The sequence below is a fragment of the Acinetobacter sp. YH16051 genome, assembly GCF_013417135.1.
Taxonomy (GTDB): Bacteria; Pseudomonadota; Gammaproteobacteria; order Pseudomonadales; family Moraxellaceae; genus Acinetobacter; species Acinetobacter towneri.
Window position 1 is genome coordinate 115344 of sequence record NZ_VPEN01000004.1, and the last position, 57671, is coordinate 173014.

49 protein-coding genes and 1 tRNA gene (2 of these 50 cut by a window edge) are annotated in these 57671 nt (G+C 40.2%); 19 read left to right on the forward strand and 31 right to left on the reverse strand.

The features are described 5' to 3' along the window. Positions 1-878: the 3' portion of a Y-family DNA polymerase gene (locus FTV41_RS05215; RefSeq protein WP_179996236.1), read on the forward strand. It extends 421 nt beyond the left edge of the window; only the last 878 of its 1299 coding nucleotides appear in the window; its start codon lies off the left edge, out of view; its stop codon occupies positions 876-878. 40 nt (positions 879-918) lie between these two features. Here FTV41_RS05215 and FTV41_RS05220 read toward each other — a convergent pair whose 3' ends face one another. The 7 genes from FTV41_RS05220 to FTV41_RS05250 form a co-directional block, all read right to left on the reverse strand. Continuing rightward, entirely contained in the window at positions 919-1149 is a 231-nt protein-coding gene (locus FTV41_RS05220; RefSeq protein ID WP_004972090.1) for an AlpA family transcriptional regulator, read from the reverse strand. Between the two features lie 94 nt (positions 1150-1243). After that, positions 1244-2140 carry a hydrolase or metal-binding protein gene (locus FTV41_RS05225; protein WP_179996237.1) on the reverse strand — a complete coding sequence of 299 codons (897 nt, stop codon included), beginning with the start codon at positions 2138-2140 and terminating at the stop codon, positions 1244-1246. 249 nt (positions 2141-2389) lie between these two features. Further along, complete coding sequence (locus FTV41_RS05230) at positions 2390-3484, reverse strand: YqaJ viral recombinase family protein (protein WP_179996238.1); 1095 nt, start codon at positions 3482-3484, stop codon at positions 2390-2392. A gap of 148 nt (positions 3485-3632) precedes the next feature. Next, entirely contained in the window at positions 3633-4670 is a 1038-nt protein-coding gene (locus FTV41_RS05235) for a DUF932 domain-containing protein (protein WP_179996239.1), read from the reverse strand. A 275-nt stretch (positions 4671-4945) separates the two neighbouring features. Then, positions 4946-5902: an inovirus-type Gp2 protein gene (locus FTV41_RS05240; protein WP_179996240.1), complete on the reverse strand. Its 957-nt coding sequence runs from the start codon at positions 5900-5902 to the stop codon at positions 4946-4948. Between the two features lie 336 nt (positions 5903-6238). Beyond that, the gene (locus FTV41_RS05245; protein ID WP_179996241.1) at positions 6239-8728 is read right to left on the reverse strand and encodes a hypothetical protein; all 2490 of its coding nucleotides are present in this window, start codon (positions 8726-8728) and stop codon (positions 6239-6241) included. Between the two features lie 292 nt (positions 8729-9020). Beyond that, complete coding sequence (locus tag FTV41_RS05250; RefSeq protein WP_179996242.1) at positions 9021-10373, reverse strand: site-specific integrase; 1353 nt, start codon at positions 10371-10373, stop codon at positions 9021-9023. Positions 10374-10598: 225 nt separating this feature from the next. On the opposite strand from FTV41_RS05250, the gene mutS reads away from it, so the two are divergent. The 4 genes from mutS (at position 10599) to FTV41_RS05270 (ending at position 15454) form a co-directional block, all read left to right on the forward strand. Beyond that, complete coding sequence (gene mutS, locus FTV41_RS05255; RefSeq protein ID WP_179996243.1) at positions 10599-13238, forward strand: DNA mismatch repair protein MutS; 2640 nt, start codon at positions 10599-10601, stop codon at positions 13236-13238. Between the two features lie 213 nt (positions 13239-13451). Further along, positions 13452-13775 carry a ferredoxin FdxA gene (gene fdxA / locus FTV41_RS05260; RefSeq protein ID WP_004973093.1) on the forward strand — a complete coding sequence of 108 codons (324 nt, stop codon included), beginning with the start codon at positions 13452-13454 and terminating at the stop codon, positions 13773-13775. A 142-nt stretch (positions 13776-13917) separates the two neighbouring features. Then, a complete protein-coding gene (locus tag FTV41_RS05265) occupies positions 13918-14637 on the forward strand; it encodes a D-Ala-D-Ala carboxypeptidase family metallohydrolase (protein ID WP_004973092.1) in 720 nt (239 codons plus the stop codon). Between the two features lie 151 nt (positions 14638-14788). After that, the gene (locus FTV41_RS05270) at positions 14789-15454 is read left to right on the forward strand and encodes an O-methyltransferase (protein WP_136144534.1); all 666 of its coding nucleotides are present in this window, start codon (positions 14789-14791) and stop codon (positions 15452-15454) included. A gap of 180 nt (positions 15455-15634) precedes the next feature. Here FTV41_RS05270 and FTV41_RS05275 read toward each other — a convergent pair whose 3' ends face one another. The 12 genes from FTV41_RS05275 to FTV41_RS05330 form a co-directional block, all read right to left on the reverse strand. Beyond that, entirely contained in the window at positions 15635-16477 is an 843-nt protein-coding gene (locus tag FTV41_RS05275; RefSeq protein WP_179996244.1) for a universal stress protein, read from the reverse strand. A gap of 126 nt (positions 16478-16603) precedes the next feature. Then, complete coding sequence (locus FTV41_RS05280) at positions 16604-17230, reverse strand: DapH/DapD/GlmU-related protein (RefSeq protein WP_004973079.1); 627 nt, start codon at positions 17228-17230, stop codon at positions 16604-16606. Then, positions 17223-17822, reverse strand: coding sequence for a YigZ family protein (locus FTV41_RS05285; protein ID WP_096900925.1), 600 nt, complete (start codon positions 17820-17822; stop codon positions 17223-17225). Before FTV41_RS05285 ends, FTV41_RS05280 begins: the two co-directional genes overlap by 8 nt. A 222-nt stretch (positions 17823-18044) precedes the next feature. Further along, positions 18045-18812: an LPS export ABC transporter ATP-binding protein gene (lptB, locus tag FTV41_RS05290; protein ID WP_154320669.1), complete on the reverse strand. Its 768-nt coding sequence runs from the start codon at positions 18810-18812 to the stop codon at positions 18045-18047. Then, a complete protein-coding gene (lptA, locus tag FTV41_RS05295; RefSeq protein WP_179996245.1) occupies positions 18812-19378 on the reverse strand; it encodes a lipopolysaccharide transport periplasmic protein LptA in 567 nt (188 codons plus the stop codon). Before lptA ends, lptB begins: the two co-directional genes overlap by 1 nt. Continuing rightward, entirely contained in the window at positions 19368-19910 is a 543-nt protein-coding gene (gene lptC / locus FTV41_RS05300) for an LPS export ABC transporter periplasmic protein LptC (RefSeq protein ID WP_004973071.1), read from the reverse strand. The genes lptA and lptC overlap by 11 nt, the downstream gene beginning before the upstream one ends. A 40-nt stretch (positions 19911-19950) precedes the next feature. Further along, positions 19951-20490, reverse strand: coding sequence for an HAD family hydrolase (locus FTV41_RS05305; RefSeq protein ID WP_004973069.1), 540 nt, complete (start codon positions 20488-20490; stop codon positions 19951-19953). 3 nt (positions 20491-20493) lie between these two features. Then, positions 20494-21471, reverse strand: coding sequence for a KpsF/GutQ family sugar-phosphate isomerase (locus FTV41_RS05310; protein WP_004973067.1), 978 nt, complete (start codon positions 21469-21471; stop codon positions 20494-20496). Positions 21472-21874: 403 nt separating this feature from the next. Then, positions 21875-21950, reverse strand: a tRNA-Gly gene (locus FTV41_RS05315). A 65-nt stretch (positions 21951-22015) separates the two neighbouring features. After that, positions 22016-23437: a cysteine--tRNA ligase gene (cysS, locus tag FTV41_RS05320; protein ID WP_154320668.1), complete on the reverse strand. Its 1422-nt coding sequence runs from the start codon at positions 23435-23437 to the stop codon at positions 22016-22018. Between the two features lie 199 nt (positions 23438-23636). Beyond that, positions 23637-24749, reverse strand: a complete 1113-nt coding sequence (locus tag FTV41_RS05325; RefSeq protein ID WP_004973062.1) for a beta-ketoacyl-ACP synthase III — start codon at positions 24747-24749, stop codon at positions 23637-23639. A 30-nt stretch (positions 24750-24779) separates the two neighbouring features. After that, positions 24780-28739, reverse strand: a complete 3960-nt coding sequence (locus FTV41_RS05330) for a DUF3418 domain-containing protein (protein WP_179996246.1) — start codon at positions 28737-28739, stop codon at positions 24780-24782. A 375-nt stretch (positions 28740-29114) separates the two neighbouring features. Between FTV41_RS05330 and ahpC the strand changes: the two genes are divergently transcribed. The 3 genes from ahpC (at position 29115) to FTV41_RS05345 (ending at position 30797) form a co-directional block, all read left to right on the forward strand. Further along, complete coding sequence (ahpC, locus tag FTV41_RS05335) at positions 29115-29678, forward strand: alkyl hydroperoxide reductase subunit C (RefSeq protein ID WP_004973058.1); 564 nt, start codon at positions 29115-29117, stop codon at positions 29676-29678. A 186-nt stretch (positions 29679-29864) separates the two neighbouring features. After that, entirely contained in the window at positions 29865-30341 is a 477-nt protein-coding gene (locus FTV41_RS05340; protein WP_004973055.1) for a hypothetical protein, read from the forward strand. A gap of 249 nt (positions 30342-30590) precedes the next feature. Then, positions 30591-30797: a hypothetical protein gene (locus tag FTV41_RS05345; protein WP_004973053.1), complete on the forward strand. Its 207-nt coding sequence runs from the start codon at positions 30591-30593 to the stop codon at positions 30795-30797. An 87-nt stretch (positions 30798-30884) separates the two neighbouring features. Here FTV41_RS05345 and FTV41_RS05350 read toward each other — a convergent pair whose 3' ends face one another. Further along, a complete protein-coding gene (locus FTV41_RS05350; RefSeq protein WP_004973051.1) occupies positions 30885-31103 on the reverse strand; it encodes a DUF1653 domain-containing protein in 219 nt (72 codons plus the stop codon). A 251-nt stretch (positions 31104-31354) separates the two neighbouring features. Between FTV41_RS05350 and FTV41_RS05355 the strand changes: the two genes are divergently transcribed. Continuing rightward, positions 31355-31699, forward strand: a complete 345-nt coding sequence (locus tag FTV41_RS05355; protein ID WP_179989569.1) for a hypothetical protein — start codon at positions 31355-31357, stop codon at positions 31697-31699. A gap of 403 nt (positions 31700-32102) precedes the next feature. Here FTV41_RS05355 and FTV41_RS05360 read toward each other — a convergent pair whose 3' ends face one another. Beyond that, complete coding sequence (locus FTV41_RS05360) at positions 32103-32618, reverse strand: hypothetical protein (protein ID WP_179996247.1); 516 nt, start codon at positions 32616-32618, stop codon at positions 32103-32105. A gap of 159 nt (positions 32619-32777) precedes the next feature. On the opposite strand from FTV41_RS05360, the gene FTV41_RS05365 reads away from it, so the two are divergent. Next, on the forward strand, positions 32778-33824 hold the full coding sequence (locus FTV41_RS05365; RefSeq protein WP_004973046.1) for a nitronate monooxygenase family protein: 1047 nt from the start codon (positions 32778-32780) through the stop codon (positions 33822-33824). 42 nt (positions 33825-33866) lie between these two features. Here the strand turns inward: FTV41_RS05365 and dusB are convergent, their stop codons facing one another. Beyond that, positions 33867-34892, reverse strand: coding sequence for a tRNA dihydrouridine synthase DusB (gene dusB / locus FTV41_RS05370; protein WP_004973043.1), 1026 nt, complete (start codon positions 34890-34892; stop codon positions 33867-33869). Positions 34893-34976: 84 nt separating this feature from the next. Between dusB and FTV41_RS05375 the strand changes: the two genes are divergently transcribed. Both FTV41_RS05375 and FTV41_RS05380 read left to right on the forward strand, forming a co-directional pair. Then, complete coding sequence (locus FTV41_RS05375; RefSeq protein ID WP_004973039.1) at positions 34977-36182, forward strand: DUF1615 family protein; 1206 nt, start codon at positions 34977-34979, stop codon at positions 36180-36182. Continuing rightward, a complete protein-coding gene (locus FTV41_RS05380; protein ID WP_004973036.1) occupies positions 36149-36796 on the forward strand; it encodes an HAD-IB family phosphatase in 648 nt (215 codons plus the stop codon). Before FTV41_RS05375 ends, FTV41_RS05380 begins: the two co-directional genes overlap by 34 nt. A 292-nt stretch (positions 36797-37088) precedes the next feature. Here FTV41_RS05380 and FTV41_RS05385 read toward each other — a convergent pair whose 3' ends face one another. Both FTV41_RS05385 and FTV41_RS05390 read right to left on the reverse strand, forming a co-directional pair. Continuing rightward, positions 37089-38183, reverse strand: a complete 1095-nt coding sequence (locus tag FTV41_RS05385; protein WP_096900933.1) for an acyl-CoA desaturase — start codon at positions 38181-38183, stop codon at positions 37089-37091. Between the two features lie 13 nt (positions 38184-38196). Further along, positions 38197-39267 carry a ferredoxin reductase gene (locus FTV41_RS05390; RefSeq protein ID WP_179996248.1) on the reverse strand — a complete coding sequence of 357 codons (1071 nt, stop codon included), beginning with the start codon at positions 39265-39267 and terminating at the stop codon, positions 38197-38199. 154 nt (positions 39268-39421) lie between these two features. Between FTV41_RS05390 and fabR the strand changes: the two genes are divergently transcribed. From fabR to FTV41_RS05405, 3 genes are all read left to right on the forward strand, one after another. Beyond that, positions 39422-40102, forward strand: a complete 681-nt coding sequence (gene fabR / locus FTV41_RS05395) for an HTH-type transcriptional repressor FabR (protein ID WP_179996249.1) — start codon at positions 39422-39424, stop codon at positions 40100-40102. Between the two features lie 199 nt (positions 40103-40301). Next, positions 40302-40670 (forward strand): hypothetical protein, encoded by a 369-nt coding sequence (locus FTV41_RS05400; RefSeq protein WP_154320659.1) that lies wholly within the window; start codon positions 40302-40304, stop codon positions 40668-40670. 5 nt (positions 40671-40675) lie between these two features. Continuing rightward, positions 40676-41498, forward strand: a protein-coding gene (locus FTV41_RS05405) for an IS5 family transposase (RefSeq protein ID WP_179996250.1) whose coding sequence is annotated in 2 segments (ribosomal slippage) — positions 40676-41056 and positions 41058-41498 — 822 coding nt in all. Because the reading frame shifts where the segments join, the coding sequence is not laid out codon by codon here. Positions 41499-41717: 219 nt separating this feature from the next. Here the strand turns inward: FTV41_RS05405 and rapA are convergent. From rapA to FTV41_RS05430, 5 genes are all read right to left on the reverse strand, one after another. Continuing rightward, positions 41718-44555 (reverse strand): RNA polymerase-associated protein RapA, encoded by a 2838-nt coding sequence (gene rapA / locus FTV41_RS05410; protein WP_131260833.1) that lies wholly within the window; start codon positions 44553-44555, stop codon positions 41718-41720. 146 nt (positions 44556-44701) lie between these two features. Then, positions 44702-45346 carry an RluA family pseudouridine synthase gene (locus FTV41_RS05415; protein ID WP_154320656.1) on the reverse strand — a complete coding sequence of 215 codons (645 nt, stop codon included), beginning with the start codon at positions 45344-45346 and terminating at the stop codon, positions 44702-44704. Between the two features lie 486 nt (positions 45347-45832). Then, positions 45833-47134, reverse strand: a complete 1302-nt coding sequence (gene hemL, locus FTV41_RS05420) for a glutamate-1-semialdehyde 2,1-aminomutase (protein ID WP_131260835.1) — start codon at positions 47132-47134, stop codon at positions 45833-45835. Positions 47135-47180: 46 nt separating this feature from the next. Further along, positions 47181-47801, reverse strand: a complete 621-nt coding sequence (gene thiE / locus FTV41_RS05425; protein WP_096900945.1) for a thiamine phosphate synthase — start codon at positions 47799-47801, stop codon at positions 47181-47183. Positions 47802-48443: 642 nt separating this feature from the next. Continuing rightward, positions 48444-48833 carry an Mpo1-like protein gene (locus tag FTV41_RS05430; protein ID WP_373682951.1) on the reverse strand — a complete coding sequence of 130 codons (390 nt, stop codon included), beginning with the start codon at positions 48831-48833 and terminating at the stop codon, positions 48444-48446. Between the two features lie 503 nt (positions 48834-49336). Between FTV41_RS05430 and FTV41_RS05435 the strand changes: the two genes are divergently transcribed. Then, entirely contained in the window at positions 49337-50803 is a 1467-nt protein-coding gene (locus FTV41_RS05435; protein ID WP_179996251.1) for a CYTH domain-containing protein, read from the forward strand. A 204-nt stretch (positions 50804-51007) separates the two neighbouring features. Then, positions 51008-52474, forward strand: a complete 1467-nt coding sequence (locus FTV41_RS05440) for a CYTH and CHAD domain-containing protein (protein WP_179996252.1) — start codon at positions 51008-51010, stop codon at positions 52472-52474. Between the two features lie 121 nt (positions 52475-52595). Here the strand turns inward: FTV41_RS05440 and FTV41_RS05445 are convergent, their stop codons facing one another. Next, positions 52596-53228, reverse strand: a complete 633-nt coding sequence (locus FTV41_RS05445) for a hypothetical protein (protein ID WP_179996253.1) — start codon at positions 53226-53228, stop codon at positions 52596-52598. A gap of 108 nt (positions 53229-53336) precedes the next feature. Between FTV41_RS05445 and FTV41_RS05450 the strand changes: the two genes are divergently transcribed. Together FTV41_RS05450 and FTV41_RS05455 are read left to right on the forward strand one after the other, a co-directional pair. After that, complete coding sequence (locus tag FTV41_RS05450) at positions 53337-53738, forward strand: DUF3144 domain-containing protein (RefSeq protein WP_004973007.1); 402 nt, start codon at positions 53337-53339, stop codon at positions 53736-53738. Positions 53739-53879: 141 nt separating this feature from the next. Beyond that, positions 53880-54944, forward strand: a complete 1065-nt coding sequence (locus tag FTV41_RS05455) for an amidohydrolase (RefSeq protein ID WP_096901876.1) — start codon at positions 53880-53882, stop codon at positions 54942-54944. Positions 54945-55040: 96 nt separating this feature from the next. Here FTV41_RS05455 and FTV41_RS05460 read toward each other — a convergent pair whose 3' ends face one another. After that, positions 55041-57671: the 3' portion of a pitrilysin family protein gene (locus FTV41_RS05460; RefSeq protein WP_257221916.1), read on the reverse strand. Its footprint extends 162 nt past the window's final position; the window shows 2631 of its 2793 coding nt (coding positions 163-2793); its start codon lies off the right edge, out of view; the stop codon is at positions 55041-55043.

A 57671-nucleotide genomic window follows, 5' to 3' on the forward strand; every position in this document is an offset into this window, starting at 1 on the left:
TACCCGTCTCGATTGGTATCGGGCGTAGTAAAACTGAAGCCAAAATGGCCAACCATCTTGCCAAAAAAAGACAGGGTTTCAAGGGTGTGTGTAACTTACTCAATATGGATTTCCTAGATCAGGAAATGCTTTATTCAGACATTGAGGTCGGTGAAGTTTGGGGCGTTGGTCGTAAGTTAGTTAAAAAACTAAATGCCATGGAAATCTATTCGGTGCTGGATTTAGTGATGCAAGATGCTCATCGCATGGCGAGCCTTTTTTCTGTTGTAATGCAAAGAACAGTATTGGAGCTGCAAGGTGTTTCTTGTATGCAGTTAGATGATGCCCCTCCCCCCAAACAGCAAATCATAGCAAGTCGTTCATTTGGTGAAAAAGTTACCGAGCTAGATGATCTCAAAGAGGCTATGGGCAAATATGTACAGGATGCGGTCATACGTTTACGAGCAGACGCTTCCTTATGTGGATGTGTCATTGCTTTTGTGCAATCGAATCCTTTTGATTCAAAGGTTCCCTATTACAGTAAATCGTTGGCTTTTGAGTTTCCTGAACCGACGGATTGTGTTTTGGATCTGATTAAAACAGCTATGCGACTGCTGGAACACATTTATAAATCTGACGTGAAATATAAAAAGTGTGGTGTAATTCTGACGGATTTAATTGCTAAGCAGCGCTTTACTCCTGATCTGCTGACCGACCATAGCCAGCGTGAAAATAATGAAAACCTCATGCAAACTTTAGAAGCGCTACAGGCTCGATATGGGAAAACTAAATTAGCTGTTGGCAGCTGCTACTTACCACAACGAAAGTGGTCGATGAACCGTACTCATTTGACCCAGAACTATTTCAGCTGGCAAGGATTACTAAAAATTGGTAATTAAATAAAAAAACTAAAAAAAATAAGGGAGCCGAAGCTCCCATTTATTCTCGACTCGCAAGCTTGGCCTCAATCCACTGATTGATTTCCCAAGCTGACCAGCCAATACGATTTTGTGTAATTTTCACTTTCTTTGGAAAAGTTGGGTCATAATACGGTGAGTTTTCATCCATCATTTCATAGATGGTTGATCGACACACACCAATTAACTCCACAACTTGTTTTAAGTTAATCAATTGATTCATTTGAAAGGTTTGTCCAACAAATGCATTCATGACATGTTCTCCTAAGATTATTTAAGCGAGCTGTCTTCCGCTCAAATAATCAGGACGCTCCGTAAAAAAATAATTCGAAGACGTCCAAACAGATCTAATTCACTGCCTGCACACTCTGCTTCAAACCTTGCTGAATCTCTTGCACATAACCCAATTGCGCTGAATGCTCTGTATCTACAGCACTGTCATTGTGTGGATAAAACTCTTCCAGTAATTCCATCCCCTCCTCTGCATGCACCTCAAACTTGGCATTGGCAAAACCTTGCCGTGCAATCTGATCCAATGCTGCCTGATCAAACCCCGCCTGCTTACCTTGTTGGTCAATCTCCTTGGCGGTCTGAATCGCTGTTTGCAAATCCACTCCCTCACGTAAAGTTAAATCCACGTAATACACGGGCTGACGATAGCTTTGGGTGGTACTTTTCCCACGCAACGTGAGCTGCAACGGCAAACACGACAACAAACCACCTGATGCCGCATGGTAGTAATTCAAACGTGCTGCCAAAGTGCGAATGCTGTTAAAGCCTGTAGTTCTGAAAATAAATGTTCCAAACTCATCGGCTTCGCCTAAATTGACATGCAGGCGTCCATAAGGCTTACAGTGCCCGCCTTGTCCAAGTGGGCATAAGTCGGGGGATGGACAAGGATGTTGCTCTACGCCCTGTGATGTCATGCGTTGGCAGGTTTGACCATTCCCCACACAAATCGGGCGACCCGTCTGTCGGTCAAACAAGCTGTATTCAGCTCGAAGATTGAGTTCTGGATCATTAAAAATCATCCGCACAGGGATGCTACGCAGTTTTTGGTTGGGTGCTTGGCTACGCAATTGCTCATCTAAGGGATGTTTGACCCAACCGTCCTTGCCTTGTATTTGACTGGTAATGGTGAACTGATCGTCTTTCTCTGGCAGACGCTTGCCATTCTTTTCTACAACACGACCAATACTGATCCGTCCCAAGATGGGCGGTGTGATTGCTAGACCTTTAATCATGGTTGATTCCTCTATTCATTTTTTACAACACAATAAAATTCTTTGAGCACTCATACCTATGCCTGACCAATCTCAACTCACTATAAAATCAATGATCTCTGATTGAATGGTAGGTCGTTGACGGGTGCTTCTATGCTTCAATCAAGCAGAGCTGTCCAAATGCCCCTTCCTCCTTTTTAGGAGGAGGGGGCGGAATGGGCGGCTTTGCTGTTTTTTCGGGATAAGGGGTTTTAAATCGAGACTGTGGATTTAGGCCTCAGCATAAATATTGAAACGACGACCACCTGCTTTTTGCAGCGGGTATTGTTGAATGAGTTCAGGTTGATGCTGAAGTAAGGACTTGGTATCTAGACTGACACTGTCCTTGCTCTTTTTCCATGTCACTGAACCTTGCTGAAAGACAGCACGTTCATGTTCTTGCATCAGTGCCTGAACACGGTGTTTGAGTAGGTCAAACTGACTTTGGTGTTGTTCAACCTGCTTCTTTTCTTCAATCAGCTGATCAAACAGTTGATTAGCAAGTTCGACCTCCGTTAGATCAACACAGCTCAGTGGGGTATGTTCAGGATAGAGCTGTTGTAAAGCTTTGGCTGCCGATTCACTGGCATCCACTGCTGGCGGAACGTCATTTTCAACACATTCCCAAAACAACCGTTCTGCCTGAATGATCTGTTCAATCAAAGCTTCATTACGACTGACTTTGTAGATTTTAGTTTCCTGTCCACACAGCAACACACAAATATGTGCCGCTTGCTTGCCTGTTACCGCCAGTTGATGTTGTACCTGACACAACACGTATAACGGCACACCTTCTCGCCACAGTTTGGTGCCATATTCCCCTGCAGTTTTACATTCCAGTATTTGCACGTCTTCATTGCCCACCACGGCATAATCCAAGTTTGCCAACATAAAGGCTTTGTCAGGATCAGGATGCTGCAGTACCGCATTTACCCGACGAACTTTATGGTTGGTGTGCATGCTGTAATATTCTGCGACCAAGGGTTCTAACTGCTTGCCCCAATATAAAGGTGCATGTCCTGAGCTTTCATCTTCAATATTTTGTTGTACCCGTCCTGTTTTGATCATCCACAGTTCCAACATCGACATATAAGGATTCAAGCCACAGGCGGCTGCGGCATCACTGCTGCCAATCCCCTGTTTACGCACTTCAAGCCATGCCTGATAGTCCAGCTGTTTGGTGTTGATCAGACGTCTGGCATTTAAGCTGCGTTTTGAAGGGCCTTGTGGTGGATGTAGCTGTCCTGAATCAGCGACAGCAGTTGGATTAGTGGTGATTAAAGTGGTGGGATTTACTGTTGGTATTGTGGTTATGTTTTGGTTCATGTGCTGTTCCTCATCTGAATAGGTTCTAAAAAAACGGCATAAAAAAAGCCACATCCAAAGATGTGGCAAAGAGGGATCGTTGATTAGGAGGACACTTGATCGTACGGATCACATGCCCTGATGATAAAATCTCAAGATTAAATCAAGCTTAAACAGCCAAGTGTAAAGCTTGTTCCAATCCACGTTGTTTCAATGCTGCGCCTGCACCAAACCAAGCAGAGTCAAGGCGGTGATCGGTACTCATCGCTCGACGTTCGTGATCCACAAACTCGGTAATCGCACAAAGCAGTCCATAAGCAGTGTCTTTGGCTGAAGATAAGTCTGCTCCACGTCCCTGCCCATTAAACATATTCATGACTTTGGTCATGGCACGTCCATTCGGTTCAGTTTTATTGGGCTGTGTATTGGCTTGGGATGCAACATTACGGTAGTACTGAATAATGTTATCCTCCTGTTCCATCGCACTTAGGCTATTGTTGTTAAATACCGCATCAAAATAAGCTGCTGCTTCTTTCTGGGTGACTTTACGTTGAGTGAGCTGTTTCATTTCATACATATGCTCGTTCCATGTTTTGACTGAAATACCGAGTTGATCTTTAACCTTGTCGGCATCGAACTTGGTACTGTGCGGTACCTTGACCACGCCTGTATTGGAACTCTGCCCACGCAAGGCAATGGCTAAAGTGTTGTTACACACCACACGGATATTGGTGAATTGTGCGGTGGTGGCTAAAGTGCCATCACATGCGGTTGCCAGCAGAATATAGCCATTGCTGACATCCCCACCTTTGAGTTCTGCGGTTTGTCCTGTACGTGCCAACGCCCAGAACTTCTTGCCACCTTTTAGGACACCAGCGGTTTCCAGTTCAAAGCCTGATTGTTCAGTCAGATCACGGTAGAATTCCAGAATCTCCATCGGCTGGACTTCCTGATAACGCTGACTCACCACCGATAAAGCTGCATGCGTATCTGAACGATACAGTACTCGTTGTTCTTCATACGGCATGATAATGCTTTGTCCACGCGCGTTTTGAGCCATGTAGCTGACATTGGAGGACTCAATGCGCCAGTCCATACCTGCCTGCTTTGCCCAAACTTCAATCGGTTGGTTTTGGCTGAGTTGATTGCCCAGACCATGCCAAGGGGTTTGTCCTACAAATGCCATTTGTTCAATTTGATGTGCCATTTGATTATTCCTTATAAACAAAAAAGGCCGCTAGGCATCATCCCTTTACGAGAATGATAACCTAGCGGCCTTTGGTAGATGGATATATAAAGAACGAATTGATTGATACAATCTATTCATTCTGTTTGTGTATTCATCATCATGTTATATAAGTGAAATTTCTTTCAATTAGGTGGGAGACTGTAAATAAAACTGTGTAAACGCTTAAACTCCCCCCAAACTTAAACATTAAAATAGCTTTTTTAGCTAATAATGTATAAGTCAAAGCTATTTCTTTACGCTGTCTTGATCCCGATCCCCCTACGCTTACTGTTGCCATACTGCCCCTTACCGAAAGTTTGCATATTTTTTTCATTTTTCACACGAAGTCGTTGGAGATCCTTATTACAAGCCGTGAAATATCTAATAACCGAATGTAGCCTCTCCCAATCATTGTCCTTTTTATTGGAAACCATGCCCAGACCTATTTCACAACCTTTCAACTTCAATTCATCAATATACTGTTTATTATGCGGGTTAAAATAAGTACCACGTCCTTCAGTAAGCTCAACCCACTTTTCACCCACCCGCTTTGCATAATACGAGCCTTTTTGAACTTTAGAACCATCATAAATTAATAGCATATGCACATGGTATCCCCGACCCTTTCCTTGCTCTAAAGCCCAAGCATAACCATGAAGATTGTTGAAAATAGTGTCTTTATTTGCTAACCGATTTCTCATTTTCTCAAAATCACGATAAAAGCGATCTATTGTGATTTCATGCTTAGCATCATTTCTATACCCCAAATCCACTCTAACAATTAGCAGTTTGGAATAATGTTTAAAGAGCTGAGAAGCATATGTTTCAAGGCTCGTAGTGTTGTCATTTTCTTGAGCATAAAATTGGACTAATTCTTTTTGAATATCACCCTTACGCTTTTTAATCAGCTGTTCAAGCTCTTTTAATTGTTCATTGTTCAGATCAAGTACGAAGTTATAATTGTGCCAATCATGGTTGCAGTAGGGATCATAACGAATCTGATCAACAAGGGATTTCAGTTCAACAAATACAGCACAGTAGTCACAATAGTGGTAATCAATATTATAGATTCTGTCAAAATGCTCCAATAGCTCTTTAAAATCTGATTTAAACTCCTCTCTAAAGCCTAATTGGTAGATTTCAAGAATAAAGCCTTCAATGGCAAATAGGATTTTGGATTCTGATACGTTTTTGATAGAAGATGGTGTCATGGTTTACTCCTAGAAGATTCTTCACCATCCCATCTGTCCCTTGAGTATTTTTTTATCGAAATTCTTTCTAGATTACCTCCATATCATCATCTCGTATGCCATTAGCTACTGCTTAGCTAGCTTTAAGAACACATACAGTGTAACCACCAGTAAAGTCTGATTTATTTAAAATTATTATAGATCAATAGATTAGTTGATATTTTAATAAGATAAAATACCAACTAAATGGATTACCAGACACAATAAAAATCCCCATTAAATCCCACCTGACCCAATCATTTTAACCAACAAATTGTGTAAAATGACCAAACTTTCACAAAGCTAAAGTTAAGCAGCTCATTTCCCATCTAAGGCTTGATTATTAGGATCATCAGCCACTTGAGTCTGTTTATGTTCTAGCTCTTCTGTCTCCTGCAGTTCAAGCTCTTCAACCTCCTGTGGTTCAAGCTTTTTATTTGAAGACTTTAGCTCCGCTCGGGGAATTCGACCAGTTGTAAAACGTTTGATCTTTTTTTCATCTTTCTGTAATGGCAAAAACAAACTTAAATAGTATATATATGGAAGGTACAGCTTAGTAAAAGCTACCTTCACAGGATTATTACCTGCTTCTATTTTTAACGGTATTTTTAATAACTCTGCAACTTTATTCGATATTTCTTGTATTTCTAATTCATATCTTATCTCTACCCCCTCCCCCAAAATGGGTTTCTTTTCTTTCTTGGCTATGGTCTTTTCCGTTTCAACCTCATTTGGTTGAACGGGCTTTTTACTTTGCAATTCATTATTGCATTTAGCAACAAAACTATCCAAATAAGACTTAACGTCTTCATGAATATTTTGATTCTGCAACTTCTCACCATACTCAAAAAATAGCGTCAGGTCAGCATACAAACTTTTGTCATATTTCTCATCCCATCTGAGTATATACCCTCTTAACCACCGCAAAGGCTTGGCAGAACGTCCTACCCGTAGAAACTCCGTTAAAATTTTTGCTTGTTCTTGTTTGTCTAGTATACGTTCTGGGGATGTAAAGCAAAGATGCATACGAGTAACTAATACATCTTTTGCAAGTAGATAATCAAAATATTCACAATGTTCTTCAAATTTACTTTGCATTTTTTTGAAGTTTTTAATGTGAGCTTCAACATCCAAGCTTGTTTTTAGCTCAGCAAGTATTTTTTCTGTTCTTCGTATTGTATCACTCGTGATTGGTTGATTTGCTAAGTGCTCTAACTCTTCCTGATACTTCTTGAAAAATGCAGTAAATTTTTGACAGTTATCCGATTTAAGCAACTGATCAACTGTAAACAAAGGTTCTTTAAAGACACTAAGTGGATTAAAAAAGCTAAACCACATGCGTCCTATACGGCTTAGGCTTTTAAAATATAGAGAAGCGGAGACATCTTCTCCAAAAACCAATGAGCTATAGAACAATTCAGGCGAATCCATTTTCAATGTTTCACAAAAAACCTCTACCTCAACTATCCTGCTTTCTACTGAAGACTTACTTAGGTAACTTACTAGTTCTAGGGTCGGCAAGTTCAACCGCATATAAAGAAGATACTTTAAGTCAACAATGTCTAAATATTGTTTTGATACTGGTGGAAGGTGCGAACGCGAAAATGCCTTATCTGCCTTGATTAAACCAGCCACCTCGAACATTTTCGGAGGGTTTACCGATGAAACCATTTTTTCCCAACGCCCTGAAACAAAGAATCGCGAACTTACTATATGACTACATGAAATTCTCAGACTTTGAAAACTATTTTTAAATTTAAACCCGATGACTTGATCCACAGAAAATACATAGCTATAGACCCAATACCAACAGTCATATCTAGACTTATTATTTTTCTTTTTTATTTCTCCAACTGCCTTACTACTCATAAAACGACTAAGAGTAGTATTCCAATTGATTATCTTAAAATTAAACGGAAAAATTTGTTGTTTAATCTTTTTTTCCAATTGAGAAATAATACCATCTGGCGATATAGGTGTACGACCATCAAACATTAATACACAATGTAAATTTAGACCTACTTCTTGCATCGGCTCAAGTCTTGATACACAACTTAACAAATCCTCAGTACCATCAATTAATTCATATATTTTTGATATTTGATCTTTAAACTGATGAAACACATCTTCATAATTGTACTGATCACGAGCACTTGGGATGTACAGGCGGATATCTAAACATAGAACATATACACTCCCTAATTCATCTAAGCACCCATTGTAATAATTAAAAAATTTCTCCTCATCATAAGTGGACTGAAAAATCTCAGATAAAGGACTTTGGTCAATTACTAAAGGTTGAATTTTTTTATGGATATTTATGTAGCTATTAATAGTACCCTCAACAGCCTCTTTGGGTACATCAAGAAGTTTTTTCCCTCTACCAACATCTTTGAAAAGACTCAATAGACTTCTTTGTGTCTCTAAATTTACTTCGTTTTCTGCTAATTTTAATAATTCTAAAAAAACCCTAAAAACTGGAATTTCCAATCCCCAGCACTCAGGTAACAATTCTGATTTGTAACATAACGATAAAGTTGCCTTCTCAACATCCGGTTGTTGTAAAACTTTCAATTCTGAATATTCATTAGCTTTTATGACGTACGCATATTGCAATGTACTGAGCCATACATCGTAATTTTGTATTACAGAAAAAGTTTCTTGAAAAAAAAGAATTTCCTTTCGCCAGCCTCCCATTTGTAAATCAGCAGACCGCACATAGAAGCGATTTCTCAACAAATCGTACATATCCAACTTAGAAATTTTTATAAAATTATGCTCTTTTTCTTCAGAAGGCCTATTTAGCATGTGGCATACAACTTTTCAGATTTATTATTCAGTATTAATATCAATTTTATTCAGTAAATTCACCATTTATCTTCATATCTATAAAAATTATTATTCATACAAAGACTCTTAGACTAAAGCCATTATATAAATTAGTCATTTGACGTTGAAACTCATCGAACTTAAATTTAGCCAAGGCAAGATCACCACCAAAGGTGATTGTTAAACCTCAGTAGGGATATAGATAGGAAAGAATGGGATTTAGCTTTTTAATGTTTATGCAGAAATTTGAAAAATAAGATCACAATAAAATTCAAATACCCAAGCTATCCAAGTGATCAGCCCACTTCTGCAGCCATTCCGCACATTCATCTTCATAATCATGTAAGTTATACGTTCCTTCAATTCCTTTTTTTGAATGCCCCAAAACCGCTTCAGCAACATCCACAGGACACCCCAATCTAGACAATCCAGTCCTAACTGTCCGCCTCAAGTCATGCGGACTCCAGTCATCCATATCTGTTAACCACAACTGCTCAGGACGATATTTCTTATCCACTTTATCTGAATTCTTGAGATGCCACTTCATCTCAGTTAATGATTTTTGCTGAATTGGCAACCCAGTACGATATGAGGCAAATAAATAGACCTGATCGGGCTTATAAAGTTTTTGCAAAAAATTGACACATTGCTCAGAGAGCTGAACATATCTTTCCGTACCATTCTTAGAGGCTTTCAAATGCCATGTACGTTTATCAAAATCGATATCACTCCATTTAGCTTCACACAACTCCCCCGTACGGCAACCTGTCCAAAGTGCCAAATATAAAATACTCTTTTGGTTCGGAGTAAATCCCGATCTTGGTAGCCATGCCAATATTTTTTTTAATTCTTGATCATTTAAAACACGAGTACCTTTCTTACTTGTTACTTTCAGCCTTGATTGCTTAATGCTCATCTTTGCCAATAAAGCAGGATTAACAAAGGTAGAGGGAAACTTTTCTAGTCCAATAGCATACTCATAAGCCAAAGTTAATTCTGACATCACCCGACCAGCCTGCACATTAGAACCACGATCAATAATTTCTTTTACTAAATCTACGACATCTTTACGAGTAACATCTGTAGCAACATAATCTCCCAACACTCTTACAGCATCACCGTATAAAGTACGACGTGCTTCATCCTGACCTTTAGGTTTACGCACCCCTAAGACCTTTTTTCTTTCACCTGTTCGAGCATCTGTAATCCAATGATCCTCAATGACCTCTGTCAAATACATTTCAACCATTTCACGTACAGTGAATTGGGGCATTGTATTTTTTACAAGTTCTTGTTCAGCCTTAAATTGAAGTTTCTCCTGATCTTTTCTCTGCTTCGGACATATACCCTTATTTCTTTCTAGCTTTAAGTGGGCGAGTTCAATACGTGCTTCTGCTAGCGAAACGTGTGGGAAAGTTCCAATCTTATATTGCTTGATAGAGCCATCAACTGGGCTACGGTAACGATAAAAGAAAGTTTTAATCCCCGTTTTTCCGCAATGCACACGCAACCCTGTATTTTCACCGATATCTGCTTTATCAGGATCACCAACTTTCATCTTTTCAATTGCTTTGGCTGAGAGTGCCTTTTTTAGCATTGATTGTTGATCTATTGCCCGAACCATTTCAAACCTCACAGAAAGATTAAATTATTTGTTATCCTTTCAACCTGCCCTTGTTCCCATAATTATCATGGAACCATGGCTAGTTTAAACCATACAAACCTACACTAAAACCTACACTAATGTTTTAGCTTGGGCCATATTTGGTTAAATTTCTTCCTACGCCTTCGGATATTTCACTTATGATAGCTGTTGCTAAAGTCATTAAAAATAAAGGAGTTAAGCACCATGAACACCAATAATATCATGGCTGATCTATCTTCACACACACCAATGATGCAGCAATACTTACGGGTGAAGATGGAACATCCACATTCTTTAATGTTCTATCGCATGGGCGATTTCTACGAATTATTTTTTGATGATGCACACAAAGCCGCCAAACTCTTAGGCATTACCCTCACCCATCGAGGTAAAACCAGCGGCAAACCTATCCCAATGGCAGGCGTACCGTATCATGCTGCCGAAGGTTATCTCGCTCGCTTGGTTAAAAAAGGCGAAACCGTGGTAATTTGTGAGCAAATTGGCGAGGTAACAGGCAAAGGTCCTGTAGAGCGTGGAGTGGTACGGATTATCACCCCTGGTACGCTCACCGATGATGCCCTGCTCAACAGTCATCAATCTTCCAACTTGGTCTCTTTATGCTTACAGCAAAACCAAATTGGTATCGCGTTGCTGGATTTAAGTGCAGGGATTTTTAAAGTTCAGCAAATGGATTATTTGCCTGAACAACTCGCGATTGAACTTTCTCGTTTAATGCCAAGCGAAATTGTGGTCGATGAAGATATTGTCGATCCGAATATTATTGAACAGGTTAAAAAGCAACTTGACTGCCCTGTGACCAAACGCCCAAATGTCGATTTCAACCTAAACAATGCGCAAAAAACGCTTTGTGATCAGTTTGCTGTATCGACACTTTCAGGTTTTGGTATTGATCATTTGCCCTTAGCCAAAGCAGCAGCGGCAGCGTTAATACACTACGCCAAAGAAACCCAAAAAACGGCTTTACCACATATTCGCAGTATTCAATTAGAACAAAGCAGCAATTTTATTGCGCTTGATCCTGTGACCCGACGTAATTTGGAATTGGTTGAACCATTATTTGAACACGGCACTTCTTTATTCCAACTGATTAACGATTGCCAAACTGCCATGGGTAGCCGTTTACTGAGTCGTACCTTGATGCAACCTTTGCGTGACACGGCATTGTTAGATGCAAGACTGGATGCAATTCAAGCCTTAATACAAGGTTACCATGAGTCGCCTGTGCGTTTGGTACTGAAAGAAATTAGTGATATTGAACGTGTGCTGAGTCGTGTCGCACTCGGTAGCGCACGCCCACGTGATTTGGTACAACTACGTCAGGCCTGTGCGCAAATTCCCTATTTGCGTCATGCCTTACAGCCCATTGTTTCTGCACAACAATCCGCACTCATTCAAAACCTGAATGAAGAACTGGGCGATTTTCATGGACTGCATCAACGGCTGATGCAGGCAATTGTAGAAAACCCACCTGTACTATTGCGTGATGGCAATGTCATTGCAGAGGGTTTTGACAGTGAACTCGATGAACTACGCAAAATCCGTGATCATGCGGGGCAATTCCTGATTGATTTAGAAGTCAAAGAGCGCCAAGAAAGCGGTATCCCAACGTTAAAAATTGGCTACAACCGTGTCAGTGGTTACTACATTGAACTCACTCGCGCCCAAGCCGAGCAAGCACCTGAACACTATATCCGTCGTCAAACTTTAAAAAATGCAGAACGCTACATCACCCCAGAGCTAAAAAGTTTTGAAGATAAAGTCCTGTCTAGCGAGTCCCGTGCTTTAGCCCGTGAAAAGATGCTATTTGAAATGCTATTGGATGAATTACGCCAAGACATTGCTCAATTACAAATGATGAGCAGCGCGATTGCACAAATTGATCTATTGGCAAACTTTGCCCATCAAGCACGTTTACGCAATTGGGCACGCCCTGAATATAGCCCTGAAATTGGAATTAAAATTACTGCAGGACGTCATCCTGTTGTTGAGGCCTTGAGTAAAACCGCCTTTACACCGAATGATACTTTACTCGACTACAATCATCGTTTGGCAATTATTACTGGCCCGAATATGGGCGGTAAATCAACGTATATGCGTCAAACCGCACTCATTGCCCTACTTGGCTATTGTGGTAGTTATGTGCCTGCCCAAACAGCCGTATTAGGTCCTATTGATCGCGTGTTTACCCGTATTGGTTCTGCCGATGATTTATCGACAGGTAAATCGACCTTTATGGTCGAAATGACTGAGACTTCACAAATTTTACACCATGCAACCTCACAGTCTTTGGTGCTGATGGATGAAGTTGGTCGCGGAACCAGTACCTACGATGGCTTATCTTTGGCATGGGCATGTGTGTTGGATTTAAGCAAACGCATCAAATGTTTATGCCTATTTGCAACGCATTATTTTGAATTGACCGAATTAAGCAAAGAATCTGGGGTGGATAACTACCACGTAACCGCCAAAGAAATGAATGGCAACCTGATTCTCTTGCACAAAGTTCAACAAGGTCCTGCAAGCCAAAGTCACGGTTTGCAAGTGGCAAAATTGGCAGGCATTCCAGCCAATGTGATTAAAGAAGCGCAAAACCGTTTAAGAATTTTAGAAATACAGCAGCACAAAAATGTCAATTTAGCCGTTCAAGATGACCTATTTGCACCAGCAACAAGCTCAGCTGAACCAGAAGTGATTGAACGTGTAATAGAGGTAGAAAAACCATCACCTGCTTTAGATTTATTACGCAGTATAGATGTCGATAATTTAACGCCACGACAAGCGCTGGAACAATTGTATGCTTTAAAGGAACAATTGAACGCTTAGCCGCTGTTATTTCTAAAAAATTTGAGCTAAACAAAGACTCTCAATTGAGAGTCTTTGTCATTTATAAGTTTTTTTGATGGTTTTATCCCTTTTTTATCAAATTTAGCAGCACTGTCTATATCAAATATCAGTAAAAGCGATTGTTAGTTGTAGTGATTTTTGCCTAAAATAGACTATTCTGAATTAGAACCATATTTTTAGGTAGCTGTCGCCATGACATTTGTTGTCACTGAAAACTGTATTAAATGTAAATATCAAGACTGCGTTGAAGTTTGTCCTGTAGACTGCTTCTACGAGGGTCCGAACTTCCTTGTCATTAATCCAGACGAATGTATCGACTGTGCATTATGTGAACCAGAGTGTCCTGCCAACGCTATTTTCTCTGAAGATGAATTACCAGAAGGTCAGGAAGTGTTTATCGAGCTAAATGCTGAACTTTCACAGACTTGGCCAAACATTACACAAATTGGCGATCAACCTGCTGATCGTGAAGAATGGAATGGCAAACCAGACAAATTACAATACTTAGAAAAGTAAGTTCGTCTTGTTGTGAAAAAGATCAGTCCTGTGCTGATCTTTTTTTATACCTAAAACACACATTTGATTGCAATATTTTCAAATTTTAACCAGCATTTTCGATTAGAATACTGCCACTTTAAATAAATATCTGATTTGCCTAATGAAGAAATTTTTCAAGGCGCTGTTTTCGTTCAGCATTGTTCCCGTTATCTTGGTTGCCTGTAGTTCAACCCCAAACAGAACAACAACGATCACCACGCCCGATGGAAAACGAATTTTCATTCCTCAAGAAAAAATCACCTATGAGCGTCAGGTAGCACCTAAAATTGTGCCTTATTCGTATAATGCATGGGTGGCAGTGAGTGACAATTTACGCCAAGTTCGTGAATATGAACGCTTCTTGGAACACAACGGTGTTGGCAATATTATTCCAAGTTTTGAATTAATGCGTACCGCACGTGACTGGCAACGCTGTGGACGTTCGCAATTTATGATTCCAAGTCGTGAATTGTGGCAAAATCAGGTGCCTACCTTGCGTGTATTTAAATATTTGGTCGCCTCTAAAGTCTTAACTGATTTTGAAGTCACTTCTGTCTATCGAGATTTACCACTGAATCAATGTGCAGGTGGTGCGAACTCATCGCGTCACTTATTTAACTCAGCCATTGATTTTAGAATTGGGCCACAATTCCCGAATGCCGAAGACTATGCCTATATTGAAAGTACCAAATACAGACTGTGTCAGTTCTGGCAGCAATATGGTCAAAGTTTAAACATGGGCTTAGGCTTATACGCTTCAGGACAAATTCATATTGATACACAAGGTTATCGAACTTGGGGGCCAGATTTAAGCCGCCATTCATCTATGTGTAATTTCTAATTCAGTGTTGTTTAGAATTAAATCCTAAAGAGGTCAAATTGACCTCTTTTTTTATTGCGAAATAGATTATCACCTGCTCCATTCCGCGAATAAATTGCACTCTGAGCAGAAAAGTTTACAATGCACACATCGCAACAAAGGTGAGCACGCTATGCAACAAATGTGGACGGATATCGATCACTATATCGAATCACATTTAATTCCCGAAGACCCAGTTTTGACGCAAACTTTAGAAAATACCGATGCCAAAGGTTTTCCAGATCACCTTGCAGTTGCGGCAAATCAGGGCATGTTGCTACAAATGCTCATTCAAATGAATCAATGCAAACGTGTGTTGGAATTGGGCACATTCGCAGCTTATAGCACAATGTGGCTAGCACGTGCGCTGCCTGAAGATGGTTATATACTCACGATTGAAGGACGTGATACCCATGCAGCTTTGGGACAGGAAAATATTGACCGCGCTCAATTAAAACAAAAGGTTGAATTAAAAGTTGGTCGTGCTGCAGAAATTCTAAAAGCTCTGCCAGAAGATACTGAAGCTTTTGATTTTATTTTTATTGATGCCGACAAACAAAGCTATCCTGAATATTTGGAACTGAGTCTTAAACTTTCACGCTCAGGTACAATTATCTTTTTAGACAATGTAATTCGTGCAGGGGAAATTTTAAATCCTGACAATCACAAACCAAGCATTGAAGGGATTCGTGACATGTTCAAAGCCATGCAAAATCATTCGCGAATTTTATCGTGCACAGCATTACAAACTGTAGGCAGCAAAGGACATGATGGCTTTGCTTTAGCGATTGTAAAGTAAAGTCCACACAAGGTTAAAAAACAACCTAAAGCAATTTTACATTATATATTATAATGTTACATATACTGTCCATACAGTTATCCACAAATTATGCGGATAACCATGGACAGTCAGCAAGCATTTACATCAGTTCAACTAAACAATCTTTTGAAATGATCTTTTTTGAATCATTTACGATTTTTACTTTGCCACCATCAAAGGAACAGTTGAGTTACGGAAAATATTGGTGGTAATGCTTCCCAAGAAAAATTGATGAATTTTACTGTGGCTAAATGCCCCTAGTACAATCAACTGGATACCATGTTCACGTTGATAATCTAAAATATTTTCAGCTACATCACCATAACGATATTCAACCACCACATCTAAACCCGCTGCTGTTAAAAAATCTGCAGGTTCATTTAAAACTTCAGGATGATCGCCCACATAAAGCAAATGACATTGCAGTAATTTAAGCAAATCACTTTGTGCAATTCGCTTCATCATTTTGATGCAAGTTGGGGAATATTCATAAGCAAAAATAAAGCGGGTTGGTGCTTTAAAATGCTCTCCCACAGTCATCACGGTACAATTTGCACCACGAATAAAGTTTTCGACATTACTCCCTAAAGCCTTATTGCGTTCAGCAGATTTTTCGCCCACGCGTCCAATCACCACAATATCGTCTTCATTCAACACACTGAAGCTTTGTTCTAGAAAATCGCCTTTTTCTTGAATTTGAGTAGGTACAATTTCATATTTTTCCTGAATCATATTGGAAATGTGCTGCAATAAATTGTTGCTATAGTCGAGTGCTAATTCACTTTGTTTTTGTTCCAACTCAGCTAATTCTTTGAGTAACATCGCATTACTTTCAAAACCAATCACGCCACTAATTTCCCCCAAATGATAACTGGCGGGGTAATAATCCAAAACTTGTAATAACACCAATTCACGTTGAGTTTGTGTTGCAATCCACGCAGCAGCTTCAGCAAGCGCATTAATACAAGGCGAAGAATCAATACAAGCAATTACACGTTTCATTATTGCCTCTCTTACTGCCTTTTGCAGGCTATTTTTTAGTTGTTATTTTTAACTTAACACAACTCGTGTTGCAGGGACATGAAAAAATGTAATGAAGTTTAAAGATTTAGCCTTGCTGCATCGTATTTACTCACGATAACGAATCAATTTGGCAGGGTTTCCTACCACAATTTCCCGCTCCTGAACATCTTTGGTGACCATGCTATTCATACCAACGACTGCATGTGCCGCAATCTTCACCCCATCTTTAACACCAACATGCGCACCTAACCAAACATCCTTACCAACTTCAATGCCCTGTGAACGCACCGCTTGCTGATAAATGGGCTGATCCAAAGCCATGCCATGATCAAATGCATATAAATGACAATATGCTGCGATACGCACCTGATCATGAAGCTTAATTCCAACTCTGCCACCATCTAAAATACAGTGGTGATTAATCGCGACTTCATTGCCAATTTCTAAAGGGCCATGCAAAGTACAATCGGCTGCAATAAAGGTATTATCGCCAATACTGATTTTACGTCCTGGTTCTGCAAAAATATGTGCCAATGGTGAAATAAAACAGTTTTTGCCAATCTCTACCGTTTCCATTGCCATTAAATAAGCTTGATATTCCTGCTGCCAAGCTTCTGCCCAAGCACGATGTTTAGGTTTTAATGACCAATATAACCACGGCATGTAGTTTAAACGGTGTTTATGCTGCTCACGGTACTTCGATAATGGATCAGGTGAATTTGCTTCAGTCATCTTGATCATCCTCAAGGATTTTGAGTTGTTCACGCCCACGGCTAATATCTTGTAATTTTAGTTTTAAAGGGTCTATTTGATCGACTTGCATGAATGCCTTTACCAACACGCCTTCGGCGGTGTAGTCTTCGCTGTACTCAATCTGCTGACTATTTAGCTCGTATTGTAAAATTGCCCACTCATTAAAATGACAGGAAAATTGCACGGTCTTTTTTTCAATCAGTTCTATTTTTTCTGCTAGAGCCAAACATTGCCCTGCACATCCCCCATAGGCACGTACCAAGCCGCCTGTGCCCAATTTAATGCCGCCGTACCAACGATTCACCAACACCAAAACATTAGTCAACTCATTGCCTTCAATCGTGGCTAAAATAGGACGTCCTGCCGTACCTGAAGGTTCGCCATCATCATTAAAACGTAATTGATGCCCGATTTTCCATGCCCAACATTGATGTGTGGTAGATGAATCACGCTGCTGTTCCAAAAAAGTTTTTACCGCTTGCTCATTATCTACAGGCACAGCAATTGCCTGAAATCGACTTTTTTTAATTTCTTCTTCAAAAGTGATGGGCGCAGCAATGGTAAATGGCATAACACTCCAGATCAATCAACCAGTTAAATAAAAACTTGATAATTATAACGTGTTTAGCGCTCTAACGTATTTAGAGTTATAGCTTATTTGGACTGATAACCACCATGAAAAAACCTTCTATCCTCAAAGGTATAGAAGGTTAAATAATGTTTACACGACTTTCTGTTCTACAACTTATGCAGTAAGCATACGAAAACCAATAACGATTAGAACATTCAAGCTTTAAACAAAAAAGTCTTCACCCAAATAAACTTCACGCACAATTTCATTTTCCAGAATTTCTTGCGGTGTACCCTCTGCAATGACTGAACCTTCGCTAACAATATAAGCACGTTCACAAATGGCTAAAGTATCACGGACGTTATGGTCGGTAATTAATACGCCAATGTCACGATCTTTTAAGGTACGAATGATATCTTTAATATCACCGACAGAAATAGGATCGACCCCTGCAAAAGGCTCATCTAACAACATAAATTTAGGGTCTGCTGCCAAAGCACGGGCAATTTCTGCACGACGGCGTTCGCCACCCGACACACTCATCCCTAATGAATCTTTAATATGCGTGATTTTAAAATCTGCCAGCAATTCTAATAAACGCTGCTGACGTTGCTGTTTATTTAAATCTTTGCGGGTTTCTAAAATAGCCATAATATTTTCAGCGATGGTCAGCTTTCTGAAAATAGAGGCTTCTTGCGGTAAATAACCAATCCCCTTACGCGCACGTTCATGCATGGCAAGGTCAGATAAATCCAGTTGATCTAAATGGATTTCGCCTTTATCCATACGCACCAAACCCACAACCATGTAGAAACTGGTGGTTTTACCCGCACCGTTCGGCCCAAGTAACCCGACAATTTCACCACTTTTCATTTCAAATGAAACGTCTTTAACCACCCAGCGCTTATTATAGTTTTTGGCTAAATGCTTAATACACAAAGTCTGCTGACCGTGCTGGACGCTGTCCTGTGCTGCGCTCGTTTGATCCATTAATCACGCGCTCCCGGGAATGATTTTGAACTTGATGGTGGAATCACAATTTTTACACGACCCGCTTCAGAACCAGTTTTGTTCGGTGTACCAATCGCTTCAACATCGCCTTTGTTCATACTATAACGCAAGGTATTACCACGAATACTGGCTCCATCTTGCTCTAAAAGTGCGCCACCCGTTAAGGTGATAATGCCTGTTTCAGCATTGTAAACAATCTTTTGCGCCTGACCTTTGGCAAGCCCTTTGGCTGGATCAGTCTTTTGCTGGAATTGCGCAGATCTGCCCGTTGCCGTAATGACACTAATTTCTTTTTTGCTGTTCAGATTAGCAACAATCGAATCTGCCTGCAGTTTCATGGTGCCCTGTTCAATCACCACATTGCCTGTATAAGTGGTGACGCCAGTACGTTCACTAAAGGTCGCACGGTCTGCCAATAAAGTAATAGGCTGACTGCGGTCTGACGGAATTGCCCATGCACCTGCCGATGAAAGCACCGCCAAGCCCACAAGTGCTGCTTGTTTTATCAACGCTTTAGGAGCTGTAAGCTTAGATTTATGGTTCATACTTTCCTCGAATATTAAAAAATTCGTATTGCCCGTCATTTAAATTGGCTTTTAAGCCCTGACTGATAAAATCAGCCTGTGGAGATTGTACAGTCACTTGTTTTTCGGTACTGATTTCACGTGTTTTAGGAAACACATTCAACTCGACTGTTTCAAGCGTCAGTTTGCCTTGAGCGAGTAACTTGGTTGCTAGCACTTGATCTGACAACACAACCTTTTCATTGTCATTAAAACCTTGTGCCTGTTTAGCAAAAAAAGTGGCATCCACCGCGCCCGCTTTATACATAGAGGCATTCAAATTTTCCAGCTTAGAGGTTTTTTGCTGCATGTCTTGCTCTAAACGGTCAATTTGCGCACGCACATATAAATTGCCCTGCTCATCTGTTTGGGTCAGATGAATTTGCTCTGCACTATAAGTCATAGAGCGAGCAGCGTCAGTTTCCAGTTTTTTGCCTTTACCGCTGTAATAGTAATAACCACCACTTACAGCTGCAATTGCAATCGCAGTAACGTATAAAACTTTAGTATCCATAAGTGGGGCTGTAACTCAAACCTTTGAATGTATGACTTAATTAATGAGGGATGCTGAGATATTTTTCAAGTAAGCTTTGGTACACACCTTTGGCGGTTAAAATCATATCGCAGATTTCACGTACCGCACCGCGCCCACCCATGGCCTGTGTGACTAAATCGGCACGACGACGCACTTCAATATGTCCATTTGGCACTGTGACTTTCATCCCCGCAATCGAAAACGCTGAAAGATCAGGCCAGTCATCGCCCATATAGAGACAATCTGCAGGTGATAAACCTAACTTGGCACAGGCTTCCTGCAATGCAGTGCCTTTATCTTCACGTCCTTGGTAGACCAAATCTACACCTAAATCGGACATGCGTTTTTCGACAATATTACTTTTACGACCCGTGATGATAATGACTTTAACACCTGCTTGTTGCACCAGTTTCATACCTAAACCATCACGAATATCGAATGATTTAATTTCATCACCGCTGTTGGTTAAGGTGACAAAACCATCACTTAGAATTCCATCGACATCTAAAACCAAAGCTTCAATATGACGCGCTTGCTCTAATAAAATATAAGATGCCATTGTTTAGTTTACCCCTGCTTGAATCAAGTCATGCATACTGATCACACCAATGACTTTATTGGCATCATCCACCACCACAAACTGATTGATTTTACGGTCACGTAATTGCTCTAAAGCTTCAACTGCACGTGCTTCTTGTGAAATCGTTGCAGGATGTTGAGTCATCACTTGCCCAACTTGTAAATTCACATCAAAGCCCTGTTGTTTATCAATTAAACGTCGTAAATCACCATCGGTGAAAATGCCTAACAAGACGTCATTTTCATCGACAATTGTGGTTAAACCTAGACGTTTGTTTGAAATTTCGTATAACACTTTGTTCATTGGTGTATCTGGTGCAACTTTAGGTAATTCTGTACCGGTATGCATCAAATGTTTCACATGCAATAACAGGCGCTTACCCAAAGCGCCTGCAGGATGTGAACGAGCAAAATCATCGGCAGTAAAACCACGTGCATCAAGTAACGCTACAGCCAATGCATCACCTAATGCCAAGGTTGCAGTCGTACTTGAGGTTGGTGCTAAACCAAGTGGACAAGCTTCCTGAATATTGCCTAATGTTAAAGCGACATCAGCATTTTGTGGCATCGGCCCGCGATCATCACCGCTAATTGTGATTAGAGGAACTTCCAGATGTTTGATGAGTGGCATCAACATCATAATTTCATCACTTTTGCCGGAGTTGGAAATGGCAATTAAAACATCACCCCGTACCAACATTCCCAAATCACCATGCCCTGCTTCACCCGGGTGCATAAAGAAAGACGGCGTGCCTGTAGAGGCAAACGTCGCAGCCATTTTACGACCAATATGACCTGATTTTCCCATACCTGTGACCACAACACGCCCTTTGCAATGCAACATGATTTCGCAGGCACGGCTAAAACGCTGATCAATTTGCGTCGCCAAGACTTGTAATGCTTGTTCTTCTATTCTTAAAGTGTCTAAGGCTACAGATTGGAAATCAATGGTATTTGACATGTTTGGCATTCAACGTTCAACTTAAATTGAGTATTTTCTACACCTCAATAAAAGTGATTTATTGAAGCACATTTAATTTTCGCAATTTTAGCATATCTATGCAATTCTACACTTTGATTCTGCGTGTGTTTTTTGTTTTAACGCATTTTTGTATGCTGTTTTAATTAACTCGCTTTTTGACTCGAGTTTCAAATGAAAAACAATCATATTTGAGCTTAGGCTATTTATTTTATTGATTCAAAGTTGCAGATAAAGCTAAAGATAGAACTAGCTCAGAAGCATATTTCAACGAAAATGCTCTAAAAATTATGGATCAAACCCATCTATAAAGCTGACTGCAAGCAAGCTGTAACAAACAGCCATAAAAAAACGCTTATCTTTCGATAAGCGTTTTTTAAAATTTTGGAGCGGGAAACGAGACTCGAACTCGCGACCCCAACCTTGGCAAGGTTGTGCTCTACCAACTGAGCTATTCCCGCAATATTGAAGTGAATTATAGAGAATTTCATACAACTGTCAACTCTCTATGCTCCCAAGTGCTCAATTAATCAGCACGACGCCATACTGTACCTTGACGGGTATCTTCCAAGACCACACCTTGATCGAGCAAAGACTGACGAATTTCATCAGCACGGGCGAAATCTTTGGCTTTTTTGGCATCCTGACGTTGCTGAATGAAGTCTGCAATGGCTTGTTCAGATAAACCTAAAGCGTCCTGACCAATATCAGACTTCAGGAATTCGTCAACATCATGCTGCACCAAACCTAAAATATTGGTCAAATGACGCAAAGTCGAATAGTACACCGCCGCCTGATCTGCCTGCTGCTCTTTTACTGAACGGTTCAGCTCTTTATTGACTTCAAACAGAACTGCAATTGCTTCGGCTGTATTAAAGTCGTCTCGCATTGCGGCATTAAAACGTTCCACCAAAGCCTCATCTAACTGCTCAACTGTTTGCGTACCGTACGCTTGTTGATAAGCTTTAAATGAGTGATAGAAACGTGATAATGCGGTTTTGGCTTCTTTGAGTGCTACATCGGAGAAGTTTACAGGGCTACGATAATGCGATGACACAATAAAGTAGCGGATCACTTCAGGATGGAATTTTTCCATCACATCACGAATGGTGAAGAAGTTACCCAATGACTTCGACATTTTTTCGCCATCGACATTAATAAAGCCAACGTGCATCCAGTAATTTACATACTGCTCACCTGTTGATGCTTCAGACTGGGCAATTTCATTTTCATGGTGTGGGAACATTAAGTCTGAACCACCACCATGAATATCAAAATGATTACCTAAGCAGCAAGTCGACATCGCAGAACATTCAATGTGCCAACCCGGACGTCCATTGCCCCACGGCGAAGCCCAAGATGGTTCATTTTCTTTGGCATGTTTCCACAAAACAAAGTCAAATGGATGCTTTTTGTCGACTTCAACATCAACACGCTCAGACGCGCCCGCCTGCATGTCTTCTAGCTTGCGACCTGAAAGACGGCCATATTTGTCAAATTTTTCAACCTGAAAATAAACATCGCCATTACTTGCAGGATAAGCTGTGCCTTTATTGACCAAATTACCAATCATATTTTGCATTTGATCAATATATTCAGTGGCACGTGGTGCAGCATCAGGTTCAACACAGCCTAAGTTTGCCGCATCTTCATTCATGGCTTGAATAAAACGATCTGTTAAAGCTTGAATGCTCTCGCCATTTTCATTGGCACGTTTAATAATTTTGTCGTCAATGTCGGTAATGTTGCGGACATATTTCACATTCCAACCTTGACTGCGCAAAAAGCGAATGATGTAGTCAAATGCAACCATAACCCGCGCATGCCCGATATGACAGTAATCATAAACCGTCATGCCACAGACATACATGTCGATATGTCCTTCTTTACGCGGAACAAATTCAACTTTTTTTCGTTGCTCTGAGTTATATAGAACAAATGGTTGCATAGGTTTTCAAAATAGGTCTATTAAAAGATGCTCCATCTTAACCTAAGCATTATTTTTCATAAAGTTTTTCGATGTTTTTATTCTGTATGTGTCTGTGTGAAGAGAATATCGCGGATGATCCAAGCCTTCTCCCGAAGGAGAAGGAACTTTTTAATACCTGTACTTAGGCGTTTGCTGATCTTATACGGTTTGGCAAAGCTTATGCAGCATCACGTTTTTGTACCAAAATCGCGCCAACTGAATAGCCTGCGCCAAATGAACACAAGACACCATATTCACCGTTTTCGACTTCGTGTGCAGTACGGTGTAAAGCGATAATTACCCCTGCCGAAGAAGTATTGGCAAACTCATCTAAAATAATAGGTACTAAACCTGGTTGTGCTGCTTCTTTACCAACCACCAATTTCAAAATGAGTTCGTTCATGCTGGCATTGGCTTGGTGCAACCAGAAACGCTTCACCTCGGTTGGCGCAATCTGATTCTTTTCTAATTGCGCAGTAATCATTTTGGCAACTAAGGGGCAAACTTCTTTAAAGACTTTGCGACCATCTTGATGGAAGCGTTTATCGTCAATATCTGCATTTTCACTTAAGTTTAAAAAACCGAAATTATTACGGATATTATTCGAGAACTGAGTAAACAGGTTCATGTCCAAAATTTCAAAACCTGCTTTGGTTTCAGTGTCTTCCAAAATTGAAGCGGTTGCTACATCACCAAAAATAAAGTGGCAGTCACGTGAACGGAAATCGTTATGACCTGAGGTAATTTCGACATTCACCAACAGTACGCGGCGCGCACCTGCTTTAATCGCATCATGCGCTTGCTTAATGCCGAAAGTCGCAGCAGAACATGCCACGTTCATGTCATAGGCATAACCTTGAATACCAAGCGCAGTTTGAATTTCAATCGCCACCGCAGGATAAGCACGCTGCAAGTTTGAGCAAGACAAAATCACCACATCAATATCTTCTGCGGTCACGCCTGCATTTTGCATGGCTTGTTTTGCAGCAATTACACCCCATTCTGCTTGTAGCGAAATTTCATCATCCCCGCGTTCACGCAAATTTGGACGTAAACGGTTAATGTCCAGAATACCTGTTTTTTCTGACACGTAACGGCGTTTTACCCCAGAGGCTTTTTCGATAAAGTCAGCACTTGAGCCACGACGTTCTTCAAGCTCACCTGCTGCAATTTTGTCAGCATTGAGCTGATTATACTGTTCCACATAAGCATTTAAACTTTCGACCAACTCTTCATTGGTAATAACATCTTCTGGGTGATAAAGACCAGTACCTGTAATGCGAATGCCCATGTAAAACTCCTTCTAGAAATTACTAATATCTTAACTGATTCCGAGCTTTTCCCATACTTTTTGCAGCCGAGTTGCAGAAATTGGCATTTTGGTTTTCATGGGTTGAGAGAACAGCGATATGCGTAATTCTTCCACCATAAAGTACAATTCCTTGAGTCGGGCATCTTGTTTGTGTTTAAACAATTTGTCCATCCAAGGGTCAATTTGGGCGATGGCTGCATCGTCTCTTTGCAAGTTATTGGGTAAGCGGTCTAAACGTAATAATAACGCTTTCAAATAGCGCGGATATTCGCTCCACACCTCTACAGGCTTGCTATACACAAAGTCTGCCAGATGCATTAAGTCCAGCTGATCTTCTATATCATCCATATTTTTAGCAAAAACTGCTTCATCAAGCATAAGAAGCTGACGGCGGATGTCTTGCCATGCAATATAAATTTCATTAAAGATACGCAGCGTGGTTTGACCATGACTGAGGAAAGTCTTTTTTACCTCAAGCTGCAACTTTTGAAACTCTTCCAAGTTGACTGGTAAGTCACCAATAATGCTTTGCAATGTTGCATAGATCAACATTTGCTCAAGTTGAGCTTTATCACCCAAAGGCGAATACGCCAAAGCCAAGGGTTTATCAATTTGTTTTTTCAATTGGCGTGATAAATCACCCAATTGCACATATAGCAAACGAATCACGCCTTCACGGTGCTGACGAATCGCCTCACTCTGATCATTAAAGGTTTGAATCACCACACCCGATTCATCTTTTGGTAAAAGCTCTGCAAATGTTTTGCTTGGTACCAACGCCTGATATTGCTTAACCACTACGCCCGTAACTTTTTGCGAAGCTTCAAATACAAATCGTTCAGGAAAAGTTTGAAATTCTCCGTGCACCTGCTTTACAGGACTATGCGTTTCGGTATGGCAACGCGCTTTTAATTCAGATAAATCACGACCTTGCTCAATCACCCGCCCTTTTTCATCTAGCACTTTAATGAACGGCAATAAATACGCATCTACCCGCTCAAAGCTAAAGTCTTTTTCGGTGATGTGTTCAGCACGTAATTGAAATGCCAAAAAGCTAAAAATGTGCTCGCGTAAATTTACCGCATCAACACGTTGTAGCAACTTTCGAGCTGTGTCTGGAATAGGCACCAAATGACGACGCTTATCTTTAGGCAAAGTCTTGAGCAAGGCTTCAATTAAATTTTCACGCCAACCCAGAACACCCCACGACCAGATATTTTCATCGACCTGTGCCAACGCTTGCACTGGAATTTTAACGGTTGCGCCATCTTCATCATGGCTGGGGTCAAAACGGTAACTGGCCGCCAAGCGCAGCTCACCATTACGCAAATAGTCAGGAAATTGCTGCGTGGTCGGACGATCATTCAGCCAAAGTGCATCATCTTCCACAAATAAATAACGTGGATTTTGCGGCTCTACTGTGGCACGCCAATCTTCAAAGGAACGACGGCTTGCAACTTCTGCAGGTACTTTGGCGGCATAAAATTGATAAATAGTTTCTTCATCAACAACTAAATCACGACGACGTAATTTATCTTCAACCCGTTCCACTTCTTCCAGTTTAAGCAGGTTGTGTTTTAAAAATGGTGGGGTAATGCCCAAGTTGCCTGTGGTTAAAGCATCACGTAAGAATATTTCATGGGCGGCTTCCTGATCGACCTTTTCGTAATTGACAGGACGTTTCGGCTCGATAATTAGACCAAACAGCGAAATTTGATCATAGGCATTCACCACGCCTGCTTTTTTAGACCAATGTGGTTCAAAATAGTGATGCTTCAGCAAATCACGTGCAGCCAATATAATCCATTCAGGTTCAATTTTTGCCAAGGTGCGTAGATACACTTGCGAAGTTTCTACCATCTCAAATGCCATGACCCACGGTGTATTGGTTTTATGCAAAGTCGATGCAGGGAAAATTCGTGCTTTTTGTTGGCGTACTGCCATAAACACATTGCGCTCATCGGTTTTATTGGCAATAAAAGAAAGCAACCCTGTTAATAACGCCCGATGCAGATTTTCATAACTGGCTTTTTTCTCATTAAACGACAGTTTTAAGCCACGCGCCAAATCCACCAATTGTTCATGAGTTTTCTTCCATTCACGTAAACGCAACCAACTTAAAAAATGCTGACGGGCAAAAGTACGACGTTTGTTTTCACTCATGCCATCACGGTTTTCGTGTAAAGTTTCCCACAATTTTAAATAGAATAAAAAGTCAGAATCTGCTTCACGGAACAAAGCATGTTTTTGATCGGCTTGCATTTGTTTGTCTGCAGGACGTTCACGCGGGTCTTGTACCGCCAATGCCGCTACAATAATCAGGACTTCATTTAACACCCCAAAATGCGCACCGCCTAAAATCATACGTGCCAGTCTTGGATCAATCGGCATTTTTGCCATTTGCTGACCAATTTTGGTTAAGCTGCTGCCTTGAAGCTCGCCTTTATTAGCGGTGGATTTAGTGGAATTATTCGGATGATTGTCTCCCTTTTGCGTCGCAGAGCTACTCATTCCGTCTAAAAGAGGGGCTTTACCCGTCTCAATCATCGCACCCAGTTCAATCAACAGCTTACGACCATCATTGACTAAACGATGATCTGGCGGCTCAATAAAATCAAAATCTTCGAGCGTACCCAAGCCCAAACTTTGCATTTGTAAAATGACCGATGCCAAGTTGGTGCGTTTAATTTCAGGTTCAGTAAACTCTGGGCGACTTAAAAAATCTTCTTCTGAATACAGGCGAATACAAACGCCTGGTGCAATACGACCACAACGTCCTTTACGCTGATTCGCTGCTGCCTGAGATACTGCTTCAATCGGTAAACGCTGCACCCGTGAGCGATAGTTATAACGTGAAATACGTGCAAAACCGCTATCAATCACATAGCGAATATTGGGTACAGTAAGTGCAGTTTCAGCGACGTTGGTGGCAATAATAATACGGCGCCCGCCACCAGAAAGATTAAAGATTTTTTGTTGTTCCGCCAAAGCCAAACGCGCATACAACGGTAAAATTTCAGTATGACGCGGCCCATGCTTATGCAAGGTTTCTTGCAGTTCCCGAATTTCCTGTTCGGTACTGGCAAAAATTAGAATATCGGCATGTTCAGGATGACCTTTTTCCTGTGCATCGGCAAAGCATTCTTCTACCGCTTGCACCACTGCGCGTGGCAAGTTTTCTTCAAAGTCATCAAACTCATCATCATCACTACCACCAATGCTTAATTCAGAAATTGGACGATAACGTACTTCGACAGGATAGCTTCGACCTTCGACCTCAAAAATAGGTGCGCCGTTAAAATAGTTACTAAAACGCTGCACATCTAAAGTTGCAGAAGTGATGATGACTTTTAAATCAGGGCGACGTGGCAAAAGTTGCTTTAAATAACCCATAATGAAGTCAATATTTAAAGAACGCTCATGCGCTTCATCTATAATAATGGTGTCGTATTTGTTTAAATAACGATCATTGGCAAGCTCTGCTAACAAAATACCATCGGTCATTAAACGGACAATTGAATCTTGCGAACCCTGTTCATTAAAACGAACTTTAAAGCTGATGGACTCACCTAACTTTTCGCCAACTTCTTCGGCAATACGCTGCGATACACTACGCGCAGCAAGACGTCGTGGCTGAGTATGACCAATTAACCCCGTTAAACCACGACCTGCCAACATTGCAATTTGTGGTAACTGTGTAGTTTTCCCTGAACCTGTTTCACCCGCCACAATAATGACCTGATGTTGCTGAATTGCAGTAATCAACTGTTCGGCAGATTGAGTCACAGGTAAATCTTGATTCAACTTAATGTTGGGAATGCGCTGTGCACGCTCCAACACTTTTAAATTAGATTTTTCAAATAATTCCTGATATTGCTTTGGATTGGCATCTTTGCCTTTTCGTAGTCGATTTAAACGATGACGATCACGCGCCAAAACGAGGTGGTCTACATTTAAATGACTCTGCACAGAATACGCTTCCTAACCAAAACACAAACGCGTATTTTACGCTGTAATGCCTTTAAGCGAAAGAACAGTGATTTAGAATGCGTATTTAAAAAGTTTTAAATCCCCCCTTGAATTTCAAAATAGCATCCCCATATAGATGTATGTTCACCAATTGCTTGAAATGGGTTGTATTTGAACCTGAAAAATAGGTTGTCATGCAATCATCATCATTTTGAGGCCTAATAAAGACTCAATAATACTGTGATGAAAGTGTACGCTTTTTACATACTCATTTGTTTTTCCGATGCTAGTAATGTAAAAATACCATTTCAGCAATAAAACAAAATTAGATACTCTATTGCCAACGAAATACAAACCTTAATCATGGAGACAATGATGAGCTTAATTAATACTGAAGTTAAACCATTTAAAGCAAATGCATACCACAACGGTCAATTCATTGAAGTAACTGAAGCTGATCTTAAAGGCAAATGGTCTGTAGTATTCTTCTACCCTGCTGACTTCACTTTCGTTTGCCCAACTGAGCTTGGTGACCTTGCAGACAACTACGCAGAATTCCAAAAATTAGGCGTTGAAATCTATGCAGTTTCTACTGACACTCACTTCACGCACAAAGCTTGGCACGATTCTTCAGAAGAAATCAAAAAAATCCAATACGTAATGGTTGGCGACCCAACTTGGACGCTTTCTAAAAACTTCGAAGTATTAATCGAATCTGCTGGTCTTGCTGACCGTGGTACTTTCGTAATTGATCCAGAAGGTAAAATCCAAATCATCGAAATCAATGCTGGCGGTATTGGCCGTGATGCTCAAGAACTTCTTCGTAAAGTTAAAGCAGCTCAATACGTTCACGCTCACCCAGGTGAAGTATGCCCAGCTAAATGGAAAGAAGGTGATGCAACTTTAGCCCCATCTATCGACCTAGTAGGTAAAATCTAAGTTTTAGATTAAACCACTCAAAAAAACCACGCATATTTTGCGTGGTTTTTTTTAATCAGAACATCACCCTTTTCTACCTTATTTATTCATATTTCATCTCTAGAATAGAAAATGTAAAAACATTACAACACTACAATCGAATCTGTACCGGTAACAGTTGTGAGATTTATTTTTGAGGGCTGTTCTATGAAAAAATTATTTTTACTTTCAACATTAATAGCATTTTCAGTGCCAGCTTTAGCTGATTTCAACTGTAATGGCAGCATTAAAAATCGAACTATTGATGATAATGTCAAAGTGCATAAACAATGTGTTCTTGATCATGTGACTATTAAGGGCAACCTAATGTTGCATTCCAACTCACATACGGCAATTAAAAATAGTACGATTGATGGCAATTTAGAATCTAAAGGAAACTTTAGTCAGGTTAATGCACATGCCAACCGCATTGATGGCAATATCCAACTCGAAGATGGGCGTAACATCCAACTCACGTCAAACCGTGTAAATGGCAATATTCAACTTAAAGATAATTCAGGCTCAATCGTTGTAAAAAATAACCGCGTGAATGGCAATTTAGAATGTGAAGATAACCGCGTAAAACCGACTGGCGGCACAAACCGTGTTTCTGGTGACAAAGAAGATCAATGTCGTCATCTATAAAATCTAGTCTTTCAATCATTTTATTTAAATGAATGACTATTCATGTGCAAAGCATAAACACCACATCCTAAATGTGGTGTTTTATTTCGCTTCATAATAGTTTTGTCGTTTTTGGCACGTTTAGGTTGCGCAAAAAACTTATATTCAAAAGTTACAATTCTGTAATACTTTTTAGCAAGCACTTCACTTATGTTCAAAATAAGCAGATTTATTCTGTGAAAAATAATATAAAAAATAAAGGAGTTGCTTATGGGTAAAACACTTGCCGTGACATCCTGGACATACAGTGCATCTTCACGTTATTTAAAAATATTTTACGAAAATGGCTCTGGGGATTTATTCCATCCTGTACCACAATTTATTTATGACAACTTATTAAGACGCAGTGATAAAGCAGCTTTTGTGAGTAAATATTTAGCATACGATTTAAGCTTTAACCGTATTTCCATTCAATAATTGATTTTATTAAACTTTGAGCATCCACATAACGATCCAATCTAAAAATAGATTGGATCGTTTTAAATAGGTAAATAACTTCAAATATTAATACACTTCTTGAATCAATTTAAAGCGTTCCTGTTCACGGTCATCATCCAAAGTAATACTCTCCGTGAACATATCAAGCGGTCTGGCCCAAATAGAATAATCGCCATATAAGCATTGATAAACCACCAATTTCTCTTGGGTTTCACTGTGTGTAGCCACATGCAGCACTTGATACAATTGCCCTTTATAATGTTGATAAATCCCTTTTTTAAGCATTTTACAATCCCAATCTTACAGAATGGCATTACTGTACAATAAAAACTGTAACCATTCTCAAGATTTCACCTTATCAGAAAAAATGAATCGCATCGGCATATTTTTCTCTAATTTATCGTTCTAATCTACACAACAAAAAAATATCTAAACCCATTACATTATTTGAACAATTTTAAGCTTCAAATTGATTGTTTTTTGGTTATATTCGCATTATCCCATCTTAAGTGGATGTAAAAAAAGGAAACATGATAATGAATAAACTTCTTATTGCTTTAGGTCTTGCTGCCACTGTAGCACTTGTAGGTTGTGCAAAAGAAAAAGCACCAGAAACAGGGGCAACTACGGGTGAACACTTAGAAAACGCTGCGGCTCAAGCTGCACATGATGCCAAAGATGCAACACATGAAGCTGCTACTGCTACAGCAACTGCGGTAGATAACGCAGCGCAAGCAACTGAAAATGCTGCACACAATGTTGCAACAGCAACAGAAAACGCAGCTGATACGACTGTACAAGCTGCTAAAGATGCAACTGCTGCGACTGCAGGTGCGGTTGAACAAGGTGCTGCAAATGTGAAAGAAAAAGCACAACAATAATTTGATTGTATACAACAAAAACTCCTGAGCAAGTTCTCAGGAGTTTTTTATTCAGCACGATTTAATTAGGGTCTGTTGACAATTCGTCTATGTTTGCGACATGAGAGATATATCTCGCAAGGTTTTTTAGCTGATATAAGGCATGGGACAGGAAATTTACTCATTCTAAATGACTGGCACATAACGTAATAGCAGCAAAAAATATGCTTGTACCCTTGCGCAGCAAACAAAGCAGTGCTTTGTTTTTGCTCATGTGGCTAAAACTTTCACAGATTGCGTTATAAAACTTGAAAATAAACCCGTTATTCCCTGCGTTTCATGCCTAATCTGCTCAGTTTTAGCCTACAGCGCAAGCCATTTATGAAATATCAACAGACCCTAGTAAACCTAAATCCTGCCGCAACTATAACGCCGCTTTTAAATTACAACCATAGCCCATGGTCTGTTGTACTTGGCGGTAACTGGTGTAACGATTCAAAATAAAATCATAATAAGATTCTGCATTGGCAAAATTTTCAGCCAAATTTTCCTCCTCTGCACGCGGTAATTTTACATCTTTAAGAAAATCTAGATTGTTATGTCCTAAGCGATATAACTCAGCAAAATAACCATTCATCATATCGCAATAAGCAATTTTAGTCGGCTTTAAAGCAGTACTGGCGACCAAATGCTGATTCAAAGTTTGTAAGTTATTTACATCTAAAGGGAATTGATGCGCAAATGCGATATTTTCGACTTGTTTAAATTGTTTGAAGTCTTGCGCCAATTTGACATTTAAAGCATCTATACGCTGTTGTAATGCAGTCGCATCCTGAACCTGATATTGCTTTGGATCAATTTTTACTTGAGTTTGCTGTGGATTGCTACACGCACTTAATCCACACACCACAAGCAAACCACCATAAACGAAAGGCTTCATTAATTTACTCATCAATTCATACATCAGGCTTATTATGCCTGAAAGCATCTGCAAATTTAATGATATCGCTCATCTTAATATTTCATAAAGAAATGACGGATATGATTTGCCAATCTACCTAGAGTTGGGCAAAGTAGATAAAAACATGGAGTAAATAATATGACCTTATTAGAACAACTGAATATAAAGCATCCTATTTTTCTTGCTCCAATGGCTGGCGTTTCTACTCCCGAACTTGCAGCCGAGGTTTCTAATCAAGGTGGTTTTGGCTCACTCGGTTTAGGTGCAAACACGGTAGATGCTGCACGTGAGCAAATTTTACGCACTCAAGAACTGACTGATTTTCCATTTCAGGTCAATTTCTTTTGCCATGAATCAAGTCCACTAGATGAAGTCGCTGCACAAGCGTGGATTGCACATTTTCAGCCAATCTTTGAACGCTATGGCGCAACTGCACCGAGTCAACTAAATTGTATTTATCCAAGTTTTAAAGACCATGATGGATATTTAGATCTTGTACTAGAAACTAAACCACAAGCCGTCAGTTTTCACTTCGGGATTCCGCATGCGCATCAAATTCAGGCTTTAAAAGATGCAGGAATCATTACTATGGTTTCAGCAACCAACTTAGCCGAAGCTCAAGCCATTGAAGCAGCGGGAATTGATGTCATTATCGCCCAAGGCATTGAGGCAGGTGGACATCGGGGTATCTTTAACCAAACCTTTGATAGTGCAATTAAAACCAGCGATTTAGTACAACTAATTCGTGAACATTGTACCCTGCCAGTGGTTGCAGCAGGTGGCATTATGAATGGTCAGCAAGCACAGTTAATGCTGAAATTGGGCGCTTCTGCGGTACAGCTGGGTACAGCTTTTGTGCAATGTAAAAGTTCCAATGCCAATCCAGCTTATCGACAAGCTTTATTTCAGCAAAACATTACTCAAATTACCGACAGCATCTCTGGACGCTCTGCCCGTGGTTTAATTAATCATTGGCATACACAGGTAGATACACCAAATCGTTTAACTGTGCCCACCTATCCATATACGTATGATCTTGCAAAACAGTTGCATTCAGCAGCCGTCACACAAGGCGAGCAAGGTTATGCCCCTTTTTGGGCAGGCAGTAATGTCAGTCAGATTCGTGAATTAGAGGCCGCAGATTTAATTAATCAGTTGGTTTTGGAAATGATTCACGCACGCTAAGTTTACGTACGAAAAACTCAACTGTGTATCACGGTTGGGTTTTTATTTTGTATCTAATAAGTTCACCGCTTCAACCTGCACATCACTCATGATTTCACCATGCGCAAGTAGCTGATTAAAGTAATCTTCCACCACTTTATATTGTTCTGCAGTACTTTCTACTTGATACATACTTTGACGGAATTCATTACTTGAACGTAAACCTTTGGTGTACCAAGCAATATGTTTACGTGAAATACGACAACCTGAATATTCACCATAAAATTCATACAGCTCAGCTAAATGTCCAAGTAATACTTTTTGAACTTCTGCAATGCTCGGTGCTGCTAACAGCTCACCTGTTGCTAAATAATGTGCGATTTCCCGAAAAATCCACGGACGTCCTTGCGCAGCACGTCCAATCATAATCGCATCTGCGCCTGTATAGTCCAAGACATATTTGGCTTTTTCAGGACTATCAATATCACCATTGGCAATCACAGGAATATTGAGCATGCTTTTCACTTCTTTAATCAGTGAATAGCGTGCACGGTTTAAATACATATCTTCACGGGTACGCCCATGCAATGCCAATGCAGCAATGCCTGCTTGTTCTGCGCGTTTGGCAACCCGTAAAATATTTTCCTGCCCATTCAAAAAACCTAAGCGAGTTTTCAGTGTCACAGGCACATTCACCGCGGCAACCACAGTATCTAAAATGCGTGCCACCAAATCTTCATCTTGCAATAAAGCCGAACCAGCCAACTTATTGCAGACTTTTTTGGCAGGACATCCCATATTGATATCAACAATTTGTGCACCATTGGCGACTTGATAACGTGCGGCTTCGGCCAAATCATGCGGGTCTGAACCAGCAATTTGTGCAGAAATTGGTGCAAGTTCCCCATCAAAGTTGGCACGATACAAACTCTTTTTACTCATGCGCAAAGTTTTGTCAGAGGTCATCATTTCACTGACCGCATGCCCTGCACCAAAGTACTTGCACAGTGAGCGAAAGGGTCTATCAGTGACACCTGCCATCGGGGCAACGATCAAATTATTTGACAGTTGATAGGGACCAATATACATATATATTCTTAACTTTAACGATTGGCATAGTATACTGCATCTGCCCTTTGGGCTCATCCATTTGGAACGAGTTTTCCCTATACTATGAAAGACACTGTATTCACTTCTTTGATGAAACCCTTCAGCGTGCTTGCTTTATCATTAAGCTTGGCTGCCTGTGGAGATAGCGCATGGTGGTCTAAGGACAATGAGCCAACCCTTGAAGCAGAACAAATCCGCAAACTCATTCCGAATAGGGTCAGTGAGCGTAGTGCTTGGGCAAAAGATATTTACGATATTTCAGAGCAATTGGGCATCCCACAAACCAAAGAAAATATGTGCACCATCATTGCCGTGGTGGATCAGGAATCGAACTTTGTAGCCGACCCTCAAGTCTATGGTCTGGGTGAAAAAGCAGTTAAAGAAGTGCAAGACCGTTTGGATGAGAAATTTAAAGATAAACTGGGCGAAGCCATTGGTGGTACGGTTGCAGGCTATTTTCAGGATGTACTGAAAAACCACCCAAGCCCTGAAGATAACTATTTAAGCCAAATGCGTCGTGTGAAAACCGAACGTGAACTGGATGAATTGTATCGTGAAATTTTTGACTATATGGCCAAACATTATCACGTGTCTGCGCTAACAGGTGCTGCCAAACTGTTTGGACAAAATATTGGCGAAAAACTTAATCCAATTACTACTTTAGGCTCGATGCAAGTACATATTAGCTATGCCAAAGAGCATAAACGCCAAAGCGGTAACATCGCAGAGTTACGCAGCGATCTATACACTCAATATGGCGGATTATATTACGGGATTCATCGTTTAATGATGTACCCTGCCGATTACGATCAACCGCTATACCGCTTTGCTGATTATAACTCTGGCATGTATTCGAGCCGCAATGCCGCATTCCAAAGCATGCTAAATGATTTAACTGAAGCAGAATTAGATTTAGATGGTGATTTGCTACTTTATACTAAAGATGGTAGCGTGCGTAATGCAAAGAGTGAATCCGAACGTGAATTAATTGCTGTTTTTTCAAAACATAATATTTTAGTCACCCCACGACAAATTCGTGCAGACCTAAAAAAAGAAAAAGAAAAGAAATTTGAAGATACTGCGACATATTTAGCAGTCACGAAACTCTATAAAGCGCAAACGGGCAAAGAGCCATTTTATGCCATGATGCCGCAAGTGGTCATTTCAGGGCCTAAACTGAGTCGAGATTACAACACCAATTGGTTTGCTACGCGAGTCAATGGACGTTATAAAACATGCATGCAAAAAGCCAAAAATATAAAAATCTAGCCCTATTTGATTTTGATGGGACCCTGTGCAGCAAAGACAGTTTTACAGGGTTTATTTTCTATGCTTTATCTAAGCGGCATATTTTTAAGCAAGGACTTAAAATCTTGCCTTGGATTCAGGCTTACTATTTAAAAGTTTATCCTGCACATGCCATGCGCCCTAAATTGTTTAATGCTATGTTTAAAGATGCAAATACAGCTGAAATATTAGCACTTGCACAGCGCTACGCAGTAGATTTAATACATGATCTTAACCCACAACTATTACAACAATTAAAGCAGCATCAATTCAATGGAGATGAAGTGGTGGTTGTTTCTGCAAGTGTAGATATTTATTTACAGTATATTTGTCAGCAGTTAAATGTCGCTTTGATTTGTACTGAAACAGCAATTGAAAAGCAGCAATTTACAGGGCGATATTCAACACCTGATTGCAGTCAGGAACAAAAGAAAATACGGATTTTAGAACAATATGATTTAGAAAATTATGCTGCTATTTATGCGTATGGTAATAGTGATGAAGATGATGCCATGCTGAGTTTAGCGACTTATTCTTATATGGTGGGTAGTGATCATTCATTGCCAGAAATTGTAACTTATAAAAAACTGGCTTGATTTTGATGAATGATATAATAAAACCACAATTTGAATTGTGGGTTTTTTAAGTTACATGTAGCGGATGCCGCCTATGGTGATTACTTTTTTATACCCAGAATAGAAAATAAAAATAGAGTTTTCTCTTAATAAAATAGCTGATGATTCTGCATAAAAATAACGACTACAACACCTAAAGCAATAAAAAAGGTGACACTTTACAGCATCACCTCTAATTCAAAATAGAAGTATAGTTTTAAACCAAGATCAATCACTTAATCTATTCGTACTAAACAACTCATTTGTAAGTCACTTATTTCTTAAACGGAAAAGCATATTTCACAATACGTTTAAGCACACTGCCATACTGTTTAACTAAACTTGCATTGTTGTAGTTCAAGCCATACTTTTCACACACAGCTTGTACTTTTGGCGCCATTTTACGATAGCGACGTGCAGGAATATCTGGATATAAATGGTGTTCAATTTGATGGCTTAAATGTCCTGTCAAAATGTGGAATGCTTCAGAACCTGTAAGATTCGATGAACCACGAATTTGACGCATATACCAGTGACCACGGCTTTCGTTTTGCATCACAGACTTTGGAAATACTTCTACATCCTTAGTAAAGTGGCCGCAGAAAATAATGCTGAATGTCCAAATATTACGAATACCATTCGCAACCAAGTTCCCTGTAAACACTGGTAAAGCCGAAGGGCCTGCAATCAATGGAAAGAACACATAATCTTTAAACAATTGTTTTCCAATTTTCTTCTGCATAGGTTGCCATTCTTTTTTGGCTTGGGCTTTGCTTTTACGGCCATTCAAAATTTTACCAATTTCTAAATTCTGAATGGCAACACCCCATTGGAACAGTAAGCAGAAAGGAATACTGTATAAAGGTTGCAATAAATAGCCTGATCTCCAGCGCTGTTCTGGGAACAAACGCACCAAACCATAGCCAATATCATCATCCATACCTTTAATATTGGTATAAGTATGGTGTTTAAAGTTATGGGTTTGACGCCAGTTGTCTGAAGTACCTACCGTATCCCATTCATAACTTGCACCATTGAATTTAGGATCATTCATCCAGTCATACTGACCATGCATGACATTATGACCTAATTCCATGTTTTCCATAATTTTGGCAAAGCCTAACAAGCCTGTACCCAAAACCCATGCTGGCGGGAACCATCCTGCGAACAATAAGGCACGACCTGCCATTGAGCTATAACGAATGGTTGAATAAACACGGCGGATGTATTTAGCATCTTTTTCGCCAATATCATCCAAAACTTCTTGTTTAATGGCGTCTAATTCACGTGCAAGCTCATCTAATTCAAATTGAGTGAGTTCACGGTTTTTAGGATTGCGGAAATATTCTATTTTTACTGGCATATTCATAATCGGAACTCGCTTATAAATCAATAATTAAATCGGTTTGTGCTGAATTGACGCAGATTTTCAATTGGTTATTCGGTTCGATGTTTTGAACACCATCGACCAAGTTTTTAGTTGAACCTTCAGCCTTGTTGCATACGCATTTATGGCAAATTCCCATACGACAGCCGTATTTAGGTTTAATATTTTGCTGTTCCAGACTTTCTAAAATGGACTTGCCTTTTGGAATAGTGACAATCTTTTTCGATTGAGTCAGTGTAACTTGTACCAAACCAACATCGTCACTTAACACAGGGGTCATGCTAAAAGCTTCTGTTTTCAGCAAAGCAGCTTGTGCAAATAATTGTTCAGCTTGCGTGGTAAAACCCGATGGGCCACATGCAAACACTGCACTTTGCTCGATTTGTGCCAAGTCTTGTAAATGTTCTGCATTTAAACGGCTGTGCGCCACACTCGGCTCTTGAGTATAAAACACTTGAAATTTAAAGTTTGGATATTGTTGTGCCCATGCTTCAAACTGTGCTTTAAATGCTGCGTCTGCAAAGGTTTTTACCCAATACATTAAAGTTACTGGAGTGCTACCAAGACGACCTGATTTCGCCATGTCTTGTAGCAAACTATACATTGGTGTGATACCACTACCCGCTACCAATAGAATTAAAGGCTGGGCTTGTGCAGGCAGTTGCATATCACCATAAGGCGCACCAAATTCCAAAGTATCACCAACTTTGGCTTGCTCAACCAGCCATGTGCTGACTTTGCCCTGATCAACTTTTTTTACCGTCAATAAAACGTGTTGTGCATCAAGCTGAGTCAAACTATAGGTTCGCTCATAGCGTACGCCTTGAATTGTCACATAAACAGGATGATGCTGCCCTGCTGCGCCAATTTGGAATTTTTTATTGAATTGCAAAGTAAAGCTCACTACACCTTGTGCAGCGGTATCTTTTTTTACAATTTTGCCGAGTGACTGATTCACCGACCATAATGGATTAATTTTTTGCAACCAGAAATTGGCGGCATAAGGGTCTAGTACTGCAGTTGCAATACTGGTTAAGGGAGATTTTCTTTTTTCAGTTAGCTGCATGATTCAGCACCACCCGATGAAATTTTAATTATTATACACATGTATATATATTTGTATATACACCTGTATTGTTTCTAATCATTTCACAAGTACTGGCGCAACCGCTATAATGCCTCTAAGCTTATAAATTATTGAAAATATGACTCAGCCTGCCATGAAAACAAACCATGATGTGACTTTTCCAGAATCTGAAACGGTTCATGAGCCTCTTGTCGTGCGTACGGTTGGGCGTAAAGCTACCATTACCAAACAAGAATTATTTCAGGCAGCATTAAATTTAATTGGCCCACAAAAAAGTATCGCATCTTTAAGTTTACGTGAAGTTGCACGTGAAGCAGGCATCGCACCAAACAGTTTTTATCGTCATTTTAAAGATATTGATGAACTCGCGATTGAACTGATTGATCGTGCAGGTGTGGTGTTGCGTCAAATTCTGCATGAAGCACGTTTAAAAGCATCTAAACAAAACAGTATTATTCGCAGCTCGGTTGAAGTATTTATTGAACAATTAGATACCGATGAAGGCAATTTAAGTCTGCTATTACGTGAAGGTTATACGGGTTCAACCTCTTATAAGCTAGCTGTTGAGCGCCAATTGAATTATTTCCAGCAAGAATTGCAGGATGATTTAATTCGTTTAGAACGTTTAAATAACAGCAAGTTAGCGCATCCCGATATTGTCGCAAAAGCCATTACCCAGTTGGTGTTTAATATGGGCGCTAAAGTCATTGATATGCCTGCGACTGAACGTAAAGAAACCGCTGAACAAACCATGACCATGATTCGCATGATTTTAGAAGGTGCGCGTCATTTGGATGAAGGGAAGATTCGATAAACCCAAGTTTATCCCTTCTCTATCAAAGCAGCTTTAACCACATAAATCTGCTTTTTTTTATTTTGGATGCAACCACTTTGCTTATATAGTTTCTGTGTACTGAAAATCAGCACGTCATTTTATGACGCTGAAATTCGACAAGTGATGCTGAGTTTTTATAATCTAAGGATTAATAACAACAAAGCAAAGGCAAATCAATATGCTATTTCTTGATGATACGGCTCAGACTGAACCACAACGCAAGATTACACTCGATTTATCACAAGATGCCGCCACTATACAGCAGCACATTGTCGCGCTCAGTCAAAAATATCAACCTGAACTAATTGTTGCCGAAGGTCTTGAGGCAGATTTTATTTTAGAAAGTTTAACTGAAATTCTGCCACACTGCGGTGGAATTGCGCTCAAACACCCTACCGACAATGTTTCACTCGAAAAACTGCAACATGCCTATCTGCAGCGTGGTAAACAGCGTTTTTATGAGGTGAGAATCATGTTGTTACAGACACATCCTCAATTTAAGTCATTTAGTAGACCTCTTGCGAAAGTAAAAAATGCTTCAATATAGATTTCATGAGATATGAGAAATTAAACCGTTTTTCAGATTCTGAATTTAAGCGCTTGGTTGGTGTACCTCGACCAGTTTTTACTGAAATGGTCGATGTTTTAGAAAAAGCAGAATCACTTAAAAAGAAATCAGGTCGTCCTCATACTTTAGCTATAGAGGATCAATTGTTATTAACGCTCAATTACTTACACAACTACAGCACTCAACTAGAATTGGCAGCATACTACCATATCGCTGAAAGTAATGTGAATCGAACCATTAAAAAGGTTGAAGATGCTTTGATGAAATCGAGATGTTATACTCTGCCAAAACGAAGTATTACCACAGCAGACGAACACTTTAACTGGGTCATTATTGATGCGACAGAATGTTCAATAGAACGCCCGAAAAAAAAACCAGAGTAAGTTCTACAGTGGTAAAAAGAAGAAACATACACTAAAAACCCAAGTGATCTATCATCCGCAGAGCAAACAAATCATAGGGATCGATGTATCAAATGGCAGTCAGCATGATATTAAACTGGCAAGAAAAACGGTTAAGAAGTTTAAACATTGTGAATATGTTCTGACGGATTTAGGGTACTATGGATTAGAACAAGAGGGGTTTAAGTTATTGATGCCAATCAAGAAAAAGAAGAATTTACCTTTATTTGATGCTGAGAAAAAGTACAATAAAATGCTTGAAAAAATACGAGTTGTGATCGAACACATCAATAGTCAATTGAAAACATTTAGAATATTAAGTGAACGCTATCGAAATAGACGGAAAAGATTCGGTTTACGCATTAACTTAATCGCTGCACTGGTAAACCGAATTAACTTGCAATAACGACTTTCGCAAGAGGTCTAGTGATTTATTTTATATGATGCAACCCGATGACAATTTTGAGGCAGAAGTTGAATATTTGCTTAACACATATTTTCTAATAGGCAATAACAACGCTGACTAAATAACTAAACGGCAAAATAATTCAATAAAATCTCAAAAACAAAGCGCCCGAAGGCGCTTCAACATAGATACAACATATTCAGATTTAAAATCAATCGGTTATGGCTTTACCACCACCATCACCTGAATTGCTTCAGGCGTGACCGACAAACCATCTAATAATGCAACACCTTCTTTTTGCAATTTCTGTAAACGTGTAATTTCATCTTCACGAATACTTGGGTTAAATTGCTTCAAATAGCTTAAACGGTCAATTTCATATTGCCATTTTTTGCTATATACATCTTTAGCTTGTTGCTTAAATTCAGGCAATGCAGCTTTAGCCAACTCCAAAGCCTGTGTATAACGCGCTTCAATCGCGTCACGGCGTGCTTTCACCACTTGACGACAACTGTTGCCATCTAAATGATGTAAATAAGGTTTTAAAATTTCAGGGGCAATTTTTTGCGATAAATCCTGCCCTTTTTCGCTCAATAAGACACGAATGAGTTGCTGTGGCAAGCTTGATGGCAAATTCAGGGCTTTAGGTGCAATGACATCCACTTTGAACCAGACTTCGAGCAACACAGAACCTTGTGGCAAAGCGGCAGATTTTAATACCGCAACGTTGGTGCTACCAAAACCTTGTGTATTGATCATTTCCATCACGCTTTCTGTGAATGGATGCTCTAGGGTCAAATACTGTGCATCTTCACGAATTTGCGCCTGATCCCGATAGAACGTCGCGGTCATGCCTTCTTCGTCTAAGGTCAAACCTTGCACTTGCATTTGATCAGTTGGTTTAATAATCACCGTGCCATTGCTTTGTTCATCGAAGTCAATATTGGTCGATGCCATAAAGCGCTTCATAAACATAGGCAACGTGGTATTGTCGTCGTAATCTTCTAAAGCTTGTACAATTTCCTGCGCCACCACAGGACGGCAAGAGTTGTATTCCAACAAACGATCTCGACCCGCTTGAAGTTCTGCTTCCAAAGCTTCACGCTGCACACTGACTGCTTCCAGTAAATCTTCAAACTGTTGTCCTAAATCTGCAAGTAAGCAGTGTTTTAAATCGACAATAAAGTTTTCCTGCAAGGTTTGTGCAGTGGGTGAAATATTGCTGAAAATATTGAGTGCTTCGTTATACCAACGGAACATACGCTCTTGCGCAGTCCCCACCAAATACGGCACATGAATTTGAATACGGTTTTCTTGACCAATACGGTCTAAACGACCGATACGTTGTTCTAACACGTCGGGATTGGCAGGTAAGTCAAACAAAATCAGGTCTGATGCAAACTGGAAGTTACGCCCTTCTGAACCAATTTCGGAACACAATAAAATTTGTGCACCATAAGAATCTTCTGCGAAATATGCTGCCGCTTGGTCACGTTCTAACAAGCTCATGCCTTCATGGAACATTGCAGTACGAATACCTGCATGTAGGCGCAGCGCATTTTCAAGGGCTTCTACCACAGGGCCGCTACGCGCAATTAAAAGCACTTTTTTATGTTTTAAGTCGCTACGCAAACGCTCCATTAACCACATTACACGCGGGTCAGTTTCCATCCAACTGCCATCGAGCTGTGCTTCTTCTGGCCACATTTGTTCACGTAATTTACCATCTTTAGACCAGTTTTCTGGCGCAGGTAACGGCGCAGGCTGACAATCACGACCTGGGAAACCTTGAATTGCTTCACGGGTATTACGGAACAAAATACGCCCTGTACCATGACGGTCTAATAATTCGTGGATGGCACGGAAACGCTGCTCTGGGTTATCTTCAATGCGATGTCCCAACAAGCCTTCCAGTGCAACCAAATGGCTTTCTTCCAATGCGGCATCTGACATTAAGACTTCGGCAATTTTTGCCGTATGTTGATATTGCGCTTCTTCATCCAAGAAACGGTCTAGTGAACTAAAACGCTGCGGATCGAGTAAACGTAAACGCGCAAAATGGCTTTCTACACCCAGTTGCTCAGGCGTTGCTGTAAGCAATAACACCCCTGCGGTTTGTTCGGCTAATTCTTCGACCAGATCATAACGGTCATTACCACCTTCTTCTTCGCTCCACATTAAGTGATGCGCTTCATCGACCACCAGCAAATCAAAACCTGCTTCTAGGGCTTGTTCGCGTAAGTCATCGTGGTCAATCATTAAATCGACTGAAGCAATGATGCATTGTTCGGTCAAGAATGGATTCAGGTCAGGATCGTGTTCTTTAATAGATGCCGTACGGGTTAAATCAAACAAAGAGAATTGCAGATTGAAACGGCGACGCATTTCAATCATCCACTGATATTGCAGCGAATCAGGTACCAAAATCAGGATACGTTCCGCACGTCCTGTTTTGAGTTGCTGATGGATGATCAAACCTGCTTCAATGGTTTTACCTAAACCAACTTCATCTGCCAATAAGACACGTGGCGCAAAACGCTTACCGACTTCATGTGCAATATAAAGTTGATGTGGAATCAAACCTACACGCGAACCCACCAAGCCGCGCAGTGGGCTACTTTGCATATTGGCTTGCATCAACAAGGCTTCAATACGCAAGTCGTACCATTCTTTATAGTCAATTTGGCTAGCAAGCAAGCGGTCTAAGGGTTTTGAAAGTTGGATACTTGCACCAATACGGGTTTCATTCAGTGATTTCTTTTCTTCACTGCCATCTTGCAAACGACGCACTACGTTATAACGCAATACGCCATGACGGTCTTCGACCGATTCAACCGTCCACACATTGCCTTCTTGGTCTTGAACTTCATCATTTACATTAAAAATGATACGCGATAAAGGTGCGTTATTGCGTGCATAGACACGGGTTTCATCACTTTTAGGGAATAAAATGCTGACCGATCGCTCATCTACATCAATCAGAACACCAAGTCCTAATTCCGTTTCTGTGTCTGATAACCAACGTTGACCAATAGCAAACTGCTGCAATTTTTCCACCTTTATTTAGAAGTTAGGACGTATAAATTTTTGCGCAAAACCTGCTGAGTATTTGAGCAAAAATTCAGGGCGTATAGCAATATATTTTGACATAAAGCGCACTAAAAAGAGAGCCTAAAGCACAGGCTTTGCGTAATCTTTTTCGCTTAAAATGGGACTGGGCAAACAAACTGTACACGTTGCTCAGTTTGTGGATGTAGAAAACTCAATTCTGCTGCATGTAAACACAACCGAGGCATGAGTTGTTGCTGTTCGGGCGTGGCATATAAAGTATCACCAATAATTGGATGACCTAAATATTGCATATGCACTCGCAATTGATGCGAACGACCTGTAATCGGCGTCAGTTGCACACGAGTCACAATTTGCCCCTGCAATTCAAATTGCTCCAATGCACGCCAATGCGTTAACGCAGGTTTGTTATGGGTTGCATCGGCAATGTGTAATGGAGGATGTGCAGGATCATAGACCACAGGCACATCTACAGTGCCTTCACCTTGCAGTTGCCCTGCCACCAATGCCTGATAGGTTTTATCGGTTTGGCGTTCTTGAAACTGACGCGAAATTTGTTTTTGCGCCCATTTCGTGAGTGCAAATACCAAAATACCCGAAGTATCACGATCTAAGCGATGAATCAGCAAAGTGCGCGGCTCAATTTTAACTAGACGACTCATCACACAATCTTGCAAATCTGCTGTTTTACCTGGAACGGTGAGTATGCCAGCGGGTTTATGTATCACCATAAACTCATCGTCACGATGAATCAGGTGTTCGCTTAGAAAATTACTCAATTTCAATTCCGGGCCGATCGTGAAAACAAGGCGGCAATAATAAAAAGCCTGACACAGAATTACAATGCAAAATACATCAATTCCCGATGAATTTTCCGATTTACATTCCTTAATCAGACAATCTGCTGAATTTTAAATCAGCCTGCTTTTAGAAATGTGGGTTTTATAGCATGCAGGAGGCTTTGTTGCATAAATATTTTTTAAGATACTGTTTTAAAGGTTTTTAAAATTTGGATAGAAAAATACAATGAAATCATAGTGCAAGATAGTTGCACAACAAAGCCGTTCTGAAGCTATATCTTTGATGGCGGGAGCAAATGAAGTAATAGGATTCATATTTAGTTTGACCAGGCTATTTTAGTGTTTAACAAGACGCTGATCTAAGCCTTTGATATTAAATTGAAGAGTATGTCTTCAATTTAACCTAAAGCATAGATATTTTGGAGATATCTATGCCTTTTAGGACAGTGTTAAGCAGAGGTCAAATTACGCCTTCATTTCCGCAAATGTTTCTTTTGCAGCTTGAATGGTGTAGGCAATATCTTCATCACTATGCGCAGATGAAATAAAGCCTGCTTCAAAAGCAGATGGCGCCAAGTTCACACCACGTTGCAACATTCCGTGGAAGAATTTACGGAAAGCATCGACATCGCAATTCAGCATAGAATCAAAACTGGTGATGTCATCTTGGTCAGTAAAATACAAACCAAACATCGCACCGACTTGTTGCGTCTTGAATGGGATACCTGCTTCATCTGCCGCAGCTTGTAAGCCTGCCAATAATTTTTCCAATTGCGCAGTTAAGTTTTCATAAAAACCTTCGGCACGTAAATGTTTAAACATTTCAATGCCTGCACGCATCGCTAATGGGTTACCCGACAAAGTACCTGCTTGATACACTTTACCTAATGGTGCAATACACTCCATGATTTCGCGTTTACCACCAAATGCACCTACTGGTAAGCCTGCACCAATAATTTTACCGAGTGTGGTCAAGTCTGGTTTAACATTATAATGTGCCTGAGCACCGCCCAAGCTAACACGGAAACCAGTCATCACTTCATCAATGATAAAAACTGCACCGTGTTCATCACAGACATCACGAATCGCTTGCAAGAAACCATCAATCGGTTTAACCAAGTTCATGTTGCCCGCAACAGGTTCAACAATCACCCCCGCAATTTCAGCACCAAACTTTGCAAAACATTCTTTTAAAGTGGCGATATCGTTATAGGGCAAAGTCAACGTGTGTTTGGCAAAATCGGCAGGAACACCCGCAGAAGTTGCTTCACCTTCACCACTGGTTAAAAGTCCTGAGCCTGCTTTGACCAACAGCGAATCTGAGTGTCCATGATAGCAACCTTCAAATTTGACGATTTTGTCACGACCTGTATAACCACGCGCCAAACGAATTGCGGTCATGGTGGCTTCTGTACCTGAGTTGGTCATGCGAACCAACTCAATTGAAGGCATAATTTCGCAAATAATATCGGCCAAAGTCGTTTCATGCACCGTTGGCGCACCAAAACTCAAACCATCTTCAGCTGCAGCTTGCACCGCCTGAATAATAGCAGGATGGGCATGACCTAAAATCATTGGTCCCCAAGAACCTACATAGTCGACATAGCGTTTGCCATCGACATCGTACAAATAAGCACCTTTGGCTTTTTCAATAAATACAGGGGTTCCGCCTACCCCGTTAAATGCGCGTACAGGTGAATTGACACCACCTGGAATATGCTTATTGGCTTGTTTAAACAATTGTTCTTGCTTTGGAGATAAGCTCATGGAGGCACTCAACTCAAAAAATAAAATAAAAAATTAGCTGTCTGCTTTAAGTGTCTGCTTTGAAAAGTGCAGACCAATCATAAACACGCTGTGCAACAGTATGCATCGGACGTCTTAATATATCACTAATCACTGCACATAAATCTGCACCTGCTTCAATGACAGGCTGACTGTTTTCAACAGTTAAACCACCAATCGCGCAAATTGGCACATTGAGTTGTTGCTTCGCCAGTGTGAGCGTGTCTAATGTAAGTGTACTTGCCTCAGGTTTAGTTTCAGTTGCATAGACTGCACCAAAAGCCACGTAGTTTGCACCATCGGCAATGGCTTGCTCTGCCAATTCAATCGAGTTATTACAACTGCGACCAATCAATACATCTTGTGGTAAACGTGCAACCGCTTCAACAATAGAGCCATCTTCTTGACCCAAATGTACGCCAACACCATATTTCACTGCAGTTTCAAGATCATCATTAATCACAAATGGCACTTTGTATTGATCACACATCGATTTCATATATTCAATTTCGTATGCCTGCTGAGCTTGAGGCACATTTTTACGGCGATATTGCAACACCGCGACTTCATAAGTTGCCATCGCCCCTTCTAATTTTGCCAAAAGCAGTTCGATAGGATCATCATTGGTAATCAAATATAAACCGCGCATAATCTCAGCCACAAATAATACAAGGTCTGTATTATTACACATTCAGGCGGCATGTGTCAGAACCTCAGGCTCAACAAGTTTTTTTATATAGGCTCTATAAGCTTCTATTTTGTTTGGGTTTTATTGAGTCAAAAACTTAAAAATACCAAATTCTAGTGATAGCGCTAAAAGATAGATTTAGCTTTAATTGAACTGCGCAAAACAAGAACTGCAACCAGTTCAATAAGATATGGATTTTAAAATCCATACGGGTGACTACAGCGAATAACGACATATTTAGGTCGCCCATTTAGACACATGATCATTTGTGCCAGAGCGCATGTGGGGATGCGACAAATGATCATGTGTCTATATTTTTTCATGCCGCTCTATCAGTAACCTGCTTGCTCTATATCCTTGCTTAAAGATGAATGATTTCTGATTTAACACCATTCTGAATATAATTTTTCACATAAAAAAAGCCTAGAGAAAGGTCACTCTAGGCTTGGAAAGTCACAAACTTTTATCAATAAATTTGATGACACATTATTAGAATATTCACTCTATCATTTCAACAAAAAATTAATTTTATTTGTACATTTTTTATGAAAATAATCACATATCGTCTAGTTTTTGCCTAAACGGTATAACTAAGCGCTCAATTCAACTTGGAATTTTATCTTTAGCACGATCTTGCAAACTTAAATGACCACGCAAAACATCGGCAAACATCCGCCAGTCTGAAATAAAACTATACACAGGCTGTTTAAAACTGGCAGGTTTATTTTTTTCAAAAACAAAGTGCCCGACCCATGCACAAGCATAGCCTGCCAGCAAACCATAGAGTACATATTTGACTTTTTTATGGCGTATGGCTTTACTCACACAATATAAACCGATACTACTGCCAACAACGTGCAAACGACGGCTCATAATGTTGCGGTGTTCAGTTAAATAAAAGCGATAAAATGTTGAATAATCCTGAATTGGCAATTCAAACTTGGGATCTGGTGTCGGCTCAAATTCGGGGTTTAATGCTGCGTTCATGTTCATCATCCTGATGTTTATAGGTTTGAATTATTTTTGCTACGCTCAACGACACTTTAAACTAAGCCAAAAAAAAACCAAACTCAAGGGTCTGTTGACACTTCGTCTATGTTTGCGACAACGCATATTTTTCAGCTGATATAAGGCATGAGACAGGAAATTTAGTCGTTCTAAATAACTGACTCATAACGCAATAGCAGCAAAAAATATGCTTGTCCTGAAAGGCTGTGGCTAAAACTTTCTCAGATTGCGTTATGAAACTTGGCAATAGTCTCGCTATTCCCTACGTTTCATGCCTGATCTGCTCAGTTTTAGCCTACAGCGCAAGCCATTTAGGAAATGCCAACAGACCCTAAAAAAGCCAAGGTCAAGCCTTACTTCTTGGCATATTTTAGTTACAATCAAACGCACTTTTGCAAAACCTTCGTTCTGCAATTTTCACAAATTTATAATACCAATTTGTTTGCCGCTGCTTTGGCGCAACATGCTTTACGTTCAGGATATTTTTCATGGTCGAAGTTGAATTAAAATTTCAAATTCCAGTCGCACGTCGTACTGCACTACTCAAAACTTTAGACCCGAAAAAATCGACTCAAATTCCATTAAAAGCACGCTATTTTGATACATCTGCGCACAGCTTGGCGCATCATGGCATGGCGTTAAGACTGCGTTTAGAAGGTGAGCAATGGGTACAAACTTTAAAAGCGGCAGGTCAAAGTCATTTTCATAGTTTTGAACATAACCATCCACTTGCGCCAACTGAAAATCCAGATACTCCACCACAACTTGATCTGCAAATTTATCAAAGTATTCCCGAAGCACAACAATTGCTAAATCAAGCTTTGGGACAAAATTGGGATCAGTTGCAACTACAATTTGAAACCGATATTCAACGTACCTCACGACTAATGACCGTTGAAGATACTGACATTGAAATCAGTTTAGATGTTGGTCACATTCGTTGTGCAGATGCTGAAGTTGAAGTACATGAAGTTGAGTTTGAACTGAAACAAGGTTCAATTCAGCAATTGCTGGCTTTTAGTTTTGAATGGGTGAAAAAATTTCATTTATGGCTGGATGTGCGCAATAAAGCAGAAATTGGACATTTGCTTTCTGTGCAGCAAAAAGTCAGCCCTGCGGCTCAGAGCAAAGAATTTCAATTCAGTAAAAAAGACCATGCCGACCAAAATTTACGCCTGTTAATTGCACAACAATTACAGCATTTATTGCCCAATATTGCCGCAATTTCTGCTCAAGTTGCCGAACAAAGTCATATTGATCAGGCGCAGTTCGCTTTGCAACATTTACAACTAACACTATCCTTATTTAAAGATTGGTCGAAGCATTTAGGCGATAAATGGGCCATGCAAATTGCAGCATTTAAACAACATTTTGATCACCTGCAGCATTTGGAACACATGCAAGCCACACTCGGCGCATTTTTACAGAACCCGACGACTGCAGAGAACCTAAAAAAAGATACCTTGTACGCCCAAGAAAAATTGGTCAATTTAGTCCGTTCAACGCAAAATGTGCATCACTATTTAGAATTATTGATGTTTAGTTTAGCCGCGAGCGATCACTCAGGTTTAGACTTAAAAACTGCCGCACAAAACACGTTGCAACAGCAATATAAGCAGTTACATGAACAATTACAGCACAGTGATATTCACGATTTTGAAAGTTTAGATCAACTGGCTTTGCGTATTCAGGAACTAAAATTTAGCTTCCCCATTTTGACGCATATTTATGATGTCAAAAATTTGCAGAAATATAGTAAAGCTTTGAATGATGCACAGCTTGCAGCACAGGAATATCAAGTGTTGGCATCTTCTGCAGCATACATTCAACAAACTGAATTGGAAGCGAGCGACTGGTTTGTTTTAGGTTGGCTCACTGCAAAACAGGAAGTGTATGCACAGCGTTTATTGGAAGCGACAGAACAATTTATGGTGAGCCGTAAATTCTTAAAATAAGTATCCTTAACATCCTCAAAGCACACGCTAAAAATACTGCAATACAACGGCAGCCTTTTGAATATTCCTTCGGCTGCTTTGAATTAAAAACTGAATACAAATTATTTTCTTTTTCAAGCTTTTGTTCACAGCTCTCCCCTTGTTCATTTATAGATTTACACTATAGTTAATAGAACGTATCTTTTTTCATCGAGGGAATTCCCGATGTCTGAAATAGAGTTGAAATTTCAAATTCCACATAATTATCGTGCGGCATTCGAAATAGCATTTAAAAAGAACAAACTAGTTCAACAACAACATTTATGGGCTAAATATTATGATAGTCCTGACCAGCACTTAGCCAAACAACGCATTGCCCTGCGTCAGCGTTTAGAGGGAGATATTTGGCGACAAACTTTAAAAGCGCCTAGTCCACAACATTATGAACGCTTTGAGCTTGAACATGAATTAGGACATGATGCGCCTGAATTGTGTGATTTGGCATGTTATGAAAATCATAAACAAGCTCGGAAGATTTTAAAAAAGGCTTTGGATGGTTCAAAAGTCAATTTAACTCTGCAGTTTGAAACCGATGTTTTACGCTACAGTCAATTGGCACATTATAAAAACAGCCAAATTGAAGTTGCTTTTGATTTAGGTGAAATCCGACAAGGTAAAAATTCGATTGAAATTTACGAAGTTGAGTTTGAACTGAAACAAGGTGAAATTGCAGATTTAATTGCCTATATTCAGCCGTGGATTAAAAAATATCATTTATGGCTCGACACACGTAGTAAATCGCAGCGTGGCAATATGCTGTATAACAATGAAACCATGATTCCTGTACAGCAGCAAAGTGCTTTACAATTGCAACACCCCGAAAATATGCATGAGTTGTTGACACAAATTACTCAGAATTGTTTGGCACACTTGCTACCCAATGCAGCTGCGATTGCCAGTCAAGATTATGCCAGTGGGCATGTGCATCAAGCGCGTGTTGCCATTCGACGTTTACGCAGTGCCTTAAAAATTTTTGCTGAATATGATGCGTTGGCAAATAACAATTGGGAAAGTCAATTGGCGACACTTTTTCAGCAGTTAGGTTCGACCCGCGATCAAGATGCTTTGCGCGAAAGTCTGATTCCGCAACTTGAAAATGCAGGCTCACCTATTACCGAACTACCACCTGCAGCATCTGAAAACATTGCGATTGATGCAATTTTCCGCTCACCGACCACAACCTTATTACTGTTACAACTTATGAGTTTTGCACATTCGGCTGCGATTGCAGATGCAGAATCAAAACCATTCAAAAAAGTATTACGTAAACGCTTGCAGAAAATGCATCAACAAATTTGTGATGATACAGGTCATTTCCAAACCTTAGATGTGGACTCTAAACACCGCACACGTAAGCGTGTGAAACGCTTACGCTATACCGTGGAGTTTGTGAGCAGTTTATTTGCAGAAGATGATGTCAAAACATATTTAAAAACTCTAAAACCATTACAGGAAACTTTAGGACATTTTAATGATTTGATGGTGGCACAAGGTTTATTCGAAAGCCATACCCAAGCGGAACCGAAAACATGGTTTGTATTGGGTTGGATTGCGTCGGAACAACGTCATATTTCCATACAGATTGAACAGGATTTACAGCAGTTTGCTGAAAGTCAGCCTTTTTGGTCGTAGTTGAAGTTTGATCATCAATCAATGATCACATTTAAGCTCAACAGGGATTCATTTCATGTTGAGCTTATTTTTTATATCTTAGATTAGTATTTAATCTGCAAATTCCAAACTTTCTAAAAGATTAACGATATTTACCAAATACTTTCCATGTTTGGTTATCTGCCAAAGGGTCTTGATAACTGTCACTGCGCTGCTTACGTGGCTTATCTCGGGCATCGACCAGTTCAAAATGTGGTTCGACACTTAACACAATACCATTCACATAAAAACGGGTGCGCGTGTAGTCACTTTGCCCATGCTGAAACACATAAGTACGCAAATCAATAAACTCACGATGTGCCACCAGTGCTGCACTGTCATCGCTGTCTAACCAACGCTGCATAACCTGAATTTCCTGCGGTTCAAATTGCCCACATTTTTCAATCAGGCTGGCAATCCCTCGAAAAGTTTTCGATTCTTTGGCGCGGGTTTTATTCACTCGAATCCGATCGACATGAAAATAAAATAAAGGCAAGTTCAAATGACTGGGCAAATGCACCGCATCAATGACTTCATCTTGCATAAAAGGTTGAAATAAATCCTGCGCGCGTTCAATCAACCCTGTCCATTGCTTATAGTATTCTGCTACTTCTGCACGTGTACCATAGTAAATCGGCAAGCCTTCAACATGGGCAAGTTGCACGGGTGGCCAAATATTTTGACGTAATAAAGCAATGTCGCTTTTTAAACTTTGTACCGCAATCGCATCTTGCATCAACCACTCCAATTTTGCTTAGGCTATTTTTAGCTTAAGGCAAAGGTTTTGTTTCTGCAAGGCTTTGCCTATAATGAAACATTCAGATTTTTAGCTTAGGAAAAATTCATGGTTCAAAAGATTGAAGCAACCGATGTAACCGAAGAAGAAGCATTAAATGCGGCTTTTTTTGAACGTGCCGATGAATTTATTAAACAGGCCAATGGCTTCTGTCATTTTGAAAAAGGCTCCACAGTAAAACCTGCCGAAATTCGTGGTCAGGTGAGTGCTGCCATGTTATTTGCTACTGCACGTTTTAATACTTGGGTGGCAGCCAATAATTTTAAAGATGGCAATGAAATGCGCGATGCCAAAGACCAAGTTATGTCATATATCTTGCAGCAATTTCAAATGATGCTTGAAGATAACTATGATGAATATTGCGAACAGTTTGAAAACTATTTGCGCTTCCGTCACAACGAAGAATTTCATACCCATAAACATGATCACGACCACTCGCACGATCATTAATTTTGCATATAAACAAAGCCCTACGGGGCTTTTTTATTGCGGCTAATTTTCAAACTTGTAGATTTCGATAAATAACCCTTCCCTTTTGTAACATGATGGCTTTGAATAGTGAAATAATAGCGTCATAAAAACAGGATCATTATGCAGAATCTAGGATTTGCACTCATTGATGCACATATTCATCAGTGGGATCCGTATAACACGCCACACAGCGCACGACTTGCTGTTAAGCTTTTGGGCAAGCATCCCAATTTGCTAGATAAAACCATCCGCCTGATAAAACCGAAAACACTCATTGAAACTTTGGGACGCACCGAGCACGTCACATCGCCCTATTTACCTGAGCATTATGCCCGCGACTTAGGTTTTTATACGGCTGAAAAAGTTGTGCATATTGAAGCCAATTGGCACAACCATAAAGGCAAAGGTGTAGTTGGTGAAACCGAATTTATAGAAAGTCTGGATTTTAAAAATAATGGTTTGGCTTTGGGCGCGATTGTCGCCACTGCAGACCCGCGCGATTCTAATTTTAAGAAAATTCTAAAATTACATCACAAAGCCTCTCCAAACTTCCGTGGAATTCGTAAAATGGCAGCCGTGCATGAAGATCACGGGATTTTCTCTTGGGCAGACGAACCACATTTATATCGGAACAAAAAGTTTCTAAAAGGTTTTGAAGCTTTAGCGCAATATAATTTAAGTTTTGATGCATGGACGTATTCGACCCAATTGGGCGATGTCTTGGCGCTGGCTAAACAATTTCCAGAAACTTCTATTGTACTTGACCATTTGGGCACACCTGCAGGGCTGTTCGGGCAAGTTGGCACACATACAGGCGTGACCAAAACAGCACGGGAAAACATTCTGTTTCGTTGGCAAGAAGATATTGCCGAGTTGGCACACTGTCCAAATGTTTACAGCAAAATTTCAGGGTTATTTATGCCTGTTTTAGGACATCAATTTCACTTGCAAAAACGTGAAGCCTCAAAACAGGAAATTATAGATTTAACTGCACCACTGATTCAGCATGCCTTACAAAGCTTTGGAATATATCGGTTGATGTTTGCTTCCAATTTTCCAATGGATCGAGTGAGCACGTCTTTGGTCAATTTAATTGATGCGACTAGTGATATTGTTGCGGCCTATCATCCAAATGCTTTGCAGCAAGTGTTTCATCATAATGCCAAACAGTTTTATCGTTTATAAAGCTTTAGCCAATTGAGCATAGATAGCAAACTTGAAGACAAAAAACGCATCGAAATGGATGCGTTTTTTGTATCTGCTCAAAATTAAATTGAATCTTTATTTAGACTGCGGCTTTAACGGCAGCACCTCAACATTGGCTTGACCATATTGATCGGCGGCTACTTCAAGCAAATGTTCTAAGCGTAAATATTTCTGAATCACAGCATCTACATCGGCTTTGCTGAGTTTTGCTAACGCTTGATCACGTCGCTCACGGTAACGTAAATCACGACCTTGTTCTAATTGTGGCACTAACATACGGTGGATACTGCGTTCATCTTCCAAGGCAGTCACACGTTTTTTCAAAATATCGGCTTTTGCAGCTTCAACTTCTTGCAAGCTGACACCATCACGGCGCAATTCCTGCAACACTTTATGCACCGCCTGTGACACTTGAGCCGACTTGCCTGCACTGTATTGCGCAGAAATACTGAGCGCACCCGATTGTTCAAATTCACTTAAACTCAAACCACTACTAAAACCATAAACCAATGCATTTTTTTCACGTAATTCTTGCGCCAAACGTGAAGACAATTGCGATTCGCCCAAAATATAACTCAGCACCATCATGGCAGGTGTGTCAGGATGATTTACGCCCAAAGGCAAGGTCAATAAACTTTGATAACTGCCAAATTCGCGCTGTTCTGCCAATACATGCAACTTTTTCGCAGGATATGCCGTATAGGCTGAATCTAAGCGTTGATACACTTCCGTATTACGCGATTGCCCCAAACGCTGAACTAAAGTTTTTTTAATTTGTTTCGGATCAAACTCACCTGTAATGGCAATCTGTGCATAATTCATGGCGAAAAATTGACGATATAACTGCTGCACCTGCGCTTGGGTTGCAGCTTGCAGTTGTTGCTTCGCAAATCCAGGTTCGAAGTGATAGCGTAAATCGCCCTGCGGGTAAATTTCAATTAAACGCGCCATAGTCAAAGCAGCCACAGTTTCAGGCTCGGTATAAGGTCGTTCTAAACTGGATAAACTTTGAGAACGAATTAAATCAAACTGACTTTGCTCAAAACTTGGGTTTTGCATGACATCTAAAACAAAATTAAAAAACGCATTAAACTTTTCTTTTTTTGCCACAATTTGAATATGAATCGCATTAGCATCGGCTTGTGCAAAAGCCGAACCACCTGCAGCAATTGACTGATCGGCGATGTCTTGCAAACTATGCTCTTGAGATGCACGCAGCAACAAATACGCGGTTAAATCTAAAATTTCGCCCTGCTTAAATAAAGATTGTGCCGTACCAAAATTTACCGAAATAGTGGCATAGGTTTTATCATCACGCGTTGCAGTTGGAAATAATGCATACTTGGCACCATTTTTTAAGCTGCCACGCTGAATCTTTTTTTCATTTTGAATCAAAGCTTGTTTGGATTTTTGCACATAGTCTGTCACTTCTTGCTGATAACTTTGCACGTCTTTCAACGGTGCAACAGGTGCATCTTGCTGATCTAAAGTTTTTGCTGTTTCAGCCGCTTTCTTTGCTGTAAGTGCCTGTTTTTGATCTTCAGGGGTGGGTTGAATATCCCCTATTATGCGATGTTCTGCAGTAAAAAATTGTTTTAAATGCTGATTAAGAGTATCTACATTTAACTGCTGAATATCTTGTAAATCTTGCCAGTATTGTGTCCAATTCCCCTGATAAGCCACAGCATAATCACTCAAGCGACCACCCAAAGCCACTGCATCATTCATGACACTGTCAGCCTGATTTTGAATCAAGTTTTTAACACGTTGTAACTCGGCATCATCAAAGTTTTTTGCCTGTTCGATGCTTTGATTCAAGCCAGTTTGTACTTGCTTGGCATCATGATTGGGTGCATACAAAGCCCCCATCAACACCAAATTAAAATCTTGATCTAACCATGTGCTAGACTGCACCATGGTACTTTTGCCTGTTTCTACCAGTGCTTGATACAAATGCCCACTCGGTTGCAATGTATGTAAATATGGTGACAGCACCAAAGCGGTTTTGATCTTTTCGTCATTGCCATTTAAATACAGATTAAACTTGGCCAGTTGACTGCCCTTTTGTACCACAAAATTTCGTTGCTGAATTTTGTTACTGTCTAATCGAGGCACTTGTACTTGTTTGGGAATTTGTCGTGCTGCAATTGGACTAAAATGTTGATCAATTTGTTTTAACACCGCTGCCTGATCAAACTTGCCTGTCATCACTAAAATAGCATTATTAGGCGCGTACCATGTGCGGTAAAATTGATTTAACTCCTGCATTTTAATGGATTGCAGTTCGTTTAAATCGCCAATGGGTAAGCGTCCGAAATACTGATTACCATAGGCCGATTTCCACACCTGATCTAACAAGACTGAAAACGGTTGATCCATACGCACTTCGCGTTCACGCTTTACAATCGCAATTTCGGCAGGCACATATTTTTCCTGCATGACCAATTTATCCATGCGTTCCGCTTCAAGATAAATCATCTCATTGACGGCGCGAGTTTCAGGACGAATGATGTTGGTGTATTTAGTCGAGTAATAGTCGGTGCTGGCATTGTGCATTAAACTATATTGATCTAAACGGCGCTGAAACTCCTCGGCAGGTACGTTTTCTGTACCTTTAAATGCCAAATGTTCCAACAAGTGTGCCAAACCACCTTTGCCTTGTGGATCATTCAATGAACCCGTTAAATACACCATATTCATAAAGAC

Bases quoted from the DNA above. Each gene is read 5' to 3' on its own strand.
- FTV41_RS05220 (WP_004972090.1), bottom strand. From the start codon at position 1,149: ATGAATGCATTTGTTGGACAAACCTTTCAAATGAATCAATTGATTAAC.
- FTV41_RS05225 (WP_179996237.1), bottom strand. From the start codon at position 2,140: ATGATTAAAGGTCTAGCAATCACACCGCCCATCTTGGGACGGATCAGT.
- FTV41_RS05230 (WP_179996238.1), bottom strand. From the start codon at position 3,484: ATGAACCAAAACATAACCACAATACCAACAGTAAATCCCACCACTTTA.
- FTV41_RS05235 (WP_179996239.1), bottom strand. From the start codon at position 4,670: ATGGCACATCAAATTGAACAAATGGCATTTGTAGGACAAACCCCTTGG.
- FTV41_RS05240 (WP_179996240.1), bottom strand. From the start codon at position 5,902: ATGACACCATCTTCTATCAAAAACGTATCAGAATCCAAAATCCTATTT.
- FTV41_RS05245 (WP_179996241.1), bottom strand. From the start codon at position 8,728: ATGCTAAATAGGCCTTCTGAAGAAAAAGAGCATAATTTTATAAAAATT.
- FTV41_RS05250 (WP_179996242.1), bottom strand. From the start codon at position 10,373: ATGGTTCGGGCAATAGATCAACAATCAATGCTAAAAAAGGCACTCTCA.
- mutS (WP_179996243.1), top strand. From the start codon at position 10,599: ATGAACACCAATAATATCATGGCTGATCTATCTTCACACACACCAATG.
- fdxA (WP_004973093.1), top strand. From the start codon at position 13,452: ATGACATTTGTTGTCACTGAAAACTGTATTAAATGTAAATATCAAGAC.
- FTV41_RS05265 (WP_004973092.1), top strand. From the start codon at position 13,918: ATGAAGAAATTTTTCAAGGCGCTGTTTTCGTTCAGCATTGTTCCCGTT.
- FTV41_RS05270 (WP_136144534.1), top strand. From the start codon at position 14,789: ATGCAACAAATGTGGACGGATATCGATCACTATATCGAATCACATTTA.
- FTV41_RS05275 (WP_179996244.1), bottom strand. From the start codon at position 16,477: ATGAAACGTGTAATTGCTTGTATTGATTCTTCGCCTTGTATTAATGCG.
- FTV41_RS05280 (WP_004973079.1), bottom strand. From the start codon at position 17,230: ATGACTGAAGCAAATTCACCTGATCCATTATCGAAGTACCGTGAGCAG.
- FTV41_RS05285 (WP_096900925.1), bottom strand. From the start codon at position 17,822: ATGCCATTTACCATTGCTGCGCCCATCACTTTTGAAGAAGAAATTAAA.
- lptB (WP_154320669.1), bottom strand. From the start codon at position 18,812: ATGGATCAAACGAGCGCAGCACAGGACAGCGTCCAGCACGGTCAGCAG.
- lptA (WP_179996245.1), bottom strand. From the start codon at position 19,378: ATGAACCATAAATCTAAGCTTACAGCTCCTAAAGCGTTGATAAAACAA.
- lptC (WP_004973071.1), bottom strand. From the start codon at position 19,910: ATGGATACTAAAGTTTTATACGTTACTGCGATTGCAATTGCAGCTGTA.
- FTV41_RS05305 (WP_004973069.1), bottom strand. From the start codon at position 20,490: ATGGCATCTTATATTTTATTAGAGCAAGCGCGTCATATTGAAGCTTTG.
- FTV41_RS05310 (WP_004973067.1), bottom strand. From the start codon at position 21,471: ATGTCAAATACCATTGATTTCCAATCTGTAGCCTTAGACACTTTAAGA.
- cysS (WP_154320668.1), bottom strand. From the start codon at position 23,437: ATGCAACCATTTGTTCTATATAACTCAGAGCAACGAAAAAAAGTTGAA.
- FTV41_RS05325 (WP_004973062.1), bottom strand. From the start codon at position 24,749: ATGGGCATTCGCATTACAGGTACTGGTCTTTATCACCCAGAAGATGTT.
- ahpC (WP_004973058.1), top strand. From the start codon at position 29,115: ATGAGCTTAATTAATACTGAAGTTAAACCATTTAAAGCAAATGCATAC.
- FTV41_RS05340 (WP_004973055.1), top strand. From the start codon at position 29,865: ATGAAAAAATTATTTTTACTTTCAACATTAATAGCATTTTCAGTGCCA.
- FTV41_RS05345 (WP_004973053.1), top strand. From the start codon at position 30,591: ATGGGTAAAACACTTGCCGTGACATCCTGGACATACAGTGCATCTTCA.
- FTV41_RS05350 (WP_004973051.1), bottom strand. From the start codon at position 31,103: ATGCTTAAAAAAGGGATTTATCAACATTATAAAGGGCAATTGTATCAA.
- FTV41_RS05355 (WP_179989569.1), top strand. From the start codon at position 31,355: ATGAATAAACTTCTTATTGCTTTAGGTCTTGCTGCCACTGTAGCACTT.
- FTV41_RS05360 (WP_179996247.1), bottom strand. From the start codon at position 32,618: ATGAAGCCTTTCGTTTATGGTGGTTTGCTTGTGGTGTGTGGATTAAGT.
- FTV41_RS05365 (WP_004973046.1), top strand. From the start codon at position 32,778: ATGACCTTATTAGAACAACTGAATATAAAGCATCCTATTTTTCTTGCT.
- dusB (WP_004973043.1), bottom strand. From the start codon at position 34,892: ATGTATATTGGTCCCTATCAACTGTCAAATAATTTGATCGTTGCCCCG.
- FTV41_RS05375 (WP_004973039.1), top strand. From the start codon at position 34,977: ATGAAAGACACTGTATTCACTTCTTTGATGAAACCCTTCAGCGTGCTT.
- FTV41_RS05380 (WP_004973036.1), top strand. From the start codon at position 36,149: ATGCATGCAAAAAGCCAAAAATATAAAAATCTAGCCCTATTTGATTTT.
- FTV41_RS05385 (WP_096900933.1), bottom strand. From the start codon at position 38,183: ATGAATATGCCAGTAAAAATAGAATATTTCCGCAATCCTAAAAACCGT.
- FTV41_RS05390 (WP_179996248.1), bottom strand. From the start codon at position 39,267: ATGCAGCTAACTGAAAAAAGAAAATCTCCCTTAACCAGTATTGCAACT.
- fabR (WP_179996249.1), top strand. From the start codon at position 39,422: ATGAAAACAAACCATGATGTGACTTTTCCAGAATCTGAAACGGTTCAT.
- FTV41_RS05400 (WP_154320659.1), top strand. From the start codon at position 40,302: ATGCTATTTCTTGATGATACGGCTCAGACTGAACCACAACGCAAGATT.
- hemL (WP_131260835.1), bottom strand. From the start codon at position 47,134: ATGAGCTTATCTCCAAAGCAAGAACAATTGTTTAAACAAGCCAATAAG.
- thiE (WP_096900945.1), bottom strand. From the start codon at position 47,801: ATGCGCGGTTTATATTTGATTACCAATGATGATCCTATCGAACTGCTT.
- FTV41_RS05430 (WP_373682951.1), bottom strand. From the start codon at position 48,833: ATGAACATGAACGCAGCATTAAACCCCGAATTTGAGCCGACACCAGAT.
- FTV41_RS05435 (WP_179996251.1), top strand. From the start codon at position 49,337: ATGGTCGAAGTTGAATTAAAATTTCAAATTCCAGTCGCACGTCGTACT.
- FTV41_RS05440 (WP_179996252.1), top strand. From the start codon at position 51,008: ATGTCTGAAATAGAGTTGAAATTTCAAATTCCACATAATTATCGTGCG.
- FTV41_RS05445 (WP_179996253.1), bottom strand. From the start codon at position 53,228: ATGCAAGATGCGATTGCGGTACAAAGTTTAAAAAGCGACATTGCTTTA.
- FTV41_RS05450 (WP_004973007.1), top strand. From the start codon at position 53,337: ATGGTTCAAAAGATTGAAGCAACCGATGTAACCGAAGAAGAAGCATTA.
- FTV41_RS05455 (WP_096901876.1), top strand. From the start codon at position 53,880: ATGCAGAATCTAGGATTTGCACTCATTGATGCACATATTCATCAGTGG.